The organism is Burkholderia thailandensis E264, assembly GCF_000012365.1.
GTDB classification, from domain to species: Bacteria; Pseudomonadota; Gammaproteobacteria; order Burkholderiales; family Burkholderiaceae; genus Burkholderia; species Burkholderia thailandensis.
In genome coordinates this window covers 3,252,363-3,310,033 of record NC_007651.1, presented here as the reverse complement: position 1 = coordinate 3,310,033, position 57,671 = coordinate 3,252,363, and the positions used below count along the sequence as shown (strand labels likewise).

The 57,671-nt window shown below is 69.2% G+C and carries 41 protein-coding genes, 1 pseudogene and 1 riboswitch (2 of these 43 cut by a window edge); of the genes and pseudogenes, 19 read left to right on the top strand and 23 right to left on the bottom strand.

Annotated features, from left to right (window positions below; translation table 11 throughout):
• The 3 genes in view from BTH_RS26860 to BTH_RS26850 are tightly spaced (each overlapping or abutting the next) and all read left to right on the top strand, a layout consistent with a single transcriptional unit that may run on beyond the window.
• Positions 1–96 carry the final stretch of a cytochrome c oxidase subunit II gene (locus tag BTH_RS26860; RefSeq protein WP_009906247.1) on the top strand. The gene continues 462 nt to the left of window position 1, outside the view, so only the last 96 of its 558 coding nucleotides appear in the window; its start codon lies beyond the left edge, outside the window; the stop codon is at positions 94–96.
• Entirely contained in the window at positions 83–1,708 is a 1,626-nt protein-coding gene (locus tag BTH_RS26855; RefSeq protein WP_009909877.1) for a b(o/a)3-type cytochrome-c oxidase subunit 1, read from the top strand. The genes BTH_RS26860 and BTH_RS26855 overlap by 14 nt, the downstream gene beginning before the upstream one ends.
• Positions 1,705–2,493: a c-type cytochrome gene (locus tag BTH_RS26850; RefSeq protein ID WP_009892073.1), complete on the top strand. Its 789-nt coding sequence runs from the start codon at positions 1,705–1,707 to the stop codon at positions 2,491–2,493. Before BTH_RS26855 ends, BTH_RS26850 begins: the two co-directional genes overlap by 4 nt.
• A 292-nt stretch (positions 2,494–2,785) precedes the next feature.
• On the opposite strand, the gene BTH_RS26845 is transcribed toward BTH_RS26850, so the two are convergent.
• Both BTH_RS26845 and cdpA read right to left on the bottom strand, forming a co-directional pair.
• Complete coding sequence (locus BTH_RS26845; RefSeq protein WP_009892071.1) at positions 2,786–4,240, bottom strand: HDOD domain-containing protein; 1,455 nt, start codon at positions 4,238–4,240, stop codon at positions 2,786–2,788.
• Positions 4,241–4,274: 34 nt separating this feature from the next.
• A complete protein-coding gene (cdpA, locus tag BTH_RS26840) occupies positions 4,275–6,017 on the bottom strand; it encodes a cyclic di-GMP phosphodiesterase CdpA (protein ID WP_011402520.1) in 1,743 nt (580 codons plus the stop codon).
• Positions 6,018–6,309: 292 nt separating this feature from the next.
• Here cdpA and BTH_RS26835 point away from each other — a divergent pair, with 292 nt between their 5' ends.
• Complete coding sequence (locus BTH_RS26835; protein WP_009892067.1) at positions 6,310–6,858, top strand: peroxiredoxin; 549 nt, start codon at positions 6,310–6,312, stop codon at positions 6,856–6,858.
• A 244-nt stretch (positions 6,859–7,102) separates the two neighbouring features.
• On the opposite strand, the gene BTH_RS26830 is transcribed toward BTH_RS26835, so the two are convergent.
• From BTH_RS26830 to BTH_RS26805, 6 genes are all read right to left on the bottom strand, one after another.
• Positions 7,103–7,732: an SDR family oxidoreductase gene (locus BTH_RS26830; RefSeq protein WP_009892065.1), complete on the bottom strand. Its 630-nt coding sequence runs from the start codon at positions 7,730–7,732 to the stop codon at positions 7,103–7,105.
• A gap of 370 nt (positions 7,733–8,102) precedes the next feature.
• Positions 8,103–11,405, bottom strand: a complete 3,303-nt coding sequence (locus BTH_RS26825; protein ID WP_009892064.1) for an efflux RND transporter permease subunit — start codon at positions 11,403–11,405, stop codon at positions 8,103–8,105.
• Positions 11,406–14,516 carry an MdtB/MuxB family multidrug efflux RND transporter permease subunit gene (locus BTH_RS26820; protein WP_009892062.1) on the bottom strand — a complete coding sequence of 1,037 codons (3,111 nt, stop codon included), beginning with the start codon at positions 14,514–14,516 and terminating at the stop codon, positions 11,406–11,408. It abuts the gene before it with no gap.
• Positions 14,517–14,529: 13 nt separating this feature from the next.
• On the bottom strand, positions 14,530–15,876 hold the full coding sequence (locus BTH_RS26815; RefSeq protein ID WP_009892061.1) for an MdtA/MuxA family multidrug efflux RND transporter periplasmic adaptor subunit: 1,347 nt from the start codon (positions 15,874–15,876) through the stop codon (positions 14,530–14,532).
• A gap of 417 nt (positions 15,877–16,293) precedes the next feature.
• A complete protein-coding gene (locus BTH_RS26810; protein WP_009892059.1) occupies positions 16,294–17,121 on the bottom strand; it encodes an IclR family transcriptional regulator in 828 nt (275 codons plus the stop codon).
• A gap of 554 nt (positions 17,122–17,675) precedes the next feature.
• Positions 17,676–19,637, bottom strand: coding sequence for a PhoX family protein (locus BTH_RS26805; protein WP_009892057.1), 1,962 nt, complete (start codon positions 19,635–19,637; stop codon positions 17,676–17,678).
• A 323-nt stretch (positions 19,638–19,960) separates the two neighbouring features.
• Between BTH_RS26805 and BTH_RS26800 the strand changes: the two genes are divergently transcribed.
• The 3 genes from BTH_RS26800 to BTH_RS26790 all read left to right on the top strand — a co-directional run bounded on the left by BTH_RS26800 (position 19,961) and on the right by BTH_RS26790 (position 21,876).
• Complete coding sequence (locus BTH_RS26800; RefSeq protein ID WP_009892056.1) at positions 19,961–20,416, top strand: hypothetical protein; 456 nt, start codon at positions 19,961–19,963, stop codon at positions 20,414–20,416.
• Between the two features lie 89 nt (positions 20,417–20,505).
• Positions 20,506–20,970 (top strand): Rrf2 family transcriptional regulator, encoded by a 465-nt coding sequence (locus tag BTH_RS26795; RefSeq protein WP_009892055.1) that lies wholly within the window; start codon positions 20,506–20,508, stop codon positions 20,968–20,970.
• 264 nt (positions 20,971–21,234) lie between these two features.
• Positions 21,235–21,876: an NAD(P)-dependent oxidoreductase gene (locus tag BTH_RS26790; RefSeq protein ID WP_009892054.1), complete on the top strand. Its 642-nt coding sequence runs from the start codon at positions 21,235–21,237 to the stop codon at positions 21,874–21,876.
• 471 nt (positions 21,877–22,347) lie between these two features.
• Here the strand turns inward: BTH_RS26790 and BTH_RS26785 are convergent, their stop codons facing one another.
• A complete protein-coding gene (locus BTH_RS26785) occupies positions 22,348–23,004 on the bottom strand; it encodes a cysteine dioxygenase family protein (RefSeq protein ID WP_009892052.1) in 657 nt (218 codons plus the stop codon).
• A 146-nt stretch (positions 23,005–23,150) separates the two neighbouring features.
• Here BTH_RS26785 and BTH_RS26780 point away from each other — a divergent pair, with 146 nt between their 5' ends.
• Positions 23,151–23,618 (top strand): Lrp/AsnC family transcriptional regulator, encoded by a 468-nt coding sequence (locus tag BTH_RS26780; RefSeq protein ID WP_009892050.1) that lies wholly within the window; start codon positions 23,151–23,153, stop codon positions 23,616–23,618.
• Positions 23,619–23,721: 103 nt separating this feature from the next.
• On the opposite strand, the gene BTH_RS26775 is transcribed toward BTH_RS26780, so the two are convergent.
• The 3 genes from BTH_RS26775 to BTH_RS26765 are packed head-to-tail and all read right to left on the bottom strand — an operon-like array spanning position 23,722 to position 27,242.
• Positions 23,722–24,492, bottom strand: a complete 771-nt coding sequence (locus BTH_RS26775) for an ABC transporter ATP-binding protein (protein WP_009892049.1) — start codon at positions 24,490–24,492, stop codon at positions 23,722–23,724.
• Between the two features lie 10 nt (positions 24,493–24,502).
• Positions 24,503–26,209: an ABC transporter permease gene (locus BTH_RS26770; protein ID WP_009892048.1), complete on the bottom strand. Its 1,707-nt coding sequence runs from the start codon at positions 26,207–26,209 to the stop codon at positions 24,503–24,505.
• Positions 26,199–27,242: a Fe(3+) ABC transporter substrate-binding protein gene (locus BTH_RS26765; RefSeq protein WP_009892047.1), complete on the bottom strand. Its 1,044-nt coding sequence runs from the start codon at positions 27,240–27,242 to the stop codon at positions 26,199–26,201. The genes BTH_RS26770 and BTH_RS26765 overlap by 11 nt, the downstream gene beginning before the upstream one ends.
• A gap of 239 nt (positions 27,243–27,481) precedes the next feature.
• On the opposite strand from BTH_RS26765, the gene BTH_RS26760 reads away from it, so the two are divergent.
• Positions 27,482–27,661, top strand: a complete 180-nt coding sequence (locus BTH_RS26760; protein WP_009892046.1) for a hypothetical protein — start codon at positions 27,482–27,484, stop codon at positions 27,659–27,661.
• Positions 27,662–27,769: 108 nt separating this feature from the next.
• Here the strand turns inward: BTH_RS26760 and BTH_RS26755 are convergent, their stop codons facing one another.
• From BTH_RS26755 to BTH_RS26750, 3 genes are read right to left on the bottom strand one after another with little or no spacing between them, the layout of a single operon-like run.
• Positions 27,770–29,134, bottom strand: a complete 1,365-nt coding sequence (locus tag BTH_RS26755; protein WP_009892044.1) for an amino acid permease — start codon at positions 29,132–29,134, stop codon at positions 27,770–27,772.
• The gene (locus tag BTH_RS32385) at positions 29,131–29,322 is read right to left on the bottom strand and encodes a hypothetical protein (protein ID WP_009909863.1); all 192 of its coding nucleotides are present in this window, start codon (positions 29,320–29,322) and stop codon (positions 29,131–29,133) included. Before BTH_RS32385 ends, BTH_RS26755 begins: the two co-directional genes overlap by 4 nt.
• Positions 29,319–31,595 (bottom strand): FUSC family protein, encoded by a 2,277-nt coding sequence (locus tag BTH_RS26750; RefSeq protein ID WP_009892043.1) that lies wholly within the window; start codon positions 31,593–31,595, stop codon positions 29,319–29,321. Before BTH_RS26750 ends, BTH_RS32385 begins: the two co-directional genes overlap by 4 nt.
• Before the next feature lie 360 nt (positions 31,596–31,955).
• Here BTH_RS26750 and recC point away from each other — a divergent pair, with 360 nt between their 5' ends.
• From recC to arfB, 4 genes are read left to right on the top strand one after another with little or no spacing between them, the layout of a single operon-like run.
• Complete coding sequence (recC, locus tag BTH_RS26745; RefSeq protein WP_009892042.1) at positions 31,956–35,300, top strand: exodeoxyribonuclease V subunit gamma; 3,345 nt, start codon at positions 31,956–31,958, stop codon at positions 35,298–35,300.
• On the top strand, positions 35,297–39,115 hold the full coding sequence (gene recB / locus BTH_RS26740; RefSeq protein WP_009892041.1) for an exodeoxyribonuclease V subunit beta: 3,819 nt from the start codon (positions 35,297–35,299) through the stop codon (positions 39,113–39,115). Before recC ends, recB begins: the two co-directional genes overlap by 4 nt.
• Positions 39,112–41,811: an AAA family ATPase gene (locus tag BTH_RS26735; RefSeq protein ID WP_009892039.1), complete on the top strand. Its 2,700-nt coding sequence runs from the start codon at positions 39,112–39,114 to the stop codon at positions 41,809–41,811. The genes recB and BTH_RS26735 overlap by 4 nt, the downstream gene beginning before the upstream one ends.
• A gap of 11 nt (positions 41,812–41,822) precedes the next feature.
• Positions 41,823–42,227, top strand: a complete 405-nt coding sequence (gene arfB / locus BTH_RS26730; protein ID WP_009892038.1) for an alternative ribosome rescue aminoacyl-tRNA hydrolase ArfB — start codon at positions 41,823–41,825, stop codon at positions 42,225–42,227.
• A 294-nt stretch (positions 42,228–42,521) separates the two neighbouring features.
• On the opposite strand, the gene BTH_RS26725 is transcribed toward arfB, so the two are convergent.
• The 5 genes from BTH_RS26725 to thiC all read right to left on the bottom strand — a co-directional run bounded on the left by BTH_RS26725 (position 42,522) and on the right by thiC (position 48,589).
• Positions 42,522–43,805: a sensor domain-containing phosphodiesterase gene (locus BTH_RS26725; protein WP_009892037.1), complete on the bottom strand. Its 1,284-nt coding sequence runs from the start codon at positions 43,803–43,805 to the stop codon at positions 42,522–42,524.
• Positions 43,806–44,632: 827 nt separating this feature from the next.
• The gene (locus BTH_RS26720; RefSeq protein WP_009892035.1) at positions 44,633–45,565 is read right to left on the bottom strand and encodes a DMT family transporter; all 933 of its coding nucleotides are present in this window, start codon (positions 45,563–45,565) and stop codon (positions 44,633–44,635) included.
• Positions 45,566–45,743: 178 nt separating this feature from the next.
• Positions 45,744–45,968 (bottom strand): hypothetical protein, encoded by a 225-nt coding sequence (locus BTH_RS26715; protein WP_009892034.1) that lies wholly within the window; start codon positions 45,966–45,968, stop codon positions 45,744–45,746.
• A 245-nt stretch (positions 45,969–46,213) separates the two neighbouring features.
• Positions 46,214–46,426 (bottom strand): glycine zipper 2TM domain-containing protein, encoded by a 213-nt coding sequence (locus tag BTH_RS26710; protein WP_011402513.1) that lies wholly within the window; start codon positions 46,424–46,426, stop codon positions 46,214–46,216.
• A gap of 216 nt (positions 46,427–46,642) precedes the next feature.
• A complete protein-coding gene (gene thiC / locus BTH_RS26705; RefSeq protein WP_009906169.1) occupies positions 46,643–48,589 on the bottom strand; it encodes a phosphomethylpyrimidine synthase ThiC in 1,947 nt (648 codons plus the stop codon).
• A 122-nt stretch (positions 48,590–48,711) separates the two neighbouring features.
• A riboswitch (TPP riboswitch) is annotated at positions 48,712–48,829 on the bottom strand.
• Between the two features lie 312 nt (positions 48,830–49,141).
• Here thiC and BTH_RS26700 point away from each other — a divergent pair.
• The 6 genes and pseudogenes from BTH_RS26700 (at position 49,142) to BTH_RS26680 (ending at position 53,664) form a co-directional block, all read left to right on the top strand.
• Positions 49,142–49,414 carry a pentapeptide MXKDX repeat protein gene (locus BTH_RS26700; protein ID WP_009892029.1) on the top strand — a complete coding sequence of 91 codons (273 nt, stop codon included), beginning with the start codon at positions 49,142–49,144 and terminating at the stop codon, positions 49,412–49,414.
• A gap of 163 nt (positions 49,415–49,577) precedes the next feature.
• Positions 49,578–50,120 (top strand): annotated as a pseudogene (locus BTH_RS26695) (DUF1223 domain-containing protein); the annotation flags it as partial.
• Positions 50,056–50,403, top strand: coding sequence for a DUF1223 domain-containing protein (locus tag BTH_RS35930; protein WP_407637880.1), 348 nt, complete (start codon positions 50,056–50,058; stop codon positions 50,401–50,403). The pseudogene BTH_RS26695 and the gene BTH_RS35930, both read left to right, overlap by 65 nt.
• A 43-nt stretch (positions 50,404–50,446) precedes the next feature.
• Positions 50,447–51,457: a cytochrome b/b6 domain-containing protein gene (locus tag BTH_RS26690; protein ID WP_011402510.1), complete on the top strand. Its 1,011-nt coding sequence runs from the start codon at positions 50,447–50,449 to the stop codon at positions 51,455–51,457.
• Between the two features lie 15 nt (positions 51,458–51,472).
• The gene (locus BTH_RS26685) at positions 51,473–52,264 is read left to right on the top strand and encodes a molybdopterin-dependent oxidoreductase (RefSeq protein WP_009892024.1); all 792 of its coding nucleotides are present in this window, start codon (positions 51,473–51,475) and stop codon (positions 52,262–52,264) included.
• A gap of 464 nt (positions 52,265–52,728) precedes the next feature.
• The gene (locus BTH_RS26680; protein ID WP_009892022.1) at positions 52,729–53,664 is read left to right on the top strand and encodes an EamA family transporter; all 936 of its coding nucleotides are present in this window, start codon (positions 52,729–52,731) and stop codon (positions 53,662–53,664) included.
• 129 nt (positions 53,665–53,793) lie between these two features.
• Here BTH_RS26680 and BTH_RS26675 read toward each other — a convergent pair whose 3' ends face one another.
• The 3 genes from BTH_RS26675 to BTH_RS26665 all read right to left on the bottom strand — a co-directional run.
• Complete coding sequence (locus tag BTH_RS26675; RefSeq protein WP_009892021.1) at positions 53,794–54,990, bottom strand: MFS transporter; 1,197 nt, start codon at positions 54,988–54,990, stop codon at positions 53,794–53,796.
• A 215-nt stretch (positions 54,991–55,205) separates the two neighbouring features.
• Positions 55,206–56,411, bottom strand: coding sequence for an IS110-like element ISBma3 family transposase (locus BTH_RS26670; RefSeq protein ID WP_009892020.1), 1,206 nt, complete (start codon positions 56,409–56,411; stop codon positions 55,206–55,208).
• 509 nt (positions 56,412–56,920) lie between these two features.
• On the bottom strand, positions 56,921–57,671 hold the 3' portion of the coding sequence (locus BTH_RS26665) for a phosphodiesterase (RefSeq protein WP_009892018.1). Its footprint extends 74 nt past the window's final position; only the last 751 of its 825 coding nucleotides appear in the window; its start codon lies off the right edge, out of view; its stop codon occupies positions 56,921–56,923.

Here is a 57,671-nt window from a genome sequence, read left to right as displayed (position 1 = left end):
CACGAGGGGATGTGGGCGCACGTCAAGGTCATTGACCGTGCGGAATTCGACAAACTGGCGTCCAGCGCGCGGAGACTGAGCTGTGTTAAAGAATAATCGACTGGTGCTCGCCCATTTCTGGCTCGCGTTCGCGGTCTTCGGCGTCGCGCTGTTGCTCGGCGCGTGGCAGATGCTCGCGCGCAGCCCGCTGCTTCCCTGGCTCGGCAACCCCGAGCTCTACTATCGCTCGGTGACCGCGCACGGTTCCGTGATGGGTTATGTGTTTCCGACGCTGATCGCGATGGGCTTCGGCTACGCGATCAGCGAGCTCGCGCTCAAGATGCCGCTCGTCGGCCGCCGCTGGGCGTGGACGGGCTTCTGGCTGATCGCGCTCGGCTCGGTCGTCGCGATGACGCCCGTGTCGCTCGGCCTGTCGTCGGTGCTGTACACGTTCTATCCGCCGATGATCGGCAATCCGTTCTACTACCTCGGCGTCGTGCTCGTCGTCGTCGGCTCGTGGATCTGGGTCGGGCTGATGTCGGTGAACCTCTATGCGTGGAAGAAGGCCAATCCCGGCACGCCGATTCCGCTCGCGATGTTCGCGAACGTCGCGGGCGCGTATCTGTGGGGCTGGACCGCAGTCGGCGCCGCGATCGAGATCCTGTTCCAGATCCTGCCCGTCGCGGTCGGGCTCAAGTCGACGATCGACGCGGGCCTCGCGCGCGTGTTCTTCTCGTGGACGCTGCACGCGATCGTCTACTTCTGGCTGATCCCCGCGTACATCGCGTACTACACGCTCGTGCCGCGCGCGATCGGCGGCAAGCTGTACAGCGACGGAATGGCGCGCATCTCCTTCATTCTGTTCCTCGTCGGCGCGATGCCGATCGGCGTGCACCACCTGTTCGCCGATCCGCAGGTCGGCTCGGGCTTCAAGTTCCTGCAATCGGTGTTCACGGCGCTCGTCGCGGTGCCGACGCTCCTCACGGTGTTCACCGTGTGCGCGTCGGTCGAGATCGCCGCGCGCCTGCGCGGCGGCAAGGGCGCGTTCGGCTGGCTGCGCGCGCTGCCGTGGCATGAGCCGATGATGCTCGCCGTCGCGTTCTCGTTCGTGATGCTCGGCTTCGGCGGCGCGGGCGGGCTCATCAACATGAGCTACCAGCTCGATTCGACGATTCACAACACGCAGTGGATCACGGGGCACTTCCACCTGATCTTCGGCGGCGCCGTCGTCATCATGTACTTCGCGATCGCGTATGAGCTGTGGCCGCATCTGACCGGCCGCGCGCTCGGCAGCCTGCGCCTCGTGAAGACGCAGCTCTGGCTGTGGTTCATCGGCATGATCGTCACGACGTTCCCGTGGCACTACGTCGGCATCCTCGGCATGCCGCGCCGGATGGCCTATTACGACTACAGCGATCCGGCGCTCGCGCCGCAGGCGGCGTGGGTGATCATGTCGGTCGTCGGCGCGCTGATCCTCGTCGCGTCGGCCGTGCTGTTCTTCGTCGTGCTGATACGCAGCCATCGCGGCGAGAAGGTGACGCCGGCCGAGTTCACGTTCAGCTCGGCCGTTCACGAGCCGAGGACGCTGCCCGTCGCGCTCAACAGCTTCGGGCTGTGGATCGCGCTGATGATCGGCCTCACGGTCGTCAACTACGGCTATCCGATCGCGCAGTTGATGGCGCTCAAGCAACCGTCGGTGCCGGCGATCTACATGGGGGCGCAGCGATGAGCACGGAACGTCTGTTTTCGATTCGCAACCGCTGGTTTACGGTCAGCGTCGGGCTCACGCTGTTCGCGGTGATCGCGTCGGTGCTGATCGGCTTCGTCTGGCTGCCTTCGGTGCAGAAGGACGCGCAGTTCCAGGGCATCTGGAACGCGATCTGCAGCGCGGCCGGCGTGCCGCGCGCGTGGCTGCCGTCGCAGCAGGAGCCGGTGCCGTCGGCCGTCAAGACGAGCACGGTCGTCGTCACGCCGCAGATGATGGTAGGCGCGGACAGCCTGTCGATCGGCCGCGGCGCGACGCTCGCGATGCGCTGCACGATGTGCCACGGCGCGCGCGGGATGAGCGCTGCGAATTCGCCGAATCTCGCGGGCCAGTACGCGGCCGCCATCTACAAGCAGTTGAAGGACTTCCAGACGGGGGCGCGCACGAACGCGGTGATGGCGCCGATGGTCGCGAATCTGTCCGACCAGGACATGCGTGATCTCGCGGCGTTCTACTCGTATCTGCCCCGCGCCGTGACGCAGCTTGCCGCGACGCCGCCGAAGATCGTCGCGAACGGCGCGCCGATGCGCAACATCGCGCCGTGCGCGTCGTGCCACGGCGGGATGGACAACAAGGTCGGCGGGTCGCGCCTCGAGGGCGAGCCGGAGGTCTACATCAACGCGCAGTTGCAGGCGTTCGCGTCAGGCGCGCGGCACAACGACATCAGCGAGCAGATGCGCAACGTCGCGCGGCAGATGACGCCCGACGAAATCGCGGCGGCCGCGCGGTATTACGCGGGGCGGCCGTAGCGTGGCGCGGGTGCGGCCGTGGCGCGGCGCGGGCCATGAAGGTCGCGCCGCGCTGAAGCTCGGTGGAGGATGCCGGGCGATCGACCGCGCCGGCGCCAAAAAGAACGGCAAACGGGAAGGGGCCCGTTTGCCGTTTTTGTTGGGAATCGATCGGAGAGGGCGGCGCGTGCCGCGCTCGCGATCGTGTCGAACGCGGAACGGAACGCAGAACGCAGAACGCGGGCGCATCTTCTCGCTGCGTGCAGCGGCGTCGCCATGCATCACGCGATCGCGCCGCGCACGATCGCATGCGCTACCGGTCGTCGCCCTGCGCGCCGTGAAAGAACCGCCCCAGTTCGGCGGCGAGCTCGTTGAGCACGCCCATTTCCTGCTGCGTGATCTTGCGCGCCGGCTGGCCGAGCGCCCAGTCGCCGTAAAGCAACGCGACCGTGTTTCGCTCCGCGGCCACGGGCAGCAACAGGAACGCGCGCGCGTCGTCGAACGCATCCAGATACCACGCGGGCAGCCGCTTGACTATCTTCGGATCGCGCGCGTTCTCGATGAAGATGCCGACCGAGTTCGTGATCGCGAGATGAAACACGTCCGGCTCGAACGTCTCGTGAAAGCACAACCGTTCGAGCGCCGCGTCGACGCCCGGCCCGAAGCCGAGCCGCGCGGCGAACACGCCGTCTTCATGCCGCACGAACATCACGGTGCGCGTGAACGCGAGGCCCGCGAGCACGCTTTCGGACGCGAGCGCGAGCACCGGGCCGAGCACGTGTTCGGACGGCAGCGCGCGCAGGTCGGCGAGGCCCGCCTCGAGGCACGCCTGGGGCGTCGACGCGCCGCGCGCGATCTGGTCCGCGTTCGCGCGCAGCTCGACGATCTCGCGCATCACCGTGTCGCTCGTTTCCTCGCGCGACAGCGACGCGGCGATCTCGGCGAGCTCGTCCGCGCCGGTGCCGAGCACGCCGTGGAAGCGGTGCGCGAGCGCCGCGATGCGCGCGTCGCGTTGCTGCGCGTGCATCGACGTGAGCGCGGTCGCGACGTCGGTCGAGCAGTGGCTCACCGCGCGCAGCCACTGGACGTCGTGCGGCGCGCCGTCGTTCGCATCGAAGCGCGTCATGCCCGCGCGGATCAGCTCCGGCAGACGCCAGCGCGACGCCGCTTCGAGGCCGATCTCGTCGTAGCCGACGCCGAGCACCGCGCGGCAAGCGGCTTCGTCGTCGTCTTGCTCGGCCGCGCGCCGGCGGATTTCTTCCCATTCCGCGTCGAGATAGCAGACGACGAGCAGCTTGCCGACCTGCCGCATCAGCGTGCAGACGACCGCTTCCTCGCCCGCGCGAAGATCGACGTGCTCGGTTAGCTTGCGCGCGACGCAGCCCGACAGCAGCGCGCGGTTCAGTTCGAGTTTCGCGTCGATGCGGCGCGGCGCGCTGTGATGAAAGTGGTCGACGAGCTTGAGCCCGACGACGAGATGGCCGACGGCATCCATGCCGAGCACCATCAGCGCGCGCGTGACGGTTGTGATGTTGCCGCCGAACGCCATGTACATCGCCGAGTTCGCGAGCCGCAGCACCTTCTGCGTCAGCGCGAAATCCGACAGCACGACGCGCACGAGCGCGGTGAAGTCGAGATCGTCGTTCTTCATCGCGGCCATCGTCGCGCGCAGCGCGTCCGACAGCAGCGGGAAATCGCCGCGCTCGTTCATCCGGGCCCAGAGCTTGTCGAGCAGCGCCGTTCGCGGCAATTGTGCGGTGATTGGCATACGAATCAGTGATTGAGAAAGCCGGCGGCGTGCGTCATGCGGTTGCGTGCAGATGGAGCTCCTGCGCCTCGAAGCGTTGCGCGAGTTCGTCCGACGGCAGCGCTTGGCAGACGAGCCAGCCTTGAATGTGGTTGCAGCCCATCTCGGTCAGCAGCGTGCGCTGCGCCTCGGTCTCGACGCCCTCCGCGACGAGCTCGAGCTCGAGCGTCTGCGCGAGGCCGACGACCGCCGACACGATCGCGCGGTCGTTTCTCGACGTCAACAGATTTTCGACGAAACTGCGGTCGATCTTCAGTTTCGCGAGCGGGAAGCTCTGCAGGTATGCGAGGCTCGAATAGCCGGTGCCGAAATCGTCGACCGCGAACCGGATGCCGAGCTCGGTCACTTCCTCGAGCAGCGTCTTCGCGTGATTCGGATCGTGCATCAGCAGGCTTTCGGTGATCTCAAGCACGATCCGGCGCGGGTCGATGCCCGTCAGCTTGATCGCGTCGCGCACGCTCTGCGTGAAGCGCGGATCGCGGAACTGCTGCGGCGACACGTTGACGGCCACGTACTGCAGCGCGATCCCTTGCCGGTCCCACGACACGAGTTGCATGCACGCGGCTTTCAGCACCCAGTTGCCGAGATAGTTGATGAGGCCGATCGATTCGGCGAGCGGGATGAACGTCGCGGGCGCGACGAGCCCGTGCACCGGATGGTGCCAGCGGATCAGCGCCTCGACGCCGACCACGGCGCCCGAGTGGCTCTTCGTGATCGGCTGGAAATGCAGCGAGAATTCGCCGTTGCGCACGCCGTTGTAGAGATCGGCCTCGAGCTTCAGGCGCTCGGCGTCGGCCGGATCGTCGGTCGGCTGGTGGAACGCGAGCGCGTTGCCGCCCGCCGCCTTCGCCTGCGCGAGCGCGCGGTCCGCGCGCCGCAACAGCGGACTGTGGTGCTGCGCGTGCTTCGACGCGGCGCGCGCATCAGGATAGATCGCGATGCCGACGCTCGCCGACAGGTGCACCGCCTGCCCGTCGTACGCGTACGGCCGCTGGACGGCCGTCTGCAACTGGCGCGCGAGCGCTTCGGCCGCGTCGATCGCGGCAATGCGCGTGGGCGCGCTCAGCATCACCGCGAACTTGTCGCTTGCGACGCGCGCGAGCCGCTCGCCGCGCGTCGCGAGCCGCTGCAGCCGCTGCGCGGTGTCGCGCAGCAGCGCGTCGCCCGCGTCGTAGCCGAGCGCGCGATTGATCCGCTGGTAGTCGTCGAGATCGAGCAGCAGCAGCGCCGTGCAGCCGCCGCCTTCGTCCGCGATCTGCTGCGCGCGCATCAGCGCGGGCAGGAGCGCCGACAGGTTGTCGAGCCCCGTCATCGGATCGTGATGCAGCTCGTACGTGAGCCGCGCCTCGATCGCACGCCACGACGACACGTCGAACGCGGCGATCGCGAAGCCGTCGACGCCGTGGTGGCGGCTGCGCACCGCGCGCACCTCGACGTCGAGCGGGTAGGTCAGCGATTTCACGAGACACAGCGTCGCCTTCTCGATGTCGCCCGTCTCCGATGCGCGCGCGAGCAGGCCGTCGAGCGTCGCGGTATCCTGTTCGGGGATCAGGTCGCGCAGCGTCAGCGTGTGCAGATAGTCGCGGTGATAGCCGATGAAGCGAAGGCTCGCGTCCGACACGTACAGGAAGCGCAGATCGCGATCCACATGAGCGAGGAAATCGACCGCACCGACGGTTTGTTCCAGCCAGCTTCGAACCGTATCATCGGCGCGCGGCGTACCGGCGCGCGCGGGCATCAGCGCGCCGCCCGACCAAGCGAAGCGGCGGAGCTTGTGAAGTGCGGCGCGCCAGGAGCCCTTGCGGGGCGCTTTGTTCCTGATGGCTTCCATGTATCTCGCTGGCGTGAAGGGGCTGGAACCGGTGTCCGGACGCAATAACGGCGTATCGCGCCGATTCTTTAGCGTCAGGGAAGAAAGGAACTAGAGCATTTCGTCATGCGCGTCAGTTCGAGGTGCGAACGCGATCGCGCGGCTTGCCGAGGGCGCTAGACCTTGTTGAACGTATGGATATTTGAGGACGAGGACTCAGATGAATCGAAAACTGGCATCGGGCGCGGCGGCCGCGCTTTTCGCGCTGCACGCGGTCGCGGCGTACGCGGTGCTGAAGGCGGGCGACGCCGCGCCCGACTTCAGCGCGCAGGCGTCGCTCGGCGGCAAGACTTACACGTATTCGCTCGCCGACGCGCTGAAGAAAGGCCCCGTCGTGCTGTACTTCTATCCGGCCGCGTTCACGACCGGCTGCACGATCGAGGCGCACGCGTTCGCCGATGCCGTCGACGCTTACAAACAGTATGGCGCGACGGTGATCGGCGTGTCGGCGGACGATATCGGCACGCTGACGAAGTTTTCAGTCAGCGAATGCCGCAGCAAGTTCCCGGTCGCCGCGGACCCGGACGCGAAGATCATCCGCGAGTACGATGCGAAGCTGCCGGCGATCTCGAAGGCGAACCGCGTGTCGTACGTGATTTCGCCGGACGGGAAGGTGCTCTACGAGTACACGAGCCTGTCGCCCGACAAGCACGTCGAGAACACGCTGAACGCGGTGAAGGCGTGGGCGGCGTCGCATCGGCAGCGCTGAGGCGGCGTTGATCCGATCCCGATGCGGCCTTGCCGGCTGCCACCCGGCCGCCGCCCGGTTCGCGATTTCATCGGCCGAACGGCGGGCGGGCAGTGACCCGCCTTCGTCGACGATCGGAGCCGGGCGCCAGCGGTTGGCGCGACGGATCGCGACGAATCTCGGCGTGTCGCGGCGAGGCGGCGCCGCGCGCGACGCGCCGCGCCGCGCCGGCGAGCGGGCGCCGGCCCACCCGCCGCGGCCGCGCCTATGCGCGCAGCGCCTGCTCGATCGGCACGCTGCCGCCGACGAAGCCGATCGTTTTCTTCGAGATGCCGAGCTTGATCGCCTCGATCGCCGCCCATGCGACGTCCTGACGCGCGACGGGCGGCGCGTTGTCGAGCCGCTCCTCGGTGAGCGCGATCTTGCCGACCCCAGGATCGTCGGTGAGCGGGCCCGGGCGCAGGATCACGTAGTCGATGCCCGACGCGATCACGCGGTCGTCGCCTTCGCGCTTCATCTGCGAGTAGTGCTGCAGGGGCTCTGGGCTGCGCTGCGGCCAGTACGCGGTGAGCGAGCTGATCACGACGAGCTTCTGCACGTTGTGAGCCTTCGCGTAGTCGGCCGAGCGCGCGACGGCGTCGCGGTCCACCTGTTCCTCTTCGGTCGCGCCTTCCGATTCGGCGGAGCCCGCCGCGTAGATCGCGTGCGTGATGCCGCGGAACGCGGACGAGAAATCGCCGGTCAGGTCGGCAACGACGACTTTCGCGCCCGGCAGCGCAAAATCCGGCCGGCGCACGAGCGCCGTGACCTCGAAATCCTGCTGCTCGAGCAGCAGGTCCGCGAGCGCGCGGCCCGTGCGGCCGGACGCGCCAATCAGCAGTACCTTCATCGACATGAAACCGCTCCTTGCATTGCGCTGCGTCAATGGCGCCCTTCAGGCGAGGGGCTGACGTCGAGCATCCAAGTGTATGCCGAATTCACGCTCGACCGGTGATGCCGGGACGAGATTCGGATCAAGGTCCGGCGTGCGACGGTGGCCTCGCGCACATGACGGCGCACACGCCCGGACCCGTCCGATCGCGGCGCAAGGCCGCACTCGCGGGCGATGCGCCGGCGCGGCGGCGCTTGCGCCGTGCTCGCGCGTGCATCGCGGCCCGTCATTTATGAATAGGCGACGGGCTTCGTATCAGGCGTAAGCATTTGTGACACGGCGGCGTCGCACGGCCGGCGGGTTGTCGGGCCACCGCCCGCGACCGCCCGCCGCGTCACTCGCCCGCGACCGCCGCGCCGCCCGACGCCCGGCGATGGCGGCGCTTCTCGGCCCAAACGCGCAGCCGGTCCATGTATAGATAGACGACGGGCGTCGTATAGAGCGTCAGCATTTGCGACACGATGAGCCCGCCCGCGATCGCGATCCCGAGCGGCGCGCGCATCTCGGCGCCGTCGCCGCTGCCGAACGCGAGCGGCAGCGCGCCGAGCAGCGCCGCCATCGTCGTCATCATGATCGGCCGGAAGCGCAGCAGACATGCTTCGTGGATCGCGTCGAACGACGATTTGCCTTGCCGCGACGCGTCGATCGCGAAGTCGACCATCATGATCGCGTTCTTCTTCACGATGCCGATGAGCAGGATCACGCCGATCAGCGCGATGATGCTGAACTCGGTCTTGAACAGCAGCAGGCCGAGGAGGGCGCCGACGCCCGCCGACGGCAGCGTCGACAGGATCGTGACCGGATGGATGTAGCTCTCGTACAGTATCCCGAGCACGATGTAGACGGCCGCGAGCGCCGCGAGGATCAGGATCGGCTGATCCTTCAGCGATTGCTGGAACGCCTGCGCGGTGCCCTGGAAGCTGCCCTGGATCGTCGGCGGCACGCCGGCTTCGGCCATCGTCTGGTAAATCGCCTGCGTCGCCTTCGACAGCGACACGCCGGGCGGCAGGTTGAACGAAATCGTCGTCGCGACGAACAGGCCCTGGTGGTTGACCGCGAGCGGCGTCGTGCTCGGCCCGAAGCTCGCGATCGCGGAAAGCGGCACCATCGTCGATTTCGACGTCGACACCGCCGCGCCCGACGACGCGCCCGACTTGCCGCTCGACGCGATCGAGTTGAGCGCCTGGTTGCGCGCCGAATCGGCGGCGATCGCGGCGGCGCTCTGCGCGGCCGCGCCGGCCGTCGACGCGCGGGCCGTGGCCGCGACGTAGGTGCCTGCCGCCGCGTTCGTCGTCTGCGCGCCGCTCGCGCTGCCGCCCGACGTGCTGATGTATATCTGCTTGAGCATCTCCGGGCTCTGCCAGTACTGCGGCGCGACTTCCATCACGACGTGGTACTGGTTGAGCGGGTTGTAGATCGTCGACACCTGGCGCTGGCCGAACGCGTCGTACAGCGTGTTGTCGATCTGCGCCGGCTTGATGCCGAGGCGCGCGGCCGTCGCGCGGTCGATCGTCACCATCGCCTCGAGGCCGCCTTGCTGCTGATCGGAGTTCACGTCGGCGAGCTCGGGGCGCTTTTGCAGCGCCTCGGTCAGGATCGGCGCCCACTTGTACAGCTCGGCCGTCGAATCGCCGAGCAGCGTGAACTGATACTGCGCGTTGCTCTGCCGGCCGCCCGCGCGGATGTCCTGCGCGGCCTGCAGGAACGTGCGCGCGCCCGCGACCTCGGCGAGCCGCGGCCGCAGTTGCTGGATCACCTGATCGGCCGACAGCTTGCGCTGCGGCTTGTCCTTCAGCGCGACGAACATGAAGCCCGAGTTCGTCTGCGCGCCGCCCGTGAAGCCCGCGACGTTCGCGACGTTCGGATTCTCGCGGACGATGCGCATCATCTCGGTGAACTTGAGCTTCATCGCCTGGAACGACGTCGTCTGGTCGGCCTGGATGCCGCCGATCATGAGGCCTGTGTCCTGCTGCGGGAAGAAGCCCTTCGGCACGACGATGTACAGCGCGATGTTCAGCGCGATCGTCGCGACGAGCGTCATCAGGACCGTGAACGGATGGCGCAGCGCCCACGACAGCGTGCGCTCGTAGCCGCGCTGCATCCATTCGAAGCCGCGCTCGAGCCAGCGCGCGACGTGGCCCTCCTCGCGCGGATCGTGCGCTTCGGGCAGCAGGCGCGCGCACATCATCGGCGTGAGCGTGAGCGACACGACGAGCGACACGGCGATCGCGAGCGACAGCGTGAGCGCGAATTCGCGGAACAGGCGCCCGACGATGCCGCCCATCAGCAGGATCGGCAGAAACACCGCGACGAGCGACAGGCTGATCGACAGCACCGTGAAGCCCACCTCGCGCGCGCCGTCGAACGCGGCCTGCAGCCGCGGCGTGCCGTTCTCGATGTGGCGCGCGATGTTCTCGAGCACGACGATCGCGTCGTCGACGACGAAGCCCGTCGCGACGATGAGCGCCATCAGCGACAGGTTGTTCAGCGAGAAGCCGAGCAGATACATCGCGCCGAACGTGCCGACGATCGAGATCGGCACCGCGACGCTCGGGATCAGCGTCGCGCGCCAGTTGCGCAGGAACAGGAACACGACCATCACGACGAGGCTCACCGCGATGAGCAGCGTGTGCTCGGTGTCGGCGAGCGACGCGCGGATCGTGCGCGAGCGGTCGAGCACGGGCGTGACCTGGATGTCGGCGGGCAGCGCGGCCGTCAGCTGCGGCAGCGCGGCCTTCACGCGCTCGATCGTATCGATGATGTTCGCGCCGGGCGAGCGGTACAGGATCACGAGCACCGCGCGCTCGCCGTTCATCAGGCCGAGGTTGCGCAGATCCTCGACCGAGTCGACGACGCTCGACACGTCGGACAGGCTCACGGCCGCGTTGTTGCGGTACGCGATCACGAGGTCCTTGTACTGCGCGGCCTTCGACGCCTGGTCGTTCGTGTACAGCTGATAGTGGTGCGGACCGGTCTCGATCGCGCCCTTCGGGCTGTTCGCGTTCGCCGACGCGAGCGCGGCGCGCACGTCCTCGAGGCCGATCCCGTAGTGGAACAGCGCCTGCGGCTCGAGCTCGACGCGCACGGCCGGGTTCGCCGAGCCGCTCAGGCTGACCTGGCCGATGCCGTCGATTTGCGAGAGCGACTGCTGGAGCACCGTCGACGCGGCGTCGTACAGCTTCGCGGGCGACGCCGTCTTCGACGTGAGCGACACGACCATGATCGGCGAATCGGCCGGGTTGACCTTGCGGTACGTCGGGTTGCTCTTCAGGCTCGCGGGCAGATCCGCGCGCGCGGCGTTGATCGCGGCCTGCACGTCGCGTGCGGCGCCGTCGATGTCGCGGTTCAGGTTGAACTGCAGCACGATCCGCGCGTTGCCGACCGAGCTCATCGACGTCATCTCGGCGACGTCCGCGATCGAGCCCAGATGCCGCTCGAGCGGGCTCGTCACGCTGGTCGCGACGGTTTCCGGGCTCGCGCCGGGCAGCGACGCCTGCACGAGGATCGTCGGGAAATCGACCTGCGGCAGCGGTGACACGGGCAGCTTGATGAACGCGAACAGGCCGGCGAGCGCGATCCCGAGCGCGAGCAGCGTCGTCGCGACGGGGCGGGTGATGAACGGGCGCGACAGGTTCATTTACGCGTCCGGATGCGCGGCCCGCCGGCCGGAGCGCTCGAAGAAGCCGCGGATGCGGCGCGCGAGCGCGTCGAAGCCGAGGTAGATCACGGGCGTCGTGAAGAGCGTGAGCACCTGCGACACGATGAGCCCGCCCGCGATCGCGATGCCGAGCGGCTGGCGCAGCTCGGAGCCCGCGCCCGAGCCGGCGATGAGCGGCACGGCGCCCAGGAGCGCGGCGAGCGTCGTCATCAGGATCGGCCGAAAGCGCAGCAGGCACGCCTGGTAGATCGCCTCGCGCGGCGGCTTGCCCTCGACGCGTTCCGCCTCGAGCGCGAAGTCGATCATCATGATCGCGTTCTTCTTCACGATGCCGATCAGCAGCACGATGCCGATGATGCCGATGATGTCGAGGTCGTGCCCGGTGATCATCAGCGCGAGCAGCGCGCCGACGCCCGCCGACGGCAGCGTCGACAGGATCGTGATCGGATGGATGTAGCTCTCGTACAGCACGCCGAGCACGATGTACATCGTGACGATCGCGGCGAGGATCAGGAACAGCTGGTTCGACAGCGACGCCTGGAACGCGAGCGCCGCGCCCTGGAAGCGCGTCTGGAACGACGCCGGCAGGCCGAGCTCGCGCTCGGCCGCGTCGATCGCCTTCACCGCCTCGCCGAGCGACGCGCCCGGCGCGAGGTTGAATGAGATCGTCGCCGCCGGGAACTGCGACAGGTGCGACACGAGCAGCGGCGCCGGCCGCTCGTGGAACGTCGCGATCGCCGAGAGCGGCACCTGCCCGCCGCCCGCCGACGGCAGGTAGATGCCGTTCAGCGAATCGGTGTAGTGCTGCATCTGCGGCTCCGATTCGAGGATCACGCGGTACTGGTTCGACTGCGTGAAGATCGTCGACACGATTCGCTGGCCGTATGCGTCGTAGAGCGCGTTGTCGACGGTCGCGGGCGTGATCCCGAAGCGCGCGGCGCTCGCGCGGTCGATCTCGATGTAGACCGACTTGCCGTTGTTCTGCAGATCGGTCGCGACGTCGGCGAGCGAGCGCTCCTGCTTCAGCCGGTCGACGAGCTTCGGCACCCAGGTCGCGAACTCGTCCGGGTTCGGGCTCGTCAGCATGAACTGATACTGCGTCGGACTCACCGTCGAATCGATCGTCAGATCCTGCACCGGCTGCATGTACAGCGAAATGCCCGTGACCGCCGCGACCTGCTGCTGCAGCGAGCGGATCACGTCGCTCGCCGATTCGCTGCGGTCGTCGCGCGGCTTCAGGTTGATCAGCATCCGGCCGCTGTTCAGCGTGATGTTCGAGCCGTCGACGCCGATGAACGACGTGAGGCTCACGACGTCCGGGTTCTTCAGGATCTCGGCGGCGAGCGCCTGCTGACGCTCGGCCATCGCGCCGTACGATACCGATTGCGGCGCCTGCGTGATCGCCTGGATCACGCCCGTGTCCTGCGTCGGGAAGAAGCCCTTCGGAATCACGACGTAGAGGAGGGCGGTGAGCGCGAGCGTCAGCACCGCGACGACGAGCGTCGAGCGCTGCCGGTCGAGCACCCACTCGAGCGCGACGCCGTAGCGCGCGATCACGCGGTCGATCAGCCCGTGCACCTTCGCCTCGAAGCGGTGGCTTTCGGGCGGTGGCGTGTGGCGCAGCAGCTTCGCGCACATCATCGGCACGAGCGTGAGCGACACGATGGCCGAGATCACGATCGTCACCGCGAGCGTGATCGCGAACTCGTGGAACAGCCGCCCGACGACGTCGCCCATGAAGAGCAGCGGAATCAGCACGGCGATCAGCGACACCGTGAGCGAGATGATCGTGAAGCCGATCTGCTTCGAGCCCTTCAACGCCGCTTCGAGCGCGGAATCGCCTTCCTCGACGTAGCGCGCGATGTTCTCGATCATCACGATCGCGTCGTCGACGACGAAGCCCGTGGCGATCGTGAGCGCCATCAGCGACAGGTTGTTCAGCGAAAAGCCCGACAGGTACATCACCGCGAGCGTGCCGATCAGCGACAGCGGCACCGACAGGCTCGGGATGATCGTCGCATAGACGTTCGCGAGGAACAGGTACATCACGAGCACGACGAGCGCGACCGCGAGCCCGAGTTCGAACTGCACGTCGCGCACGGCGGCGCGGATCATCGTCGTGCGATCGGTGACGATCTGCACGTCGAGCGCGGCGGGCAGCGATTCCTGCAGCTTCGGCAGGATCGCCTTGATGTTGTCGACGGTCTGGATCACGTTCGCGCCCGGCTGGCGCTGCACGTTCAGGATGATCGCGGGCTCGGCGTCGACCCACGCGCCGAGCTTCGTGTTCTCCGAGCCGGCGACGATCTTCGCGACGTCGGTGAGCATCACCGGCCGGCCGTTCTTGTACGCGACGACGGCGTCGTTGTACTGGTCGGCGCTCGTCAATTGATCGTTCGCGTTGATCGTGTACGCGCGCGTCGGGCCGTCGAAGTTGCCCTTCGGCGTGTTGACGTTCAGGTTCGAGATCGTCGTGCGCAGGTCGTCGAGATTCAGGCCGTACGACGCGAGCGCGAGCGGGTTCGCCTGAATCCGCACGGCCGGCCGGTTGCCGCCCGACAGGCTGACCAGGCCGACGCCCGACACCTGCGAGATCTTCATCGCGAGCCGCGTGTCCGCGAGATCCTGAACCTGCGTGAGCGGCAGCGTCTTCGACGTGACGGCGAGCGTGATCACGGGCGCGTCGGCCGGATTGACCTTCGCGTAGATGGGCGGCGCGGGGAGGTCCGACGGCAGCAGGTTGCCCGCCGCGTTGATGGCCGCCTGCACTTCCTGCTCGGCGATGTCGAGCGGCAGATCGAGGCTGAACTGCAGCGTGATCACGGACGCGCCCGCCGAGCTTTGCGACGACATTTGGTTGAGCGACGGCATCTGCCCGAATTGCCGCTCGAGCGGCGCGGTGACGGACGACGTCATCACTTCGGGGCTCGCGCCCGGATAGAAGGTCTGGACCTGGATCGTCGGATAGTCGACCTCGGGCAGCGCCGCGAGCGGCAGGAAGCGCAGCGCGACGAGGCCGGCGAGCATGATCGCCGCCATCAGGAGCGCGGTGCCGACCGGGCGAAGGATGAAGATGCGGGACGGGTTCATCGGTCAGCCGGCGTCATTGCGATTGGGCTTGCGAAGCGCCGCGGCGCCGCTGCCCGCCGTGTGCGCCCGATGCGCCCGATGCGCCCGATGCGCCCGATGCGCTTTTTGCGCCCGAAGCCTGCTTCGGCTTGTCGGCCGGGATCGTGACCGCCGAGCCTTCGCGCAACCGGTCGGAGCCGTCCGTCACGACCCGCTCGCCGACGGCGAGCCCCTCGACGATGCTCGTGCGCTCGCCGTCGACGGGGCCGGGCTTTACCTTGCGCACGGTCACCGTGTTGTCCGGCTTCACGACGTAGACGAACTGGCCGATCGAGCCCGAGAGCACGGCCGACGTCGGCACGATCGTCGCGTCGCGGATCGTGTCGACGAGCAGCCGCGTGTTGACGAACTGATTCGGGAACAGCAGGTTGTTCCGGTTCTCGAACGTCGCGCGCAGCTTCACGGTGCCCGTCGCCGTGTCGATCTGGTTGTCGAGCGTGTTGAGCGCGCCCGTCTCGAGCGGCACCGTGTTGTTGCGGTTGTACGCGGTGACCGACAGCTTGCCGCCGGCGTTCACCTGTTTGAGGATCGCGGGCAGATTGTCTTCGGACGTCGTGAAGATCACGCTCATCGGCTGCAATTGCGTGATGACGACGATGCCGTTCGCATCCGACGGCGTCACGTAGTTGCCCGGATCGACCTGCCGCAGGCCGACGCGGCCCGACACGGGCGCGGTGATCCGCGCGTAGGCGAGATTGAGCTTCGCGGAATCGACCGCCGCGCGGTCGATCTGCACGGTGCCTTCGTACTGCTTGACGAGCGATGCCTGCGTGTCGGCCGTCTGCTTCGCGATCGAGTCCTGAGCGAGGAGCGTTTGATAGCGCTTCAGGTCGAGGCGCGCGGTCGCGAGGAGCGCCTCGTCGCGCGCGAGCGCGCCCTGTGCGTTCGCGAGCGAGATCTGGTACGGGCGCGGATCGATTTGCGCGAGCACGTCGCCTTGCTTCACGATCTGGCCTTCCTGGAACGACACCGATTGCAGATAGCCTGACAACTGGGTCCTGACGGTCACGTTCGCGAGCGGCGTGACGGTGCCGAGCGCGTTCAGGACGACGGGCATCTCGCCGCGCGCCGCCGTCGCGACCTGAACGGGCTGCGGCAGGTTCGCGAGCGCGGCGGGGCCGCCGCGCTTGCGTGCGCCGTCTGGCCGGCTCTCGGTGCTTGGGTTGCCGCCGCTCTTCCACGGATGCCACCACAGCACGCCGCCGATCGCGACGGCCGCGAGCACGCCGAACGCGATCAGCTTGCGGCGGGGGCGGCGCGGGCCGGAGCCGGACGGCGGTTGGGCGGGAGAGCGGGGCGTGGGCTTTTCTTGATTGTCCATCGGTTCGATCTGGAAGTCGGCGTGCAGCGCATGCGACGGGCGCGCACGGGCCGCGTTCGCGGCCGGCGCGGTGCGGGCCGGCTGCGGCCCGGTCGCGACGCAAAGAGCGGGGCGCGCCGGTTGCGGCGCAGGGTTGCATGATGCTACGTCCCCATGACGGTTACAGTCCAGCGCCCTATCTTTCCGCGAATTACGATCGTTACAGGTGAACGGACGATGGCATGCGGCGATGACGCGGGGCGGGCGACGGGATCGCTCGGCCGATGCGCGGCTTGCCGGATCGCGTTCGCTTTGGCGGCTGTTTCGACGCGCGAGCGTGTGTGGCGGCGTGGGTTGCGGTGAGGGGCTCCGGGCGAAGGGCGAGCGCCGCCAGCGGGCCGGCACGCCGAACGGCGCGGGCCGGCGCGCTGCGCTATTTCACCGGGCGCGATTCGGCCACGCGGCGGCGCCGATCTCGCGCGTGATCTTTGCGATGCACTCGCGCAGCGCGGGCACCGCGACCGAGCGCAGGAAGTCGGGCGTGCACTGGTGCGCGGAGCCGCCGCAATTGACCGCGTAGCATTGGCCCGTCGGCGCGACGAAGCCCGCCGCGATCGCATTCAGTTCTTCGCGCCATTCGCCGATCGCGATCGCGTAGCCGTGTTGCGCGATGTCGGCGAGCGCGGCATTCAGCCGCGATACGACGAACGGCCAGTCGTCGCCCGCCGCGGCCTGCAGTGCGCCGATCAGCTCGCGGCGCGCGTCGTCCTCGAGCGCGGCGAGGTACGCACGGCCGACCGCCGTGCGCGCGATGTCCATCCGCGAGCCCGTTTCGAGCCGCGTGACGAGCACGGCCGAGCGGGGGCGGATCACGTCGATCGCGACCATGTCGAGGCGGTCGCGCACCGCGAGATGGACGGACAGCGACGTCTTTTCGGCCAGTTCGACGAGGAATGGCCGCGAGCGTGCGCGGATATCGAAGTTGCGCAGGAAGCCGTTGCTGAGTTCGAGCACCGACGCCGTCAGCACGAAGCGCTCGCTGTCGGGCAACTGGAACAGGAAGCCTGCGCTGACGAGCGTCGCCGTGATGCGCGAGACAGTTGGCTTTGGGATACCTGTCAATTCCGCCAGTTCCCGGTTGCTGACTGGCGCATCGGAGGTCGCGATGCGGCGCAGGACGGCCAAACCGCGCGCGAGGGCCGTGATTTCATCGGTGGTCGCTTCCCGTTCTCGGGAGACGGCTTGGGCATTGGTGCGTGTCGTCACGGAAATCTCTCTTTTTTCGAAACTTGATTTCAGATTTTTATCAATTGTAAGACGAATGCGGAAAAGTGTGCGCGTTTTGCCACTTTCTTTCACAATGCGCAATATTTACTGGCTTACCCCGAGTTTATTAGGGAGATGTCGGATCGCGCAGCGCCGGAAATGATGTGGGGACATGTATTTTTCGCTTGACTTGTCGTCCGGAAACGGAAAAAATGTCTTCCAATTTCGAAACGTTGTTTCGCTAGTTTAGACGGGAACGACGTTCGATGCAGTCTCTCAGGTTCTAGCACGGCCCTCGGAATGGCTAGAACTTTTTTAGCGCCACGGTCTCCGTGGCGCTTTTTTTTTGCCTGCGCGTAGCCCGAGGGTTTATCTCATATATTGGGATGTATGCGGTTGGGGCTAATGCGGCGCTCGCCGCTTTGCCCGCCCGGCGACGGCGCTCATGCGCGGCGAGCGTGCCAAAAAAAAGGCGCGACGCCACGAGGGCATCGCGCCAATCCGGCGCCAAGCGCCGACGAATCAGCCGTGATGTCGAAGAAAATCCGGTGGTATCAGGCCTTCCCGAGCCGGATCGCGGCGGGTTCGGCCGTCAGATAGCCGACGCACGCGCCGAAGCGGTCCTTGTAGTTCGCGCGCACGAGCGGATCGAGCGCGCCCTTCACCTTGTCGTGCAGCGGCGATTCCCAGTCGCCGACGTGCTGGAAGTTGCTCATCACGTAGGTCCAGCCATTGATCTCGTCGACTGCGTGCAGGCCCGTCGACTCCGCGCCCGCCGGGCACGACAGCACGCGCGAGAGCTGCTTCGTGTCGACGTTGTACGCCCACAGGAAGTTGTTCACGTGCATCCCCGAATCCTCGCCGATGAAGAGGGTGCGCAACTTTTCCGAGAACTTCAGGTTGTCCGGATTCGCGATCTTGTCCGGATTCGCGATGTTGCCGAGCGCATCGGCCGCGGCGAGGTCCTCGCCGACGAGCGCCGCGGGCGCGCTCATGTCGACGGGCACCCATTCGCTCGCGATCGCGGCGCCCGCCGTGTCGCGCTGGCCGCCGCGCAGGTTGAGCGCGTAGACCGCTCCCGCGTTGATCGCGCGATCGAGCGCGATGTCCGGCGACGCGGCCGCGTTGCCGCGCACCATCGACTTCTGGATGTACGACATCGCCGAATACAGCACCTTGTCCTTCGCATTGACCGTCGTGCCTTCGAGCTTCGTGAAGCCCATGCTGCCGCCCGCGTACGCGGCGTAGCGGTGCGTCTCGAGGAACGCCGCGGCCTTCGTCATGCCGGGTTTGATGCGGACCCAGTTGAACGTGCCGCTGAAGTTGATCTTCGTGAACGACGCGTCGCCGGGGTCCTTCGTCGCGACGTCCATGATGTCGGCCGCCTTCAGCTGGTTCGCGAGCGCCTCGATCTCCGCGCTCGTCGCGTGGCCGAGATTGATCCACGTGAGCGTCGCGGCGCCTGCGCCCGCCGACGACTTCTGCGTCCATTTCGCGACGTACAGCGTGCCCGCCGACAGGTCGGCCGCCTGATCGGCGACGAACATGAACAGGCCGCCGTTCGTCGCGTCGTCGCCCATCAGCACCGTGCGCTGATCCGGCATCACCTGCACGAGCTCGTGCGAGATCCGGCCAAGGCAGTAGTGCTTGCGGATCGAGCCCGTGCCGTCCGGGTTCACCGTGACTTCCGGCAGATGCCCATAGTGATACGGGTTCGCGGCCGTCTCGCTGCCGAAGGTGTTCTTGCTGAACGCCTTGAACTGCGCGTCGCTCGCGGCCTTCGTCGCATCCGGCTCGTACTCCTCGCTCGACAGGTGCGTGTTCCACGGCGACAGGCTCGCGCCGCACGTGATCCAGAGGCCGTGCGCGGCCGACGTGTCGACGTTGTGGTACTTGACGAGCTTGAGCGCGCCCGTCGCCGGGTCCTGATCGAGCGTCAGCACGGCGATCGGCGACGGCAGCCGGCCGTATTGCGAGGCGCTTGCCTGGTCGCGCGTCGTGTACTCGAACTGCACGACGGCGAACACCGTGTTGCCTTTCACGCCCGCCACGCTCGCGTTCTTCAGCGTGAGGAGCGAGCTGCCGTCCGGGCAGTCGGAATAGAACTGGCGTTCCTGGCCCGGGACCGAGCGATCGATGATCGGCTGGTTGTTGATGTCGTAGTAGCCGCCCGCGAGGATCGTGCCGCCTTTGCCGTCCGGTACGCGATCGCCCGTCACGAAGAACGGCCGGTACGCGAGCTTGTAGTTGCGCGTCGAGCCGTCGGTGAACGAAACCGACAGCGTCGAGCCGACGGTCGTCGTCGCCATCGCGGCCGGGTCGGCGAGCGTCGGCGCGGCCATCGACGCGAACGCGGCCGCCGCGAAGCTGGCGGCGGGCGGCGCGGCGGCGACGTCGTCGCCGCCTCCGCAGCCGGACAGCAGGGCGGGGAGCGCGACGCCGGAGAGCGGCAGCATCGGCGCGCCGGCGAGGATCTTCAGGGCATGGCGACGGGAGGGATTGGGCAGCGCGGGCATGGGAAATCCGGTTGTTGTGGGCGACGGAAAACGCCGGCGCGCCGGCGGCGGGCGCGGCGGACGGCGGTGAAAACCGGCTGCAAGTGTAGTTTTTGAAAATGAAAGTTTTTTGAATTGACGCTGTATGAATGGACGGGCGTCTCGCGCCGTGCTTGCCGCGCGTTCGTCCCGCGCGGATGCCGGTCTTGCGGAGCGCGGCGCGCGCCGCCGCCGCCGACGCGGCAACGACATGTAAAAAAAGAACCGGAAGCCGCGGGGGGGCGCTGGCGCGTCGTATCATGGCTTCTTCGCCACACGGAAGCCGCTTTGCCGCGCCATTTGTCATGACGATCGAGATCGCCCACGCAACCGCCAACATCTCCCGCGCCGGCCGCCGCCGGCTGCGCGCCGTCGCGCTTGCGGCCGTCGCCGCCGCCGCGCTTGCCGGATGCAAGAAGCCGGAGGAGGCGAGCGCGCCGCCCGAGAACGCGGCGAGCGCCGCCGCGCACGCGGCCCAGCAAACGACTCAGAAGCTCGATCAGGTCGCGAGCTTCGTCAATCAGCAGATCGAGGCCGCGAAGCAGGGCGTCGCATCGGCGGCGTCCGCCGTGCCGCCCGTCACGGCGAGCTCGGTGTCGGCCGCTGCGCAGGGTGCCGCGTCCGCCGTGCTCGGCCAGGCGGCCGCCGCGGCCGGCACGAGTCTCGAGGCGGCCGGCCGCAAGCTGCAGCAATGGAGTCAGACGGCCGCGCTCGGCACGTCGGGCGCGGCCGCCGCGAGCGGTGCCGCGGCCAGTCAATAAATTCGCTTGCCTTCCCGATGAAATGTAATTATGATGGTTACATATTGTCGTCGAGGCGGGGCGCGAATGCATGCCGCCGCAGTTGAATCATGAATACGAGCAGTCGGTTCGCATTTGCCGTTCATGTGCTCGCGCTGTTGTCGTTGCAGGAAGGCGTGCCGCTGTCGTCGGACATGATCGCGGGCAGCGTGAACACGAATCCGGCGCTGATTCGCCGCCTGCTGTCGATGCTGGCGGCGGCGGGTCTCACGACGTCGCAGCTCGGCGCGGGCGGCGGCGCGCTGCTGGCGCGCGAGCCGTCGCGCATCACGCTGCTCGACGTCTATCGTGCGGTCGACGATGCGCAACTGTTCGCGCTGCACCGCGAGGCGCCCAATCCGGCGTGCCTTGTCGGGCGGCACATCCAGGGCGTGCTGACCGACTACATCGGCGACGCGCAGCGGGCGATGGAGGCGTCGCTCGCAACGCGCACGCTCGCCGACGTGACGGCCGACGTGCTGCGCTCGGAGGAGGCCTCCGGGCAGCCGGGCGGAGCGCGGCCGGCGAGCGGTTAGCGGATTCGGCCGCCGGCGCGCAGCCGTGCGTCCGCCGCGGGCGCGAGGGGCGCGAGGGGCGCGGGATAGGCCGCCGGCCTGTGACGTTCGATGCGTGACGGGCCGGAGACGGAGGAAGGGCGACGGTTTCGTCGCCTGATGAAATGCCGCACGGCGGTCACGGCGGGCGGCCGAGTTGACTATGATGGGGATCGTGGGTCCCTCTTTTTTTCGATTGAATGTGTAATAAATGTAGTTACATATTCGCCAACCAGGAGAATCGACATGACGCAACGTACTCTGAAAATCGCACTGTTCGGCGCAACCGGCATGATCGGCTCGCGGATCGCGGCCGAAGCGGCGCGCCGTGGCCATCAGGTGACCGCGCTGTCGCGCAATCCGGCGGCGAGCGCCGCAAACGTGTCCGCGAAGGCGGCCGATCTGTTCGATCCGGCGAGCATCGCCGCCGCGCTCGACGGCCAGGACGTCGTCGCGAGCGCCTACGGGCCGAAGCAGGAGGATGCGTCGAAGGTCGTCGCGGTCGCGAAGGCGCTCGTCGAAGGCGCGCGCAAGGCGGGCGTGAAGCGTGTCGTCGTCGTGGGCGGCGCGGGCACGCTCGAAGTCGCGCCCGGCAAGCAGCTCGTCGATACCGAGGGCTTCCCGGACGCGTACAAGGCCGTCGCGCTCGCGCACCGCGACGCGTTCGACTACCTGTCGAGCGTGCAGGACCTCGACTGGACGTTCTTCTCGCCCGCCGCGCTGATCGCGCCCGGCGAGCGCACCGGCCAGTTCCGCACCGGCGCGGGCAAGCTGATCGTCGACGCACAAGGCAACAGCAAGATCTCCGCCGAAGACTATGCGATCGCGTTCGTCGACGAGATCGAGCAGAGCCGCTTCGTCCGGCAGATCGCGACGGCCGCGTACTGATCGCGGCGCGAACGCCGCATGCACTGCGGCGGCGGCCGCGGAGCCGGGCGTTGCGGGCGAGGCGCTCGCGCTCGGATGTCCGGCTGGTCGGCCGCAAGCGGTCGGCGAGCAGCGCAGGGGGCGTGCGCTTGGGTGAACCGCCCGGATGTTCGGCGGAATTGTTTTGTCGAACGCCTCCGATCGGCGCGTTCTGCCGGGAATGTCGATTGAGCCGTCCGGTCGAGTGATCCGACCGCGAACGCTGGCGCGGCGCACCGGAACGTTCCGGTGCGCCGCGCTGCCATTGGCGGGCTTGCGTCGAAGCGAGCCAAGCGTGCGGCCCGGCCGGGCCGCAGAGCGATCGCGCCCGCGTTCGCCTCGCGATGCTACGGCGCCCCTACCGCGCCCGGCGCAGTCGCCCGGGCGACGAGGTGAACACCGTCGCATCGAACCCTTGGCCGTCGCGACGCTCGTCCGGGCGCCGGCGAGCGCTTACGCATGCGCGCGAGCGTTGACGGCGACGACGTCGTTCACGTGCGTCGCCACCCGTTCGCCGGCGACGCCGTACACGTGCAGCGAGATCGCGGGCGCGTCGGTCTTCGCGCCCGCATGCCCGAGCCGGTGGATCGCCTCGCGTCCCGCGCGCACGTACGACACCGCACCCGTCGGCCGTGCGTGCTTGCGCGCGTCGATCGCGCAGCAGGCCGCCTCGTTCCAGCGGTAGGCGATTTCGGTGAGCTCGCCTTCGAGCACCGCGTAGCCGCACCACGCATGGTGGCCGTGCACCGGGCTCCATTGGCCCGGTTCCCAGACGAGCGACACGACGGCATAGCGGCCGGCCGGATCGGCGGCGAGCAGGTGGCGACGATAGCCGGCCGCGCCGCTTTCGCGCTGCGCCGGCGTGAGGAGATCGGGCGCCGCGGCGGCTTCGGCGAGCGCGGCGCGCAGCTCGCGCGCGAACGCCGGGTGCCGCGACGGCGCGGATTCGTGGGCGAGCGCGCCGAACGCGGCGTCGAGCCGCGCGCAAAAACGCGCGATCGCCGTCGGCGCGGGCGCGGCGAGGTCGCGACACAGCGCCGTCGGCGCGCGCTCGCGCGGCCTCGGATGCGTATCCTGCACGTGCGGGACGGGGGAGGCGGCGTGGTCCATCGTTGACTCGGTCGTTCGTGGCCCGCGGCGACGGTGCGCGGGTCCGGTACGTATTTATACCGGTCGACTTGGAGAAACGGATTCCATATTGTTCCCTCATGCGAACAATGGATAGAATAATTTTCTATTCGCTGGGGACTGGGGAAATGGACGCGATCGATCGTAAGTTGCTCGAACTGCTGCAGGAGGACGCGACGCTGCCGATCGCCGAACTCGCGCAGCGGGTGAATCTGTCGCAGACGCCGTGCTGGAAGCGGATTCAGCGGCTCAAGGAGACGGGCGCGATTCGGGCGCAGGTCGCGCTGTGCGATCCGCGCAAGCTCGGCGTGGGGACGACGGTGTTCGTCGCCGTGCGCACGAACCAGCATACCGAGGAGTGGGCGGCGCGCTTCACGCAGGTCGTGCGCGACATGCCGGAAGTCGTCGAGGTCTACCGGATGAGCGGGGAGACGGACTATCTGCTGCGCGTGGTCGTCGCCGACATCGACGACTACGACCGCATCTACAAGAAGCTGATTCGCTCGGTGCCGCTCTTCGACGTGAGCTCGTCGTTCGCGATGGAGCAGATCAAGTATTCGACCGCGCTGCCGGTGCGCGACGGCGGCGCGGGCTGATCGATCCCGGCGATCCCGGCGATCCCGGCGATTCCGGCGATTCCGGCGATTCCGGCGATTCCGGCGAGCGGCGCATCGGGTGCCGCACGCCCGACGCATCCGTTCATCGCCCGCGCTCGAGCGCACGCCGGCGTTCGTCGGCGAGCGCGTCGCGCCGCACGAAATCCGCGACGAACGCGTTCGCCGGATGGTGATAGAGGTTGTACGGCGTATCCCATTGCGCGAGCCGGCCGCCGTCGATCACGCCGATGCGGTCCGCGAGCGCGAACGCTTCCGCCTGGTTGTGCGTGACGAAGAGGGCGGTGTGCCCCGCCGCTTTCAGGATGTCGCGCACTTCGAACGCGAGCCGCTCGCGGGTGTCGACGTCGAGATTCGAGAACGGTTCGTCGAGCAGGAGCAGCTCCGGTGACGGCGCGAGCGCGCGGGCGAGCGCGATCCGCTGCTGCTGGCCGCCCGAGAGCTCATGCGGGTACGCGTTCGCCGCGTCGGCCAGGCCGACGAGCTCGAGCATCTGCGCGGCGCGTGCGCGGCGCGGCGCCTTCGGCGTGCGGCGCAGCCCGAATTCGACGTTCTGCTGCGCCGATAGATGCGGAAACAGCGCGTAATCCTGAAACATCATCCCGACGCGGCGTTTCTCGGGCGGCACGTCGGCGCCGCGGCTCGCGAGCGCGGCGCCCGCGAGCACGATCTCGCCCGCGCGCACCGGCTCGAAGCCCGCGATCGCGCGCAGCACCGTCGTCTTGCCGCAGCCGGACGCGCCGAGCAGGCAGCCGATCGCGCCGCGCTCGAGCGCGAGGCTCAGACGGTCGACGACCGTGCGCCGGCCGCGCGGCGTGTCGTAGGCGAGCGTGACGGCGTTCAGTTCGAGCAGCATGGCGGGCATGTCAGGATCCGGATTTCAGTTGGGTGCGCGCGAGCACGATCACGGGCGCGAGGCCCGCGACGACGATCGCGAGCGCCGCGACCGCGCCTTCCTCGTACGTGCCGCGCGCGGCTTCCGCGTAGAGCCAGGTCGCGAGCGTGTCGAAGTTGAGCGGGCGCAGCAGCAGCGTCGCGGGCAGTTCCTTCATCGCGTCGACGAACACGAGCAGCGCGCTCGCGCCGAGCGCCGGGCGCAACAGCGGCAGGTGCACGCGCCAGAGCGTCATGCCCGCCGATTCGCCGAGCGTGCGCGACGCCTGCTCGAGCGATGCCGGAATGCGCGCGAGGCCGGCCTCGATGCCGCCCGCGGGAATCGCGAGGAAGCGGATCGCATACGCGATCACGAGCGCGGCCGCCGAGCCCATCAGCACGAGCGTGTCGCGCTCGAGCGCGGCGGCGATCGCGCGATCGGCGAGCGCGAGCGGCGCGAGCAGGCCGATCGCGAGCACGGTGCCCGGCACCGCGTAGCCGACGCTCGCGAGCCGCGCGCAGACGCGGCCCGGCTGGAATCCCGCGCTGTCGCGTGCGCGACGCGTCGCCCATGCGACGACGATTCCGCCGCCGAGCGTGACGACGGTCGCGGCGAGCGCGACGGCGAGCGTGTTCGCGAGGCTCGCGAGCAGTTGCGCCGACACGCCGCCGACGAGATGCAGGCGCTTCACGGTTTCGTGGACGAGATACGCGGCGGGCGCGCCGAAGCCCACGACGACAGGCAGCCAGCCGAGCGCCGCCGCGCCGGCGGCGGCCGCGCCGCGCAGCCGCCGCGGCTCGATCGAGCGCATCCGGCGGCCGTGCGCATAGCGTTCGCGGCGGCGGCCGTAGCGTTCGAGCGCGAGCGCGCCGATCACGATCGCGAGCATCGCGAGGGCGATCTGCGCGGCGCTCGCGAGATCCGAGCGCGTGACCCACGTCGTGTAGACCGACACGGTGAGCGTTTGCACGCCGAGGAATTCGGATGCGCCGACATCATTCAGCGTTTCGAGGAGCGCGAGGCTCGCGCCGACCGCGATCGCCGGCCGCGCGAGCGGCAGCACGACCCGAAAGAAGGTTCCGATGCGGCCCGCGCCGAGCGTGCGCGCGGCTTCGACGAGGCTCGCCGATTGCGTGACGAACATCGCGCGCGTGCACAGATAGACGTACGGATACAGCACGAAGCCGAGCACGGCGATCGCGCCCGGCAGCGAGCGCAGGTCGGGCAGGCGGAATTCGCGCGGGCCGTCGAAGCCGAGCGCCCAGCGCAGCGCGGACTGCACGGCGCCGATGGGGTGCAGCAAGTCGAGATAAGCGAACGCGACGATGTACGACGGCACAGCGAGCGGCAACAGCAGCGCCCACGCGAGCGTGCGGCGCCCGGGGAAATCGTAGGCGGTGACGAGCCACGCGGCGCCCGTGCCGACGCACGTGACGATCGCGCCGACGCCCGCGAGCAGCGCGAGCGTGTTCGCGGCCGCTTGCGGCAGAACGAATTCGGCGAGGTGCCGCCAGTGCGACAGGTCGGCGCCGAGCGCCGCGCACGCGAGCGCGACGAGCGGCGTGCCGACGACGGCCGCGATCGCCGCCGCGCCGGCGAGCCAGCCGCCTGCGGCCAGGCGCGCCAGACGCGCGCGCACGCGCTCGCCCGCCGGCGCGCGCCGGCGGCGCGCGGGGAGGGCGTCGCCGTCAGTGGTCAAAGCCGACCTTGTCGACGAGCTGGCTTGCGCGCTTGCGGTATTTCGCGATCTCGACGAGCGGCAGCGGATCGACCTTCAGCGGCCCGAAGCCGGCGATCACCGGATCGAGCGCGACGCCCGCGCGCACCGGGTATTCGTAGTTCGCCTGCGCGTACAGCGCCTGCGCGGGCGGCGACGCGAGGTATTCGAGCAGCTTCACCGCGTTGTCCCGGTTCGGCGCGTGCTTCGCGACGGCCGCGCCGCTCACGTTCACGTGCGTGCCGCCGCTCTTCGCGTTCGTGAACGTCGGGCGCACGACCTTGATCGCGTCGCCCCACTTGCGCGCGTCGGTGCCCGGCGCCGCGTGCTTCATGTGGCCGACGTAGTAGGCGTTCGCGAGCCCGACGTCGCAGATGCCGCCGAGAATGTCGCGCGCGACGTCGCGATCGCCTCCCGTCGCCTTGCGCGCGAGATTCGCCTTCACGCCGCGCAGCCATCGCTCGGTCGCGGCTTCCCCGTCGTGCGCGATCATCGCGGCGACGAGCGCGGTGTTGTACGGATGCTGGCCGGAGCGGATGCAGACCTTGCCCTTCCATTTCGGATCGGCGAGCGACTCGTACGTGATCGCGTCGAGCTTCATGTTCTTGTCGACGTACAGCACGCGGTCGCGCAGCGACAGCGCGTACCAGTCGCCGCCCGCGCCGCGCAGGTTCGCGGGAATCGCGCCGTCGAGCGACGCCGAGCGCACGGGCTGCGTGAGCCCGCCGTCGACGAGGTCGAGCAGGTTGCCGATGTCGACCGTCATCAGCACGTCGGCGGGGGAGCGTGCGCCTTCCGCCTTCACGCGCTCCAGCAGGCCGTCCTTGACGAACACCGTGTTGACGGCGATGCCGCTTTGCTTCGTGAACGCGTCGACGAGCGGCTGGATCAGCTTCGGCTCGCGGGTCGTGTACAGGTTGACTTCGTTCGCCGCTTGCGCGGCGGGCGCGACGGCGGCGAGCGCGAATGCGAACGCGAGCGTGCGCAGCAGCGGGCGGGCATGCTTGACGAACATCGAGGGCTCCGGCGAAAGACGTGCGAGGAAGGGCGCTCTCGCGAACGCGCTGACGGCGGTTGCGGAGCAAATATTACAAATAGAAAGCTCTGGATTGTAATGCGAAACGGGAACGATTCACAAATGCGAATCGCTCGCAAAAAGACTGACGAATCCCGCTGTGCGCGGCAGGCGGCGATGCGGACGCGGTTGCGCGTAGAATGCCGGCTTGGCGAATTTTTGACGGAGCGCAACAGGCGATGAACGATCCCCGCAGCAAGAAGAATCCGGTATTCGGCGTGGCGATTCTGATCGTCGTGGTCATCGCGCTCGTGATCGGCACGATCCTGTACAACGCGATTTCGCAGAAACGCGAATACGACGAAGCGCATCCGCAGGCGACGTCGGCGGCGAGCGCCGCATCCGCGCAGCACGGCTGATCGCGCGAAAGCGGGTGGCGCGGCCGCGCCGGCGCCCGCCCGCGGCGCGCCGGTCCCGGCCGGCGCTTGCAGCGCTTGGCGGGGCGGAGGGCTCGCCCGTGCGCGGCGTCAGCGCGCGACGGCGGCGAGCCGCGGGCGGACTCGCGTGTAGAACACGAGCGTGAGCAACGCGAGCCACGCGGCGCCGACGAAGAGCGCGATGCGCGTATCGTCGAAGTAGCCGAGCATCGCGATCACGAACGCCATGAATGCGATCGTGATCGCCGGCCCGATCGGCCAGAACGGCACCTTGAACTTCAGCGCGGCGGTCTCGGCCGCCGAGAGCCGGCGGCGCATCGCGACCTGCGACAGCAGGATCATCAGCCAGACCCAGACCGTCGCGAACGTCGCGATCGCGGCGACCATCAGGAACACGTCCTTCGGCATCAGGTAGTTGAGCACGACGCCCACGAGCAGGGCGCCCGCCATCACGAGCACCGTGACCCACGGCACGCCGCGCGCGGACATCGAGGCGAGCGCGCGCGGCGCCTGGCCCTGCAGCGCCATCCCGTACATCATCCGGCCCGCGCCGAAGATGTCGCTGTTGATCGCGGAGATCGCCGCGCTGATCACGACGAGGTTCAGGATCTCGGCCGCGGAGCGCACGCCGAGCGCCGAGAAGATCTGCACGAACGGGCTGCCGTTCGCGCCGACGCCCGTCCACGGAAAGATCGACATCAGCACGACCATCGTCAGCACGTAGAAGAGCAGGATGCGCATCGGCACCGCGTTGATCGCGCGCGGAATCACGCGCTCGGGCTCCTTCGCCTCGCCGGCGCTCATGCCGATCACCTCGATGCCGCCATACGCGAAGATCACGACCGACAGCGACGCGACGAGCCCGCCCACGCCGTTCGGCAGGAAGCCGCCGTGCGACCACAGATTCGCGAGCGCCGGCGCGCCGCCGCTGCCGAGCTTCATGCCGGAGAACAGGATCGCCGCGCCGCCGCCGATCATCGCGACGATCGCGCCGACCTTGACGATCGACAGCCAGAACTCCAGCTCGCCGAACACCTTCACGTGGCACAGATTGAGCCCGCAGATGATCGCGACGATCGCGAGCACCCAGATCCACTGCGGGACGTCCGGAAACCAGAAGCCCATGTAGATGCCGAACGCGGTGATGTCGGCGATCGCGACGATCACCATCTCGAGCGTGTAGGTCCAGCCGGTGACGAAGCCCGCGAACGGGCCCAGGTTTTCGCTCGCGTAGTGGCCGAACGAGCCGGGCACGGGCTCGCGCACCGCCATTTCGCCGAGCGCGCGCATCACCATGTAGACGGCCGCGCCGCCGACGATGTACGCGAGGATGACGGCGGGGCCCGCCAGCCGGATCGCGGACGCCGAGCCGTAGAAGAGGCCCGTGCCGATCGCCGAGCCGAGCGCGAGAAAGCGGATGTGCCGCGCGCTCAGATGGCGCTGCAAGTTCTTCATCGTGTCTCCGAATGATTGGTGTCGTCGGCCGGGCGATGCGGCCCGGCGCTCGCGCTCGAAAAGTTGTATAGACAACTTGGCGCGGGATAGATCATACCAATCGGCGCGCGCGGGCAGTAGTCAGGGAATCCCTGAGGGCGTGCGCGGCGCGAAACGGCGGAAAGGGAAGGTTGACGCGAGCGGCTCACTCGGGCAGCCGGATCACGCTCGCGTCCTTGCGGATCAGCAGCGACGACGCGAGCATCTGCTTGCACTGGTGCGCAAGCACCTTCAGATCGTGCGCGAGATCGGCGCTCGTGTCCGAGCGCTCGGCGTCGACCACCATCGAATCGAGCTCGCGCGTCAGTTGCCGGGTCGCGTCGGCCTGGTTCGGCGGCGGCGGCGCGCCGGCCTCGGCCTGCTCGAGATGCTCGCGCACGGCGGCCATCCCGCGCTCGAGCGCGGGCGGGTTGCCCTGCTCGCACGCGTGGCGCAGCAGCGGCGCGGCCGCGGTGATCTGCGCGCCGAGCACGTGAGTCTGCACGAGCAGATCGTTGAGCTCCGGCACGAACTTCTGGTGCGCCTTCGGTTCGAGCATCATCCGCTGGAACGCCTGGCCGAGGTTCGCGAACGCGATGTGCACGTTCTTGCGCGCGAGCCGGTACGGGTAGTCGCCGTCGAGGCCGGGCACCGCCGCGTCGACGACGGCCGCGACTGCGGGCACGGCCGTCGCGCCGTCGGCCGCCGGCACGGCGGCGGCCGTCTTGCCGCGGCCCGCGCGCCACGTCGCCTCGAAGTACTTGCGCGTCGTCGTGAGCACGTCGGCGACGAGCTTGCCGATCGCGCGATATTCCCAGTACGGGAAGAGGCGGCTTGCGGCGATCGCGATCATGCAGCCGACGACGGTGTCGATCGCGCGCTCGCCGATGATCCGCATGTTGCCGGGCGCGAGCAGGTGGAAGAGCAGCAGCACGTACGACGACGTGAACACGACGCTCGCCGCGTAGTTGAAGAGCAGCAGGCTGTAGCTCATCACCATCGACGCGAACATGATCGCGATCAGCACGTGCGGCTCGTGCACCGTGTAGATCAGCGCGAGACTCGCCGTGCAGCCGATCAGCGTGCCGACGATACGCTGCACGTTGCGCTGCTTCGTCAGCGAATAGCCCGGCTTCAGGATGATGATGCTCGTCATCACGATCCAGTACGCGTTCGTGAGCGGCAGCAGGCGCCCGAGCCAGAAGCCGACCGCCACCGCGATCGTCACGCGCAGCGCGTGCCGGAAGCTCGGCGAGCCCATGTTCAGATTCGAGAAAATCAGCAGCGGCGACATCCGGCGTTTCTGCAGGAAGCGCGTGAGCGCCTTGTCGATCTTCAGTTCGGTCTGCTGCGCGTCGGCGCTGCCCGACAGGTTGCGCCGCATCTTGTCGATGAGGCGCGTCGCGCTCCAGATCCGGCGGAACGTCGCGAGCACGGCCGCGTACGCTTCCGGGTTCGTCGCCGCGAACTGCTTCTTGCGCATCAGCTCGATCTCGTATTCGATCGCGCGCAACTCGGCCTTCACGCTGATCCGCGAATGCGGCAGCCGGTTCTCGAGCACCGCGAAGCCGATTTCCTCCAGATCGGCCGCCGCCTTGCGGATCAGGTCGCGATAGAAAATCATCAGGTCCGAGCCGCCGAACGTGCTGCGCACGAGCGGGTAGTCGGTGTGCGCGCCGACGAACATCTCGTGCAGATCGACGCTGTTGATGAACAGGTTGAACATCATCGTGCGGCCCGGGTCGAGCTTGCCTCGGCGCAGCTTCGGCAGGTTGCGCAGCACGATGTCGCGCGCGGTTTCCTGCGTCTCCACCGCGGTGATCTGCCGGGCGACGAGATTGCGGTAGCACTCGTCGAGATCCGCGTCCAGATCATAGAAATCCGCGCGCGCGAGCAGGTACGACGCGCACGCGAAGAGGCTTTCGGCGAGCGCCTGCTGCTCGATGCGGCGCGCTTGCCAGCGCGACACGATCGTCGCCCAGTACGTGTACCAGAGCCCGCCCGCGAGAATCCACGACGCGTTGACGAGCGCCTGCAGCGGCGTGAACTTTTCTTCGAGCGTCATCACCATCATGAACAGCGTCGCGAAGCTGATCTGCGGCCAGCGGTTGCCGTAGACGACGATGAGCGACAACGCGAACGTGAGCGGCACGATCGTGAGCCACAGCGCGAAGATGTTCGGCGTCGCGAGCCCGGTGGCGAGCGCGGAGAAGAAGCCGATCACGCTGCACGCGAGCATTTCGTTGTGCTTGTACTTGAGCGGGCCGGGCATGTCGACGACGCATGCGCCGAGCGCGCCTGTCGCGATCGTGAAGCCGAGCTCGCGGTCGTGCAGCACGATGAGGCTCAGCACCGCGGGCAGCGATACGCCGAGCGCGATCCGTAGGCCGCCGAAGAAATACTGGCTGTAGAAAAACTTCCTGATTTCGACCGAATAGCGCATCGATGGGCGAGTGAGCTGGCGACGGGGCGTCGGGGATGTTCTGGTTGGCGACGAGTCTATCGTATTTCCGCGTCGCGAAAGCCGTGATTCGGGGCCGGCCGTTCGGTATCCGGACTTTGGCCGCCGCGCGCGGCCGGACCGGCGGGCGATATGGCCTTCGGCCGCCGCCGCGGCGAGTCGCGATCGGCAGGACGCAAGGTACGACGCAGGGCAGGACGCGAGACGGCATGCAGGACAGGGGCGCGAGATCGCAATATGCGCCGGATCGGCCGATCGGCCAGGTTCTCGCGCCCGTCTCCCTTTGCTATCCTTGGCTCCTCGATTGGCCGGGCGTCCACCCGGCGTCCTTCACCTGGTTTCATGCTCCATCTCTTCTACTCGAACCGCCACGAAACGCTGGCCGCCGCGCTGCTCGACGATCTCGCCTTCGCGTCGGACGGCGCGGGCCCCTGGGCCGCGCAGCAGGTGATCGTGCCGAGCGCGGCGCTGCGCCGGCGGCTCGAGCTCGACGTCGCGAAGCGGCACGGCGTGTGCGCGAACGTGCGCTTCAGCTATCTCGCGCAATGGCTGTGGGCGCAGATCGGCGAGGTGCTGACGGTGCCCGCGCACTCGCCGTTCGCGCCCGATCGTCTCGTCTGGCGCTGCTACCGGCTGCTGTCGGACGACGGCGCCGCGCCGTGGCGCGGCTCGCCGCGGCTCGCCGCGTACCTGGCCGCGGCCGATGCGCCGATGCGCCACGAGCTCGCGCAGCGGATCGCGACGGTGTTCGACCACTACCTCACGTATCGCCCGGAATGGCTCGCGCAATGGCAGGACGGCGAATCGATCTTCGCGCTCGAAGGCGCGCCGCGCCACGGCGGCGAGGCCGCACGCGACGACGAGGCGTGGCAGGCCGCGCTCTGGCGCGCGCTGCTCGCGGAGCTGTCCGACAGCGGGATGCCGCCCGCGCACCGGTTCCTGCGCGAGGCCGGCACGTTCGATCCCGGCGTGATCGCGCACGCGCAAGCGAAGTGGCCGGATGCGGTCAGCGTGTTCGCGCTGCCGACGATGCCGCCGCTGCACATCGCGCTGCTGCGCGAACTGTCGCGCTGGATCGACGTGCGCATCTACGCGCTCAATCCGTGCCGCGAGTTCTGGTTCGACATCGTCACGGCCGCGCGCGTCGAGTCGCTCGACGCGGCGGACCAGCTCGACTATCAGCAAGTCGGTCACCCGCTCCTCGCCGAATGGGGCAGGCAGACGCAGGCGCAATTGCACATGCTGCACGAGCTGACCGAGAGCGCGGCGGCGAGCGATGCGTCGCGCTACGCGGAGAATCCCGCGCCGACGTGGCTCGCGCGCGTGCAGAACGCAATTCTCGATCTGCAGCCGGAGGATGCGCTCGGCGCGCCGCTCGCCGAGCGCGGCGTCGAAGTTCACGTGTGCCACAGCCTCGCGCGCCAGCTCGAGGTGCTGCACGACCGCCTCCTCGCGTGGTTCGACGCGGACCCGAGCCTCGCGCCGTCGGACGTGCTCGTCGCGATGCCGGATCTCGCGGCGGCGGGGCCGCTCATCGACGCCGTGTTCGGCACGTCGTCGGGCGCCGACGCCGCGCGCATCCCGTACCGGATCACCGGCCTGCCGCCATCGCACGCGAATCCCGTCGCACGCGTGCTGCTCGACTGGCTCGCGCTGCCCGAGCGCAACGTCGGCGCGCCGGAGTTGGTCGAGTGGCTGCGCGCCGACGCGATCGCCGCGCGCTACGGGATTGACGCGACGGCGCTCGAAACCGTGCAGACGTGGCTCGCCGCGTCGGGCGCGCGGCGCGGGCTCGCGCCCGACGCGGTCGAGCCGCCGAACGCCGCCGTGCCCGCGCCGCGCCACACGTTCGCCGATGCGCTCACGCGGCTGTTCCTCGGCTATGCGATGCCCGACGGCGCGGCGCCCGTCTCGACCTGGCTGCCGATCGCGGGCGCGGAGGGCGGCGAGGCCGAGCTGCTCGGCAGGCTCGCGCGCTTCACCGACGATCTCGACGGTTTCGCGCAACGCATCGCCCGCGACTTGACGCCGCAAGACTGGGGCGACGTGTTCGCCGATGCGCTCGCGCGCTTCTTCGATTCGGGCCCGGCGTTCGCCGACGCGCTGTCCGGCGTGCGCGACGCGCTCGACGCGATGCTCGCCGCGATGGCGGAAGGCGCGGGCCGCGCCGAATTGCCGGCCGCCGTCGTGCGCGCGGGCCTCGCGGCCGCGCTCGACGATCCGGCGCGCGGCGGCGTGCCGTGGGGCGGCGTCACGTTCTCGTCGCTCACGAGCCTGCGCGGGCTGCCGTATCGCATCGTGTGCCTGATCGGGATGGACGACGGCGTGCTGCCGAGCCTCGCGCGCGCGGACGAATTCGACCTGATGGCCGTGTTCGCGAAGCTCGGCGACCGCCAGCGGCGCGACGACGAGCGCAATCTGTTCCTCGACCTGCTGCTCGCCGCGCGCGATCGCCTGCTGATCGCGTACACGGGCCGCAGCATCCGCGACAACGCGCCGTTGCCGCCCGCGGCGCTCGTCGACGAACTGCTCGACCATCTGGCGACGGTGTCCGCCGGGCCCGACGCGTCACCCGACGCGGTCGACGCCGCGCGCCGCGCGTTCGTGATCGAGCATCCGCTGCAACCATTCTCGGCCGATTACTTCGCGCCGGGCGGCGCGCTTTTCACGTACGACGCGTCGCGTGCGGCACTCGCGCGCCTGCTCGCCGAAGGCGGGCGGGCGCAGGCGCTCCCGTTCTTTTCGGAACCGCTGCCCGCCGAGCCGGCGGAGCCCGTCGCTTTCGCGGATTTCGAGCGCTTCTGGCGCCACCCGGCGCGCTCGCTGCTGCGCGCGCGGCTCGGCATCGTGCTGTGGGATGCGCAGGCGGAGCTCGTCGATACCGAGCCGTTCGAGCTCGATTACGCGGGCAGCGACGCGCTCGCCGGGCGCGTGCTCCCGCTTCTGATCGAGACGGCCGATGCGGGCGCGTTCGAGCATGCGCTGCGCGTCGCCGATGCAAGCCCCGAGGTGCCCGGCGGCGCGACGGGCGCGGTGCGGCGCGACCATGAGCTCGACGCGCTCGCGCAGCTCGCGGGCAACGTGCGGCGCGCGCTCGCCGACGGCGCGGCGCGCGTGCCGTTCGCGCTCGACGTCGCGCCCGCGTGGCCTGCGGCGGGCGACGCGCCGTGGTTCGGCGAGCATGACGCCGCGCTTGCGTCGGCCGCGACGCGCGAGCCATTGCGCCTGCACGGCGCGCTCGCGCGGCTGACGGCGGCGGGCCAGGTGATCTACCGCTATGCGCGGCCGGGTGCGCGCGACTATCTATCGGCGTGGCTCGCGCATCTCGTCTATTGCGCGATCGATCCCGCCGGGCCGCGCCGTACGCTGTGGTTCGGCTGCGGCGACACGTTCGAATTCGCGCCCGTCGCCGCGCCGCTCGAGCAGCTCGCGCCGCTCGCCGCGCTGTTTCGCGCGGGACGCCGGATGCCGCTCGCGTTTTTCCCGAGGAGCGCGTGGGCCCTCGTGTCGGAGAGCGAATCGAAGGCGGCGGGCGTGTGGATCAACGATCGCGTCGCGGGCGAGGCCGACGATGCGGCGCTCGCGCTCGCGTGGCGCGGCGCGAATCCTTCGCTCGACGAGCCGTTCGGCGCGCTCGCGCATCTCGTGTTCGATCCGCTCGTCGAGCATCTGCGGAGGGCGTCATGAGCCATGCAGCGCAATCCGGCCTGCCGTCGAGCGAGCTCGACGTCTTCGCGTGCCCGCTCGACGGCGTGAACCAGATCGAGGCGTCCGCCGGCACCGGCAAGACGTGGAACATCTGCGCGCTGTACGTGCGCCTGCTGCTCGAAAAGGATCTCGGCGCGGACGAGATTCTCGTCGTCACCTTTACGAAGGCGGCGACGGCCGAGTTGCACGAGCGGATTCGCGCTCGCCTCGCGCAGCTCGCGCACGCGCTCGACACGGGCGATGACGGCGGCGATCCGTTCGTCGCACGCCTGTTCGAGACGACGCTCGCGCCCGGGCGCGGCCTCGATCCGCAAACGGCCGCGAAGCGCGTGCGCCGCGCGCTGCGCGCGTTCGACCAGGCGGCGATCCACACGATCCACGCGTTCTGTCAGCGGGCGTTGCAGGAAGCGCCGTTCGCGGCGGCGATGCCGTTCGCGTTCGAGATGGAGGCGGACGACGGCGCGCTGCGCTTCGAGCTGGCCGCCGATTTCTGGCGCACGCGCGTCGAGCCGGTCGCGGCGGCCCAGCCGGCGTTCGCCGAGTGGCTCGTCGAATACGGCGCGGGGCCCGCGGCGCTCGACGCGCAGCTCGCGCGGCGGCTGAAGAAGCCGCTTGCGCGATTGCGCTGGGACGGGCTGCACGCGGCTGACGACGGTGCGGAAAGCACCGCGCGCGCGCACTTCGATGCGGCGGCCGCGATCTGGCGTGACGAGCGGGGCGTGCTCGATGCGCTGCTCGCCGACGCGCAACCCTCGTTGAACCAGCGCTCGCACAAGCCGGACGCCGTGAGCGAGGCGCTCGACGCGTGGGCGCGCTACTTCGAGCAGGCGAGCGCGGTGGCTGCGTTGCCACGCGCGGCGCTCAAGCTCACGCAGTCCTCGCTCGAGAAAGCGACGAAAAAGGGCGGCGCGACGCCGCGCCACGCGTTCTTCGACGTCGCGCAGGCGCTCGAGGCGGCCGTCGCTGCGCTCGAGGCCGCGCAGCGCGCGCGCTGGCTGTCGCTCGTCGAGCAATGGCTCGACACCGCGCCCGCCGAGCTTGCGCAGCGCAAGCGCACGCGCCGCGTCGTATCGTTCGACGATCTGCTCGCGAACCTGTATCGCGCGCTCGACGCGCATCCGTGGTTGCGCGAGACGCTGCGCGCGCGCTATCCGGCCGCGCTCATCGACGAATTCCAGGATACGGACCCGCTGCAGTTCGCGATCTTCGACACGATCTTCGCGCCTGCCGGCCCGCTCTTTCTCGTCGGCGATCCGAAGCAGGCGATCTACAGCTTCCGCGCGGCGGACCTGCACACGTATCTCGCCGCGCGCGCGCGGGCGTCCGCGCGCTACACGCTCGCGGTGAACCAGCGCTCGACGCCCGCGATCGTCGATGCGTGCAACCGCGTGTTCGGCGCGAACCCGCGCGCGTTCGTGCTCGACGGGCTCGATTACGAGCCGGTGCGCGCGGGCTCGCGCGTGCGCGCGCCGCTCGTCGACGCGACCGATCCGCTCGCCGGCGCGGGCGACTTCCGCGTCTGGACGCTGCCCGCCGGCGACGACGTGCTGACCAAGCGCGATGCGCAGCGGCACGCCGCGCATGCATGCGCGGCGGAGATCGCGCGGCTGATGCGCGGCGCGCGCGAGCGTGCGGTGACGCTCGGCGGCGAACCGCTCGCGGCGTCCGACATTGCGGTGCTCGTGCAGACGCACCGGCAAGGCAGCCTCGTGAAGCGCGTGCTGGCCGCGTGGGGGATCGGCAGCGTCGAGCTCGCGCAGGCATCGGTGTTCGCGACGATCGATGCCGAGCAACTCGAGCGCGTGCTGGCGGCGATCGACGCGCCGGGCGATCTGCGGCGTCTGCGCTCGGCGCTCGCGTCTGACTGGTTCGGACTCGACGCGGCGGCGCTCTGGCGTCTCGAACAGGGCGACGCGGGGCCGGGCGGTACCGAAGACGCCGCAGGCGATGCGAGCGGGAACGACGGCCATGCGCGCGCCGCGGCGGCGGGCGCGGTTGCGCCGCCGTCCGCGGACACCGACGCGATGGGTTGGGTCGAGCGCTTCTCGCGCTACCGGCTGCTGTGGCGCGAGCGCGGCTTCGCGGTGATGTGGCGCACGCTCGCCAGCGAGCTGCGTATCGCCGAGCGGTTGATGGCGGGGCCGGACGGCGAGCGGCGCGTGACCGACATCAATCATCTGGCCGAACTGACGCAGGCGCGCGCGTCCGCGCAGCCGGGCATCGCGCCGACGCTGCGCTGGCTCGCCGCGCAGCGCTTCGACGGCGGCGGGGACGATGCGCAACTGCGGCTGGAATCCGATCGCAATCTCGTGCAGATCGTCACCGTCCACAAGTCGAAGGGGCTCGAATACGCGATCGTGTTCTGCCCGTTCCTGAACGACGGCGGGCTGCGAGAGCCGCCCGGTTCCGGCCTGCCCGACGCGCGCGAATATCACGATGAGTCGGGCGTCGCGGTGCTGCATTACGGCTGCGACGAAGAAGCGGCCGAGCGCGCGTCGCGCGAGGCGGCGCGCGAGCAGGCGGCCGAGCGCGCGCGGCTCGTCTACGTCGCGCTCACGCGCGCGGTCTACCGGTGCTATCTGGTCGCGGGCACCTACCAGTCGTCGCGCTCGACGAAGGAGGCGCGACGCAGCGTGCTGAACTGGCTCGTCGCGGGCGCGGGCCGCGATTTCGATGCGTGGCTGAAGGAGCCGCCCGAAGACGCGGAGCTCGCCGTGCGCTGGCAGGCGCTCGCCGGCGGCCCGGTGACGCTTGGCGCGCTGCCGGTGCCCGCGCGTCGCGAGCCGCTCGAGGCTGGACACGACGCGAACGCGACGCGAGCCGCGCGGCGCGCGAAGCGCGGGCTGCGCGACGCATGGCGGATCGCGAGCTTCAGCTCGCTCGCGTCGGCGATCGCGCGCGACGAGAGCGGTGTCGCGCGTGCGGCCGACGACGAGATGCGCCCCGATCACGACGCGCTTGCGGCGGCGGTCGGCGCGGACGTGCTCGATGCGTTCGATACGCTCGATGCGGCGGGCGCGATCGTAGAGGCCGCGGCCATCGCGAGCGAGCCCGCCGAAGACGATATCCTCGCGTTTCCGCGCGGCGCGGCGGCGGGCGAATGCCTGCACCGGCTGCTCGAGCTGAGCGATTTTTCCGACGCGTCGACGTGGCCGCCGGCCGCGCAGCGCGCGTTGCACGAGCGCCCTGTCGAAGCGGAGCCCGCGCTTGCCGGGCGGCTGCCCGCGATGATGACGCGGCTCGTCGCCGATCTCGCGGCAACGGAGCTCGTGCCGGGCATGCGCCTGGCGGCACTCGACCCGGCGCGGCGGCTGACGGAAATGGAATTCCTGTTTCCCGCGCCCGCGCTCGATTTCAACGCGTTGCGGCGGTTGCTCGCCGCGCACGGCTATCCGGACGTCGCGCTCGAAGCCGGCACGCTCGCCGGGTTCATCAAAGGATTCATCGACATGATCGTCGAGCACGACGGCCGCTTCTGGATCGTCGACTGGAAGTCGAACCATCTCGGCACGACGCCCGACGCGTACGGCGAGCGCGCGCTCGACGCCGCGATGGCGCACCACGCATATCATCTGCAGGCGCTGCTCTATACGGTCGCGCTGCATCGCTATCTGCGCGTGCGGATGCGCGACTACGACTACGACGCGCATGTCGCGGGCTACCTGTACCTGTTCGTGCGCGGCGTGCGCCCCGATTGGCGAAGCGGCGGCGCGAGCGCCGGCGTGCACGCGCGCCGGCCCGCGCGCGCGCTGATCGAGGCGCTCGACGCGCTGATGCTCGAGGGGGGCGCATGAGCGTGGTCGACGAACGTTTCGCATGGACGGGCGGTCTGGCGGACCGCCTGCCCGAGCCGGCCGATTTCGGGCTCGCGCTTGCCGAAGGTTTCGCGCGCCGGATCGGGATGCTGTCGCGCCGCGTCGGCGCGAGCGCCGCGGCCGCGCGCTGGGCGGCGCGCGCGGCGTTCGCCGCGAGCCGCGCGACGGCGGCGGGGCACGTCTGCGTGTCGCTGCGCGCGCTCGCGCAACGCTACGACGAGCCGTTCGCCGACGTGCGCGACGCGCTCGCCGCGAGCGGCGTGACCGCGTTCGACAGCATCGCGCGCGGCGCCGAGCGTCCGCTCGTCGTCGACCGCGACGGCCGGCTGTATCTCGCGCGCTACTTCGAATACGAGACGCGGCTTGCGAGCGCGCTCGTCGCGCGCGCCCGGTGCGGCGGCGCGCAAGCGGGCGATGCCGGCGAATTGATGCCCGAGGCGCTCGGCGAACGGCTCGTCCGCTATTTCGGGCCGCAGAAGGAGCGGGGCGTCGACTGGCAGCGCGTCGCGGCGCTCGTCGCGCTCACGGGCCGGGTGACGATCGTGAGCGGCGGGCCGGGCACCGGCAAGACGACGACGGTCGTCGGCGTGATCGCGTGTCTGCTCGACGCGCACCCCGACTTGCGGATCGCGCTCGCCGCGCCGACCGGCAAGGCGGCGCAGCGGATGCAGGAGGCGCTGCACGCACGCGCCGGCAGCCTGCCGGCCGAGCTCGCGGCGCGTCTGCCGCGCACGTCCTATACGCTGCACCGGCTGCTGGGCGGCGGTCCGGGCGGGCGCTTCGCGCATCATCGCGACAACCCGTTGCCATACGATCTCGTCGTCGTCGACGAGGCGTCGATGATCGACGTCGCGCTCGCCGCGCACTTGCTCGATGCGCTCGCGCCGAACGCGCGCCTCGTGCTGCTCGGCGACAAGGATCAGCTCGCGGCCGTCGAGGCGGGTGCGGTGTTTGCCGAGCTGAGCGCGCGTCCCGCGTTCAGCTCGGCGACGTGCGCGACGATTGCGCGCGCGCTCGGCGTCGGAGAGGCCGAATTCGTGGCGGCGCTGCCGCAGGGGGGCGTTCTGCATGCGGCCGATGCGGCGAACGCGGGCGCGAGCGCGGACGCACGCGCGACTTCGGTCGACACGGGCGCGGCGGCGCTGGCCGCACGAGCGACGGGTGCCGTCGCCGCGGCGAAGGTCGCGCCGGAAGCCCCGGCTCAGCGCGCGCCGGCGCCGCGCGCGGGCCGGCGCGGCGGCGGGCGCGAATCGAAACGGGGTGTCGACGACGCGCAGGGATGGCTGTTCGCGTTCGAAGACGAAGATGCGTTCAGCGCGGAGGCGTCAGGTGCCGGTGCGTCAGGCGCCGATGAGTCGGGCGCGGAGGCGTTGGGCGTCGGTACGTCGGGTGCCGATGCGCAGGATGTCGGCACGTCGAGCATCGATCGCCGCGACGATCGTGCATCGCTTGATACCCCGCGCCGCCGGCGTGACGCGCTCGCCACGCATGTTCGAGCGGATTCGCCGGGCGCGCGCGACATTGAAAACGCCGCGTACGTGCACGCACAGGCCGATGAAGCCGGCGTCGCCGATTTGCCGTGGGATGCGTCTTTCGCCGAGCCCGCCGCGTGGATCGAGGCTGGCGAACTCGAGTGGCTCGACAACGCGGACTTTTCGATATCCGAAGGCGCTTCGGCGAATGCCGGCTCCGATGAGCGGCGAACCGCGACGGCAACGGATGCAAGCGCCGGCGGCGCGCGCGCACAGGCCGGCCGGGTGCCCGCCGCCCACGCCGGGCCGGATATCGAACCGCAAGCGTCGGCACCGGCGAACCCGGCCGGGGCCCCGTCACCGGACGCCGATGCCGCCGCCGCGCCGTTGACCGACTGCGTCATCTGGCTCGAACGCAATTACCGCTTCGGCCTCGACTCGCCGATCGGCAGGCTGTCGCTCGCGATCCGCCGCGGCGCCGTGCAGGACGCGCTCGATGCGTTGTCGACGGCCGACGACGCGGCCGCGCGCTGGTGCGACGACGGCGGCGCGACGCTGTCGGCCGCGACGGTCGGGCAACTCGCGCGGGGCTTCGCCGGCTACGCGGCCGCGTTGCGCGACGCGCTCGCGACGCCCGATCCCGATCCGCTGCCGCTCTTCGACGTGCTCAACCGCTTTCGCGTGCTCTGCGCGACGCGAACGGGCGCGCGCGGCGCGGACGAGGTCAACGCGCTCGTCGCGGCCGAGGTGCGGCGAGCGGTGCGCGTGCCGCTCGCGCTCGGCGCGCACTGGTTCGCGGGGCGGCCCGTGATGGTGACGCGCAACGATTACGCGCTCGGACTCTTCAATGGCGACATCGGCATTGCGCTGCCCGGCGCGCGTGGCGCGTTGCGCGTCTGGTTCCGCGGCGCGGACGGCCGCGCGCGCGCGGTGTCGCCCGCCGCGCTGCCGCCGCACGATACGGCGTTCGCGCTGACCGTCCACAAATCGCAGGGCTCGGAGTTCGACGACGCGGCGCTGGTCCTGCCCGCGTCGTTCAACCGTGTGCTGTCGCGCGAGCTTGTCTACACCGCGATCACGCGCGCGCGCTCGCGCGTGCGCGTGATCGGCGCGCGCGCGGTGCTCGCGCTCGCGATCGCGACGCGCACGGCGCGCGATTCCGGTCTCGCCGCACGGATCGCCGATGCGCTGCGCACACGATAGGAGGGCGCGCGATGACGCTGCGCTACGCATTTTCGCCGGACGAGGTCGAGCTGACGGCGGTTCGCGCGCAAGGCGCGGGCGGACAGAACGTCAACAAGGTGTCGAGCGCGATTCACCTGCGCTTCGACATTCGCGCGTCGTCGCTGCCCGACGACGTGAAGGCGCGGCTGCTTGCGCGCGCCGATCAGCGGATCACGCGAGAAGGCATCGTCGTCATCAAGGCGCAGGAGTACCGCACCCAGGAGAAGAACCGCGCGGCCGCGCTCGCGAGGCTCGACACGCTGATTCGCAGCGCGGGCGTCACGCCGCGCAAGCGGATCGCCACGCGGCCCACGCGCGCGTCGAAGGAGCGACGGCTTGCCGAGAAGAGTCGGCGCAGCGACGTGAAATCCGGGCGCGGCAGGATCGTCGAATGACGACGGTGGCCCGGCCCGTGGCGTTTGCGGCGGCGGTGCGGCGCACGCGGCGCGCGTGATGCGTGCGGGTGGCGCGTTACAGACGACGGCTGCGCTCGGTGCGACGGCAGCGGCGCGGAAGTGGGAAGTACAGAAACGCGGAAACGCGGAAACGGCCGGCGAACGAGCGCAGGAGTGCGCGCCGATGCCGCTACGCGCGTGCTCGAGCGTGCGGTTCGAATGCCGGGGCGCCGCTCGCCAGCCGGCCGGCGTCGTGCCGATGCGTCCGCCAATTCGTCGTGCTTTTTGCCTCGCCTACTGCCCGTCCCCGTACGACGAGAAGTCGAAGTCGACGCAGAACACCTTCAGTGTCGTGCCGAGATGGATCGCGACGGCGGCCGTGTAGCAGTCGCGCCCGTCCGTCAGCGAGAAGTGCGGCCCCATCAGCGCGACGCGTCCGGGCGCCGCGACCGCGCGCTGGAAATACGCGCGCCGCGACCAGTTGCAATGCAGCTCCGGCAGCAGCGGCGCGAGCCGCCGCGTCGTCGCGCTCGGCGTGTCCGGCGTTTCGTTCGTGACCGACGGCTCCACTTGCTCGCCGTTCGCTTCCGCAACGAACACGCGCCGCACGATCGGGTTCGTCAGCAGCCGCTGCGCGGCGCCACGCAAATCCCGGGCCTGCGCATAGTCGGCGGCGCCCGCGAGCACGATCCGCTCGATCGTGTCGAAGCCAGGATGCACGACGTCGCCGCGACGCTCCTTCACGCGCTCGGCGAAGCGTTGCCACGCGGTTTCGATGCGCGCCGGCGCGGCGCGGCGCGCACGCTCGAGCGACGGATCGGGCAGGCCGAAGCAGAAGCCCTGAACGAAGTCGACGTCGGCATCCATCAGGATCTGCAGCGCGTCTTCGTTCTCGACGCCTTCCGCGAGCACCATCGTGCCCGCGTGGTGCAGCATCGTGACGAGATGATGGACGATGCGGTGCGCGTCGCTCGCCGCGAGCGAGCGCTCGAGGATCGAGCGGTCGAGCTTCACGATGTCGGGCTTGATCTGCCAGATGCGGTCGAAGTTCGAGAAGCCGGTGCCGAAATCGTCGACCGCAATCAGGAAATCGCCGTGCTGAATCATGTCGAGCGTGCGGGCGAGCGCGGGCTCGTTGCGCGACGGCTGCTCGATCACTTCGAGCACGACGCGCGTCGGCGGCAGCGCGAAGTGCGCGCAGAGCGCCTCGATGAACACGCTCGGCGCGATGCCGGCGTCGAACATCTGCGGCAGCACGTTCAGGAACAGCCAGCACGAGCCTGTGTCCTGCTCGGAGAAGTTCGCCACGTGCAGGCAGCGGGTCAGCCGATCGAGCAGGATCGTCTCGCCGCGCGCCTGCGCGCGCGCGAACAGCGTGTCGGGCGAAATCTGCGCGTTGTTCGCGTCGGTCGCGCGCACGAGCGCCTCGTAGCCGACGACGCGCTTGTGCGTGATCGAGATGACCGGTTGAAAAGCACTTGCAAGGATGACGTCGTGATACTGCACACACCAGCCTTCTTCACAGCGGGCGAACTGCGAAATCAGGCTTTCGGGCGAGAGCCCCTGCGTTTTCGGCATGTTGTCAGCGTCGCCGCGACGAGCGGCAAAGGGCGCGTCTCGCGCGGCGGACGTGCTCGCGAGCGCTGATGAGGGCCACGCGGCGAAAGACGAAAGGCGTCATTTCTGCGTCCAGTGGGGAACTGGATCGAGTGTAACGAATGTCGATGCGTGCTGCGCATCGGGGATACGCTTAAATTCGGTGTCGCAATGTCGCGCCGCGGAAGACGCAAATGCCGCACTGCAACGATCGTTGCAGTGCGGCTGCCGGGCCGGGCCGGGCCGCGCCACGGGGCGGGGAAAAGCAAGGCAAAGCCGGAGCGGGCGGGGCAGCGGCGTGTTCGAACGAGGAACGTTTGCCGATTGCCGCAGCGCGGCGCAGGGCGCGCGTCGATCACGGCGATTCCGACTCACCAGTCGGTTCAGGTTGGCGAGGCGAGCCTGCCGTGCGCGCGGCGGACCTCGCTGCCTTCGGCATCGAACGCCGCCTGACTCACCGTGCGGCGTGATCGGCGCGCAAACGGCCGACGAAAAGACGATGGTGCGCGAGGCTCGCCGGCACCTGCGCGGCCCGCAGCGGATAGTCTTGCTGCCGGCTGCCCGACGTTTCGCATATGGAATGAAATCGGCGCGGCTGGCGTCGACCTGGCGGCGCCGACACGGCGGAAAACGAAACGGCACTCGGCGAATTTGCGGCGGCCTGCGCACGAACGGCGTTTGCGACCCGCCGGTCGGTACAAGCGGCCCGTTCGACGGCGCGCCGCGCCGCGCGGTCCTCGGCCGGGCTTCCGTCGCCTGCGGCGACGGCGGCGCGCCGACCCTGCCGCCGCGCCGCCCGCCGTCCGACGTCAGGCCGCCTCGTTGCGCTGGGGCCGAACGCCGGGAATCCGCTTGATTGCGCCGGTCGCGAGCGCGGTGCCGAGCAGCACGATCGCGCAGCCTTCGAGCATCGCGAACGACACGTGCTCGCCGAGGAAGAGCGCGCCCCACAGGATGCCGAACGCCGGGATCACGAACGTGACGGTGATCGCGCGCGCGGGCCCGATGTGCGCGATCAGGTAGAAGAAGATGAAATAGGCGACACCCGTGCACGCGATGCCGAGTGCGAGCACCGAGCCCCAAGCGTGCGTCGAGACGGGCGCGGCGGGCCAGGTCGCGAGCGCGAACGGCAGCAGCAGGACCGTCGCGCCGATCATGCTGCCCGTCGCGTTGACGAGCGGATCGACGCCAGTGAGCTTGCGCTTCGTGAAGTTCGCCGCGATGCCGTACAGCAGCGTCGCGCCGAGCGCGGCGGCGGCGGCGAGCGCGGCCGTCGCGGGCGAAGCCGGACTCGCGCCGTGCGGCGAGAACACTTGATCCCAGACGAGCGTGAGCACGCCCGCGAAGCCGATCACGAGGCCGAGCACGCGCGGCAGCGACAGCGAATCCCTGAGCCACAGATAGGCGACGAGCGCGCCCCAGAGGGGCGTCGTCGCGTTGATGACCGACGTGACGCCCGCCGACAGCGTGAGCTCGGCGAATGCGAACAGGCAGAACGGCGCGGCGGAGTTGAGCAGGCCGACGATGAAGAGCGGCCACGCGTGCTTGCGCAGCAGCGCGACGAGCTCACGCGGCGCGTAGCGCGTGAGCATCAGCGCGACGAGGAAGAGCGCGCCGATGCCGACGCGCAGCGCCATCAGCGGCGCGACGCCGAACTCGGTGACGCCGACGCGAATGAAGAGAAACGATGCGCCCCATAGCGCGGCGAGGACGATCAGCAGGAAGGCGTTCTTGAGGTTCATCGAGGATCGGACACTTGGCGGTCGAAGGGGGATTGGCCAAGCATCTTACACCGCGCTGTTGCGCGACGTTTCAGCCTGAGATGAAACGGCAAGATTCGGGAGCGGGCGCACCGGCAGGGCCGCGCGGATGCGTCGCCGATGCGGGTGCGTTGCCGCCTGCGCGGGGCGCGGCGACGGATCAGTGACGGCGCCAGTAGCCGCGGTGGCCGCCGCCCCAGTAGCCGAAGTTGAGCGACACGGACGGCGCCGGATAGTAATACGACGGGTAGGCGGGCGCGGCGTACACGGGCGCGGTTTCCACGGGCGCCGCGTAGTAACCGGTCGCCGGATAGTAGCCGTACGGGTAATAGCAGCCGGCGAGCGCGACGCTCGCGAGCGCGGCGGCGACAAGGGTCTTGTTCATGGTGATTCCGCAGTCGTGCGTGTGGGGCAGATGCTTGCGAGCTTAGACCGCTCCCGTGTGAAACGCTGTGTGAAACGGTAACGGATCATTTCCGCCGCGCGCGGCGCAACTGCCCATGAGTCGCGCCGCGCGCGGCGGTGTAAAACGGCCGGACGGTGCCTGCCGCGGCGAACGCGGCGCACACCGTCGGCCCATTCGAGGGCGCGGCCTGCGTTGCGCGGCGCGCGCCCGCCCGAGTCGCGGGCTTACTTGCCGACCTGGCTGCCTACGAGCCCGCCCGCGGCCGCGCCGCCGATCGTCGACAGCGCGTTGCCGCCGATCGCCGCGCCGGCGACGCCGCCGATGCCCGCGCCGATTGCCGCGTTACGCTGCTGGGTGGTCATCGTGTCGCAAGCGGACAGGCTCGCGACCGTCGCGATGAGCATTGCGCATACCCCAATACGCCGAATCGATTTCATTGTTCAATCCTCAGATTAAAGAGACGCGTGGGCGCGCGTGCTTCGGTGCGGCTCACAGCTAAAAATCTACGCGGCCGGTCCGTTTTGCGCTGTAAGGACTTGTTAGAGCGTCTCGGCTTTCGTAATCAATTGTTTCGTCCCCCGAAGCGCCGTTGCGCGGGCGCAAAAAAGCCCGCGCGAGGCGGGCTTTCGGGGCGCTGCGAGGCGTGTGCCGCGTTACTGGCGGTGATAGATCTCCGAGCCGGTCTTCACGAACTCGACCGCCTTCACTTCCATCCCCTTCTTCAGCGCATCGTCTTCCGACATGCCTTGCTGCGCGGCGAACTCGCGCACGTCCTGCGTGATCTTCATCGAGCAGAAGTGCGGGCCGCACATCGAGCAGAAGTGCGCGACCTTCGCCGAATCCTTCGGCAGCGTTTCGTCGTGGAATTCGCGCGCCTTGTCCGGATCGAGGCCGAGGTTGAACTGGTCTTCCCAGCGGAACTCGAAGCGCGCCTTCGACAACGCGTTGTCGCGCACCTGCGCGCCCGGGTGGCCCTTCGCGAGGTCCGCGGCATGCGCGGCGAGCTTGTACGTGATGATGCCTTCCTTCACGTCGTCCTTGTTCGGCAGGCCGAGGTGTTCCTTCGGTGTCACGTAGCAGAGCATCGCGGTGCCGAACCAGCCGATCATCGCGGCGCCGATGCCCGACGTGATGTGGTCGTAGCCGGGCGCGATGTCGGTCGTGAGCGGCCCGAGCGTGTAGAACGGCGCTTCCTTGCACCAGTCGAGCTGCAGATCCATGTTCTCCTTGATCAACTGCATCGGCACGTGGCCGGGGCCTTCGATCATCACCTGCACGTCGTGCTTCCACGCGATTTGCGTGAGCTCGCCGAGCGTCTTCAGTTCGCCCAACTGCGCTTCGTCGTTCGCGTCGTAGATCGAGCCGGGGCGCAGGCCGTCGCCGAGCGAGAAGCTCACGTCGTACGCCTTCATGATTTCGCAGATCTCTTCGAAGTGCTCGTACAGGAAGCTCTCCTTGTGATGCGCGAGACACCACTTCGCCATGATCGAGCCGCCGCGCGACACGATGCCCGTCATCCGGTTCGCGGTGAGCGGCACGTACTGCAGGCGCACGCCCGCGTGGATCGTGAAGTAGTCGACGCCTTGCTCGGCCTGCTCGATCAGCGTGTCGCGGAAGATTTCCCAGGTCAGGTCCTCGGCCTTGCCGTTGACCTTTTCCAGCGCCTGGTAGATCGGCACCGTGCCGATCGGCACCGGGCTGTTGCGGATGATCCACTCGCGCGTTTCATGGATGTGCTTGCCGGTCGACAAGTCCATCACCGTGTCGCCGCCCCAGCGGATCGCCCACGTCATCTTGTCGACTTCCTCGCCGATCGACGACGTGACGGCCGAGTTGCCGATGTTCGCGTTGATCTTCACGAGGAAGTTGCGGCCGATGATCATCGGCTCGGTTTCCGGGTGGTTGATGTTCGCCGGAATGATCGCGCGGCCGCACGCCACTTCCGAGCGCACGAATTCCGGCGTGATCTCGGTCAGCATATTCGTGCCGGCCTCGTTTGCGCCGAACGCGGCGGCGCCGAACGCCTGGCCCGCGTGCTGGCGGCCCATCATCGCGGCGAGCTTCGCGCCGTTCGGGCCGCTCGCCTTCAGGCTTTCCAGATACTCGGCGCGGCGCTGGTTCTCGCGGATCGCGATGAATTCCATTTCCGGCGTGATGATGCCCTGGCGCGCGTAGTGCATCTGCGTGACGTTCCTGCCGGCTTTGGCGCGGCGCGGATGACGGTGCAGATCGGGGAAGCGCAGCTCGGCGGTCGCCGGGTCGGCCGCGCGCTCGCGGCCGTATTCGCTCGTGAGGCCCGCGAGCGTCTCGGTGTCGCCGCGCGCGTCGATCCAGCGCTGGCGCAGCGCGGGCAGGCCCGCGCGGATGTCGATCTTCGCGTCCGGGTCCGTGTACGGGCCCGATGTGTCGTAGACGTAGATCGGCGGATTCTTCTCGCCGCCGAAGCTCGTCGGCGTATCGGCTTGCGTGATTTCACGCATCGGCACGCGGATGTCGGGTTGCGAGCCCGTCACGTAGACCTTGCGCGAATTCGGCAGTGGTGCGACGGCGGCGGCGTCGACGCGGGCGTCGGCCGACAGGAACTTGGGGTTGGCGTTCATGCGATCTCCTGTGTCGACCCGAGTTGGCGCTTTGGCGCTCGCCCGGGTCCCATGCAAAGCGGGTGTGGGGCGCTAAGCAGGAGACGAGATTCGCGACGCGACGGGATTCTGACGTGAAACAGCGGCGAAACCCTGACGCTTCCCTGCGCTGGCATTATCCAGATCAGGTTCAAAGGGTATTTCTCACCCGCTTCGCACGATCGCTTGACCGAGCGCAATGCAGGACCCCCGCGTTAGCAAGCGCACACGATACACCGGGTCGGCGGCGGTTTCAACAGGGGACAGATCGATTGCGCGCGCACGCGGCCGGATGCCATGTTGCGCCGCGGGGGCGGACGTCACCGGGGGCGATTGCGCTCGCGCCGCGCGGGCGGCGCGTTTCGTCGCGTATCGGGCCTGCCGGCGGCTTGCCGGTCGTGCGTTTGTTCGCCGGCGCGGTGGTTGCCCGCCGGCGCGATCGCCTGTCCCAAAAAATTTCTTGCGCGGGGGTGTCATATCCGCCGTCGCCTTCCGACTATTCGGCTCCTCAACCAATCACGATGGAGCTATCCCATGAAAAGGAATCTGATTGCTTTCGCCTGTGTCGCCGGTCTCGCGCTCGCCGCGCCGTTCGCGCATGCGCAGAACGACGCGATGTCGAAGGACGGCATGGGGATGTCGAAGGATGCGATGTCTCGCGACGCGATGTCGAAGGATGCGATGTCGAAGGACCGGATGGGCAAGAAGGATCACATGGCGAAGGGCGGCATGAAGGCGGGCCGCATGTCGAAGGATGCGATGAAAAAGCCGATGTCGTCCGACAAGATGAGTCCGATGTCGAACTGAGCGGCGTCGTTCGCGGCGTCTTGTCTTTCATGACGCGAACGGCTCGGTCGTCCGCGCGCGCTTCGGGCGGCCTTTGTCTCGCGGCGCCGCGCGCTGCGGGAAGCCGGATCGCGTCTTGCCCGCCGGCGTGCGGCGCTGCGCGCCCGCGCACCGGCTCCGACCGATGAGCTTCGATATGTCGATTTCAATTTTTGCTTCGACGCGCGCCGCTGCGGCCGCGCCCGCGCTCGCCGCGGCAAGCGTCGCGCAAGCGGCCGCGGGCGGCGCGTGCGTCGCGCGCAGCGCCGACGCCCGGCAGGCGCTCGTCGAACTCTACACGAGCGAGGGCTGCAGCAGTTGCCCTCCCGCCGACGACTGGCTCGCGCGGCTGGCCGCGCGCCGCGCCGCGTTGCGCGTCGTGCCCCTCGCGCTGCACGTCGATTACTGGGACGGCCTTGGCTGGACCGACCGCCTCGCGCAGCATCGCTTCACCGAGCGCCAGCAAGCGCTCGCCGCGCGCGGCGGCGGCCGCTTCGTCTATACGCCGGAAGTCGCGGTCGGCGGCCGCGAACTGCGCGACTGGGCGCGATGCGAACGCGTTCGGGCGGCGCATCGTCGAGACGGCCGCCGAGCCCGCGCGCGTTCGCATCGCGCTGTCGGCCGTGCGGCGGGCGGACGCATTGGACGTCGCGCTGTCCGTGACGCCGCGCGCCGGCGCGCCGCGCGCGCTCGACGCGTATCTCGCGCTGTACGAGAACGGCGTCGAGTCGCAGGTGCGCGCGGGCGAGAACCGCGGCGCGACACTGCGTCACGAGCGCGTCGTGCGTCAATGGATCGGGCCGCTCGCCGCGACGGGCGACGCGGGCGCGCCGCTCGACGCGCGGCGCGCGCTGCCGCTGCCGGCGAACCTGCGCGCGGCGGACGCCGCGCGGTACGGCGTCGCGGCGTTCGTCGAGGATCGCGCGACGGGCGACGTGCTGCAGGCGCTCGATCTGCCGCTGTGCGGCTGAGCGGCGCATGGGCGCGATCCATCAACGAAGGAGGGTATCGCCGATGAACTCAACGGCGACGATGAGCGCGTCGACAACGGCCGTGACCGGCGCGCGGGCGGGCGCGGCGACGGGCGAGACGAGCGACGCGTCGGCGGGCGGGGCGGGGGCATTCGCGGCCGTCGACGCAAAAGCCGGCGCAAAAGCCGAAGCAACGATCAACGCAACGACCAACGCAACGACTAACGCAACGACTAACGCAACGACTAACGCAACGACTAACGCAACGACTAACGCCGCTGCCGACGTGCCGGTCGACACGACAACCGCCGCGATGGCCGGCGCAGTTGCCGGCGCGCTGCCCGAAGCAATGCCTCATGCCCTGATCAACGGGACGACCCATGCCATGACCCAAGCAACGACCCAAGCGACCACCGAAGCGGCGAGCCGGACCCACACGCGCGCAGCCACGCCCGCCGTCCGCCCGCGCCGGCCGATTCACCCGCGGTGGGTGCGCGCGAGCCACTGGCTCAACGCGGTCGCCGCCGTGACGATGGCGCTGTCGGGCTGGCGGATCTATGACGCGTCGCCGATCTACGCGGGCTTCACGTTCCCGCGCGGCGCGACGCTCGGCGGCTGGCTCGGCGGCGCGCTGCAATGGCACTTCGCCGCGATGTGGCTGCTGTTCCTCAACGGCGCGTTCTATCTGACGATGTGCATCGCAACGGGGCGCTTCGCGCGCAAGTTCTTGCCGCTCACCGCCAAGGGCGTCGCGCGCGATTTGCGCGACGCGCTGCGCGGCCGGCTGTCGCACGACGATCCGTCCGTCTACAACGCCGTTCAGCGCGCCGCGTACGTCGCGGCGATCGCCGATCTCGTGCTGCTCGTGCTCTCCGGGCTCGTGATCTGGAAGTCGGTGCAGTTTCCGCTGCTGCGCGTGCTGCTCGGCGGCTACGACAACGCGCGCGTCGTGCACTTCTGGGCGATGGCGTTTCTCGTCGCGTTCTTCGTCGTGCATGTCGCGATGGCGGCGCTCGTGCCGCGCTCGCTGTTCGCGATGCTGCGCGGTCATTGAAAGGAGCTGTGCATCATGTCTGAAAACGACGGAAAAAAGCCCAAAGGCGACATTGCGCGGATCGACCGCGCGTCGCTCTTGATCGACGTGCGCAAGGCGCTCGCGCTGCCGTCGCGACGCCTGTTCGGCAAGCGCGTGCTCACGCTCGGCGGCCTCGCGATGCTCACGGGCTGCACGCTGCGCGACGACGCGTCGGTCGACGATTTCCTCGAGAAGGTGTCGCGCGCGAACGATCGCGTGCAGGCGTGGCTGTTCGGGCCGACGCGGCTCGCGCCGACGTATGCGGAAAGCGACATCACGCGCCCGTTCCCGTTCAACGCGTTCTACGGCATCGACGACGTGCCGCGCGTCGACGTCGGCGACTTTCGGCTCGCCGTGTCGGGGCTCGTCACCGGCAAGCGCAACTGGACGCTGCCGGAGCTGTACGCGCTGCCGCATGCGCAGCAGATCACGCGGCATATCTGCGTCGAGGGCTGGAGCGCGATCGGCCGCTGGGGCGGCACGCCGTTTCGCGAATTCCTGCGCCGCGCCGGCGCGGACACGACCGCGAAGTACGTCGGCTTCAAATGCGCGGACGACTATTACGAGAGCATCGACATGCCGAGCGCGCTGCACCCGCAGACGCTGCTCGCGTTCGAATACGACGGCAGGCGGCTGCCGCCCGAATACGGATTTCCGATGAAGCTGCGCATGCCGACGAAGCTCGGCTACAAGAATCCGAAGCACATCATGGAGATATTCGTGACCAACACGTATCCGGGCGGATATTGGGTCGACCAGGGGTACAACTGGTTCGGCGGTTCGTGACGCGATCGCGCGCGCTTCGCGCGTGCGGTGCGCCGCCGCTCGTGCGTGCGTGTCTGCGCGCGCGCTTCGCGCGTTCTTGCAACCGGCCGTCGTGCCGTCACAGCGTGGCCTGCCGCAGCTTCTCGCGGCCTGCGCTCGAATCTCGAAAACGAAAATGCCGTATCGCCGCGCTCGAAATGTCGCGCCGAAACGTCACCGGGCGCGCGTTCGATTCGAGCCGGCATTCGTTTTCCATTCCTTAATGCATAATGCTGACGAAAGGCGGCCGTTCGGCCGCACGCGTCATCATTCGAGTTCGTTTTCGAGTCCGTTCGTCTTCTTCGGTCATGTTCGCCGCCGCTCGCCCCGACCAGTCGTTTCGCTCCCCGTCGTCTTTCGCCACTCCGGTTTCCTCGGCGCTGCTCGCCGGCTGTCGCATCGGGCGTCGCTCGACCGCGCGGCGCTTCGTGCGGGCGGGTTGACCGATGACGCCGTTCGACCGTTTCCTCGCGTTCGTCGCCCGCCATCCGCCCCGCCTGCCGAAAAGCCGCAGCGGCCGCGTCGCGCTTGCGCTCGTGTTCATCTATTTCGCGTGGGGCTCGACGTACCTCGCGCTGCACGTCGCGCTCGAATCGTTTCCGCCGCTGCTGCTCTCCGGGCTGCGCAACCTGCTCGCGGGCATCGGGCTTTTCGTCTTCGCGATGCGCCGCCGGCCGGTGCGCCCGACGCTCGTCGAAATCCGCAACGCGGCGCTCGTCGGCACGATGCTCGTCACGATGTCGTCCGGCCTCATCGCGCTCGGGATGCGCACCGTCAGCAGCGGCTCGGCCGCGGTGATGGTCGCGACGGTGCCGCTCTTCGCGACGGTGATCGCGTCGGTCGCCGGGCGGCGCGTCACGGGCGGCGAATGGGCGGCCGTCGCGCTCGGGATGGTCGGGATCGTCGTGCTGAATTCCGGCGGGCCGTCGTCGCCCGGCTCGACGCTCGGCGGCATCACGGTGCTCGCGGGCGCGCTCTTCTGGGCGGGCGGCGCGCATCTCGCCGCGCGGCTCGCGCTGCCGCACGACCTGTTCCTGTCGACCGCGCTGCAGATCGGCCTGGGCGGCGCGGCGTCGACCTGCATCGCGTGGGTGCTCGGCGAGCGAATCGAGCACGTCGCGTTCGTGCCCGGCGTCGCGTTCGTCTATCTGATGCTCGCCGGCACGATGGCCGCGTACGTCGCATACGGCTATCTGATCCGCCACACGAGCCCGATCATCGCGAGCAGCTGCATGTACGTGAACCCGGTCGTCGCGGTCGCGCTCGGCGCGTTGTTGCTCGGCGAACCCGTCACGGTCGCGACCGTGATTGCGACTGTCGCGATTCTCGGCAGCGTCGGCCTGTCGTTCGTGTTCGATCCGGCGCGCCAGCGGGCGCAATAGCGGCGCCCGCGTGCCGGCCCCGCCGCCGTGCGCGCGTGCGGGCCGAACGGCGAGCTTGGCGCGATTGCCGCGGTGCGCGAAGCGCGCGCGAACGACGCATCGAATGGACGCGGCGCGCACGCGCCGCGCTCATCGCGAATGCGCGCCGCCGCGATAATGAACGAACGCCGCGACGCACGTGAACAGCAGTGCGACCGCGCACATGCCGAGCCAGCCCGTCGCGCGCCACGCGGCGACGCCCGCGGACGAGCCGATCGCGCCGCCGATGAAGTAGCAGACCATGAACACGGTGTTCACGCGGCTGCGCGCGTCGGGCTTCAGCGCATAGATGCGCGACTGGTTCGAGATCTGCGCGGCCTGCACGCCGACGTCGAGCACGATCACGCCGATCACGAGCCCGGCGATGCGCGTGCCCGACAGCGCGAAAATCACGAACGACAGCGCGATCAGCGCGATCGCGAGCGAGATGATCGCGCGCGGGCCGCGCTTGTCGGCGAAGCGGCCCGCGTACGGCGCGGCGAGCGCGCCCGCCGCGCCGACGATCCCGAAGAGGCCGGCCGCCTGTGGGCCGAGATGGAACGGCGCGCCCGCGAGCAGCAGCGTGAGCACCGGCCAGAACGCGCTGAACGCGGCGAAGATCGCGGCGCCCGTCATCGACGCCTCGCGCAGCCCGCGCAACTTCCGCGCGAGGTGCCACATCGACGCGAGCAACTGGCCGTACGGCAGCGTCGACGTCGGCGAGCTGCGCGGCAAACGCGCGACGATCACGGCCGCGAGCGCGGCGAGCGCGGCGACCGACGCGCCGAACACCGCGCGCCAGCCGAAGTATTCGGCGACGAAGCCCGCCGCGGTGCGCGCGAGCAGGATGCCGATCAACAGGCCGCTCATCACTGTGCCGACGGCCTGTCCCCGCTCGGCGGGCGGCGCGATCTCGGCGGCGAACGGCACCGCCTGCTGCGCGATCGTCGCGAGGATGCCGATCGCGAGGCTCGCGGCCGCGAGCACGGCGAGCGTCGGCGCGGCCGCGGCCGCGATCAGCGCGGCGGACAGGCCGGCGATCTGCAGCAGAATCAGCGTGCGCCGGTCGAAGCGGTCGCCGAGCGGCGCGAGCACGAACATGCCCGTCGCGTAACCCAACTGCGTCGCGGTGGGCACGGCGCCGATCCATGACGCGCCGTCCGGAAACGATGCGCGGAACGCGTCGAGGAGCGGCTGGTTGTAATAGATGTTCGCGACCGAGACGCCGGCGATCGTCGCGAGCAGCAGCAACAGGCTGCGCGAGTAGTGGCCGGCCGCGTCGGCGGAGTGGCGAGGTTGCGAGGACATGGCGCGTGTGGGCGAAGTGCGGCGCGCATGACGCGCGCCGTCCGATCGTCGATCGAAACAGGGGAGGCGAAATGCCGCGAGCGCCGATCATACCGGAGCCGCCGAAATTCCGCTGGCGGGCGGCGCGCGCTGAGCGCCGCATGCGACGAGAAGCGGCTCGCGCGCGGCGCCGGTTCGCCACGATGATGAATGGCGGGGTGCCCCTATGTGTTTCGTCAAGCGGTAGGGGCTGACTTGGGTTGGTAAATGGTGCCGTCACGCAGCATGGCGAACAGGACGTCGCAGCGTCGCCGTGCCAGTGCGATGAGGGCTTGGTTGTGGCGCTTGCCTTGCTGGATCTTGCGGGAGTAATAGGCCCGTGAGACTGGGTCTCGTAAGGCAGCGAAGGCGGATAGGAACAAGGCGCGCTTTAGCACCTTGTTGCCGCGTCTGGATGGATGTTCGCCTCGGATAGACGAGCCTGAGCGCCGGGTGACCGGGGCAAGGCCAGCGTAGGCCGCCAAGTGTGCAGCCGAAGCGAAGGCCTTATGGGCGACTTCGGTCAGGAGTCTGGCGGCGGTCCTGACGCCGACTCCCGGCATGCTGGTCAGGACCGGCCAAAGAGGGTGAGCAAGCACCAGTTGCTCAACTTCGGCCGCGACCTCGTCGCGCTGCTTACGCAAGGCCGCAAGCTGCTGGGCCAAACGAGGCATGACGATGGTGGCAGCTTGCGTGCCGGGCACGATCACGGCTTGTTCGCTCAGAGCCTGAACGATCTCGGCCGCCAAGCTTTTGCCCATGCGGGGCGCGAGCTTGGTCAGGCGGTTAGCAAGCGTCTTCTCGCTGGTTGAGGCAAGCGCGGCGGGCGACGGGTAGCGCTCAAGCAGATCGAGCACTGCCGGATGGTCGAGGCGGGGTCCGAGAACGCGCTCGAGCGCCGGATGGATTTGAGTAAGCAGGCCGCGAATGCGGTTGCTGGTTTGAGTGACCTGGGCGGCGAGATCATCGTCGAAGCCGCACAGCATGGTGAGCTCGGCGAGTTGCTCGTCAGCCAATCGAAGTGAGCGCAGCGTATGTGGCATCGAGCGGGCGGCTTCGGCAATGATCGCGGCATCGCGGGCATCGGTCTTGGCTTCACCTGCATGCAGATCGGCGATGCGGCGCATGGCCAGTCCCGGCAGATAGGCGACGAGTACGCCTTCAGCACGGGCTACGGCCACCGGCAGCGCGCCGATGGTGGAAGGTTGGTCGACGACGAACAGGAGTCGACCGTGAGTCTTGAGTTCGGCGATGAGGGCGCGCAGCTTGGCCTCGTCGTTGGGTAGCGCCTTGTTGTACAGACGCTTGCCGTTCCGATCGAGTGCGACGGCGTGATGCTGGCCTTTACCGACATCGACGCCGACGAAGACATCGACGGCATCACGTTGTTGTGTGTCTTGCATCGCAGTTTGTGCAGAGTGAACGGATTGGCCTGCAACAACGGTGGCAAGTCTCGGCATCCACGTTACGGACGGCGTCGGGATATCCCGGCCAAACCCCTATCAGCGATCACCAGCCACCCACCAGGCCCGGTGACAACACCCCCCGGATCATGACTGCGACTGGGGGCGAGAATCATGCCGAGCCTGGCTGGCCAAAGCCCCAATTATCGGGGCGGGAAGATAGTAACGGGGCGTGGGCCGCCGGCATGTGCCGCGCGCGGACGCCGGCGTGTCGGTCGTTCCATGCGCGCATGGTGTTTGCCGAGTGATCGTCACGCCGTGCGGCGCGCGTGACATGCATGACGGCGCGCGCGATGCTCGGCGGCTCTTGCGGCCCGACATCGCCGCGCGGGAGAGTTCCGGCCGCTCGACCGCGCGACTCGCGCATACCGCGGCACGCTTGAGGCGTGCCGCGGCGTCTCGCGGCCGTCCAACTGCCCGGCCGTCCGAGCGCCCGCTCGATCAGTCGATCAGTCGATCAGCGCGCCCGTCGGCTCGAAGAACGGATGCGGCCCGTCGCTCGCGTCGACGTACACGTGATGCGACGCGAGCCCGGCGTCCGGCGCATAGCGATGCACGGCGAACGCGGGCGGCTCCATCGAGAACGACGACGGCCCGTCGTCGCGCAGATCGAACGTGACCTGATGCGCGGGCGCGGGCACGGCCGATGCGACCGTGCCGCCGAAGCGCGCGAACATCGTTCGATGCACGTGCCCGCACAGCACGCGCTCGACGTTCGGAAAGCGGCGCAGCAGCGCATCGAGCCGGCTCGACGCGTGCGGGGCGAGCCGCATCGCATCCATGTGGCCGATGCCGCACGCGAACGGCGGATGGTGGAGCGCGACGATCACGGGGCGATCGCGTGCGGCGTCGAGCTGGCCGGCGAGCCACGCGAGCCGCGCGTCGCACAGCGTGCCGCCGCTCGCGCCCGGAATCTGCGAATCGAGCGCGATCACGCGCAACGGCCCCAGATCGAGCGCGTACTGAACGAACTCGCCCGACTGCAATTCCGCGCGCGCGGGGAACGCGCGCCGCAGCGCCGCGCGATCGTCGTGGTTGCCGACGATCAGGTAGTACGGCATCGCGAGCGGCGCGAGCAGCGATTTCAGATGCGCGTATTCTTCGTCGTCGCCGAAATCGGTCAGGTCGCCCGTGACGAGCACCGCGTCCGGGCGCGGCTCGAGCGCGTTCAGCCGCGCGACGCAGCGCGCGAGATGCGCG

Excerpts from the sequence above, each read along its gene's own strand:
- BTH_RS26825 (WP_009892064.1), bottom strand. The coding sequence starts at position 11,405 with ATGAACCTGTCGCGCCCGTTCATCACCCGCCCCGTCGCGACGACGCTG.
- BTH_RS26750 (WP_009892043.1), bottom strand. The coding sequence starts at position 31,595 with ATGCGCTATTCGGTCGAAATCAGGAAGTTTTTCTACAGCCAGTATTTC.
- recB (WP_009892041.1), top strand. The coding sequence starts at position 35,297 with ATGAGCCATGCAGCGCAATCCGGCCTGCCGTCGAGCGAGCTCGACGTC.
- BTH_RS26785 (WP_009892052.1), bottom strand. The coding sequence starts at position 23,004 with ATGGACCACGCCGCCTCCCCCGTCCCGCACGTGCAGGATACGCATCCG.
- BTH_RS26710 (WP_011402513.1), bottom strand. The coding sequence starts at position 46,426 with ATGAAATCGATTCGGCGTATTGGGGTATGCGCAATGCTCATCGCGACG.
- BTH_RS26830 (WP_009892065.1), bottom strand. The coding sequence starts at position 7,732 with ATGTCGATGAAGGTACTGCTGATTGGCGCGTCCGGCCGCACGGGCCGC.
- BTH_RS26675 (WP_009892021.1), bottom strand. The coding sequence starts at position 54,990 with ATGTCCTCGCAACCTCGCCACTCCGCCGACGCGGCCGGCCACTACTCG.
- BTH_RS26680 (WP_009892022.1), top strand. The coding sequence starts at position 52,729 with ATGACGCCGTTCGACCGTTTCCTCGCGTTCGTCGCCCGCCATCCGCCC.
- BTH_RS26775 (WP_009892049.1), bottom strand. The coding sequence starts at position 24,492 with ATGCTGCTCGAACTGAACGCCGTCACGCTCGCCTACGACACGCCGCGC.
- BTH_RS26780 (WP_009892050.1), top strand. The coding sequence starts at position 23,151 with ATGGACGCGATCGATCGTAAGTTGCTCGAACTGCTGCAGGAGGACGCG.
- BTH_RS26790 (WP_009892054.1), top strand. The coding sequence starts at position 21,235 with ATGACGCAACGTACTCTGAAAATCGCACTGTTCGGCGCAACCGGCATG.
- BTH_RS26690 (WP_011402510.1), top strand. The coding sequence starts at position 50,447 with ATGAACTCAACGGCGACGATGAGCGCGTCGACAACGGCCGTGACCGGC.
- BTH_RS26685 (WP_009892024.1), top strand. The coding sequence starts at position 51,473 with ATGTCTGAAAACGACGGAAAAAAGCCCAAAGGCGACATTGCGCGGATC.
- BTH_RS26670 (WP_009892020.1), bottom strand. The coding sequence starts at position 56,411 with ATGCAAGACACACAACAACGTGATGCCGTCGATGTCTTCGTCGGCGTC.
- BTH_RS26765 (WP_009892047.1), bottom strand. The coding sequence starts at position 27,242 with ATGTTCGTCAAGCATGCCCGCCCGCTGCTGCGCACGCTCGCGTTCGCA.
- BTH_RS26835 (WP_009892067.1), top strand. The coding sequence starts at position 6,310 with ATGAATCGAAAACTGGCATCGGGCGCGGCGGCCGCGCTTTTCGCGCTG.
- BTH_RS26845 (WP_009892071.1), bottom strand. The coding sequence starts at position 4,240 with ATGCCAATCACCGCACAATTGCCGCGAACGGCGCTGCTCGACAAGCTC.
- BTH_RS26820 (WP_009892062.1), bottom strand. The coding sequence starts at position 14,516 with ATGAACCCGTCCCGCATCTTCATCCTTCGCCCGGTCGGCACCGCGCTC.
- thiC (WP_009906169.1), bottom strand. The coding sequence starts at position 48,589 with ATGAACGCCAACCCCAAGTTCCTGTCGGCCGACGCCCGCGTCGACGCC.
- BTH_RS26815 (WP_009892061.1), bottom strand. The coding sequence starts at position 15,876 with ATGGACAATCAAGAAAAGCCCACGCCCCGCTCTCCCGCCCAACCGCCG.
- BTH_RS26800 (WP_009892056.1), top strand. The coding sequence starts at position 19,961 with ATGACGATCGAGATCGCCCACGCAACCGCCAACATCTCCCGCGCCGGC.
- BTH_RS26760 (WP_009892046.1), top strand. The coding sequence starts at position 27,482 with ATGAACGATCCCCGCAGCAAGAAGAATCCGGTATTCGGCGTGGCGATT.
- recC (WP_009892042.1), top strand. The coding sequence starts at position 31,956 with ATGCTCCATCTCTTCTACTCGAACCGCCACGAAACGCTGGCCGCCGCG.
- arfB (WP_009892038.1), top strand. The coding sequence starts at position 41,823 with ATGACGCTGCGCTACGCATTTTCGCCGGACGAGGTCGAGCTGACGGCG.
- BTH_RS26795 (WP_009892055.1), top strand. The coding sequence starts at position 20,506 with ATGAATACGAGCAGTCGGTTCGCATTTGCCGTTCATGTGCTCGCGCTG.
- cdpA (WP_011402520.1), bottom strand. The coding sequence starts at position 6,017 with ATGCCCGCGCGCGCCGGTACGCCGCGCGCCGATGATACGGTTCGAAGC.
- BTH_RS26755 (WP_009892044.1), bottom strand. The coding sequence starts at position 29,134 with ATGAAGAACTTGCAGCGCCATCTGAGCGCGCGGCACATCCGCTTTCTC.
- BTH_RS26805 (WP_009892057.1), bottom strand. The coding sequence starts at position 19,637 with ATGCCCGCGCTGCCCAATCCCTCCCGTCGCCATGCCCTGAAGATCCTC.
- BTH_RS26735 (WP_009892039.1), top strand. The coding sequence starts at position 39,112 with ATGAGCGTGGTCGACGAACGTTTCGCATGGACGGGCGGTCTGGCGGAC.
- BTH_RS26850 (WP_009892073.1), top strand. The coding sequence starts at position 1,705 with ATGAGCACGGAACGTCTGTTTTCGATTCGCAACCGCTGGTTTACGGTC.
- BTH_RS26700 (WP_009892029.1), top strand. The coding sequence starts at position 49,142 with ATGAAAAGGAATCTGATTGCTTTCGCCTGTGTCGCCGGTCTCGCGCTC.
- BTH_RS26720 (WP_009892035.1), bottom strand. The coding sequence starts at position 45,565 with ATGAACCTCAAGAACGCCTTCCTGCTGATCGTCCTCGCCGCGCTATGG.
- BTH_RS26725 (WP_009892037.1), bottom strand. The coding sequence starts at position 43,805 with ATGCCGAAAACGCAGGGGCTCTCGCCCGAAAGCCTGATTTCGCAGTTC.
- BTH_RS26715 (WP_009892034.1), bottom strand. The coding sequence starts at position 45,968 with ATGAACAAGACCCTTGTCGCCGCCGCGCTCGCGAGCGTCGCGCTCGCC.